General features: G+C 74.6%; 26 protein-coding genes and 2 pseudogenes (1 of these 28 only partly in view). 10 read left to right on the plus strand and 18 right to left on the minus strand.

The annotated features are described in order from the left end of the window. The 3 genes from CKY47_RS30170 to CKY47_RS30180 form a co-directional block, all read right to left on the minus strand. Positions 1-3,131, minus strand: partial view of a WXG100-like domain-containing protein gene (locus CKY47_RS30170; protein ID WP_306749715.1) — the 5' end (the start) only. The gene continues 5,575 nt to the left of window position 1, outside the view; the window shows 3,131 of its 8,706 coding nt (coding positions 1-3,131); its start codon is at positions 3,129-3,131; its stop codon lies off the left edge, out of view. Between the two features lie 204 nt (positions 3,132-3,335). Beyond that, entirely contained in the window at positions 3,336-3,767 is a 432-nt protein-coding gene (locus CKY47_RS30175; RefSeq protein ID WP_306749716.1) for a hypothetical protein, read from the minus strand. 383 nt (positions 3,768-4,150) lie between these two features. Continuing rightward, positions 4,151-4,774: a DUF2017 family protein gene (locus tag CKY47_RS30180; RefSeq protein WP_306749717.1), complete on the minus strand. Its 624-nt coding sequence runs from the start codon at positions 4,772-4,774 to the stop codon at positions 4,151-4,153. A gap of 370 nt (positions 4,775-5,144) precedes the next feature. Here CKY47_RS30180 and CKY47_RS30185 point away from each other — a divergent pair, with 370 nt between their 5' ends. The 7 genes and pseudogenes from CKY47_RS30185 to CKY47_RS30215 all read left to right on the plus strand — a co-directional run bounded on the left by CKY47_RS30185 (position 5,145) and on the right by CKY47_RS30215 (position 19,433). Further along, entirely contained in the window at positions 5,145-6,983 is a 1,839-nt protein-coding gene (locus CKY47_RS30185) for an AMP-binding protein (protein ID WP_306749718.1), read from the plus strand. After that, a complete protein-coding gene (locus CKY47_RS30190) occupies positions 6,980-7,534 on the plus strand; it encodes an LOG family protein (RefSeq protein ID WP_306749719.1) in 555 nt (184 codons plus the stop codon). The genes CKY47_RS30185 and CKY47_RS30190 overlap by 4 nt, the downstream gene beginning before the upstream one ends. Next, positions 7,531-8,793, plus strand: a complete 1,263-nt coding sequence (locus tag CKY47_RS30195; protein ID WP_306749720.1) for a cytochrome P450 — start codon at positions 7,531-7,533, stop codon at positions 8,791-8,793. The genes CKY47_RS30190 and CKY47_RS30195 overlap by 4 nt, the downstream gene beginning before the upstream one ends. A 44-nt stretch (positions 8,794-8,837) precedes the next feature. Continuing rightward, positions 8,838-14,240 (plus strand): annotated as a pseudogene (locus CKY47_RS30200) (type I polyketide synthase); the annotation flags it as partial. 29 nt (positions 14,241-14,269) lie between these two features. After that, positions 14,270-16,666, plus strand: a pseudogene (locus tag CKY47_RS30205) (type I polyketide synthase); the annotation flags it as partial. A gap of 349 nt (positions 16,667-17,015) precedes the next feature. Next, positions 17,016-18,398 carry a tryptophanase gene (locus tag CKY47_RS30210; protein WP_306749723.1) on the plus strand — a complete coding sequence of 461 codons (1,383 nt, stop codon included), beginning with the start codon at positions 17,016-17,018 and terminating at the stop codon, positions 18,396-18,398. A 414-nt stretch (positions 18,399-18,812) separates the two neighbouring features. Continuing rightward, positions 18,813-19,433, plus strand: a complete 621-nt coding sequence (locus CKY47_RS30215) for a cysteine dioxygenase family protein (protein ID WP_306749724.1) — start codon at positions 18,813-18,815, stop codon at positions 19,431-19,433. A gap of 46 nt (positions 19,434-19,479) precedes the next feature. Here the strand turns inward: CKY47_RS30215 and CKY47_RS30220 are convergent, their stop codons facing one another. The 7 genes from CKY47_RS30220 to CKY47_RS30250 form a co-directional block, all read right to left on the minus strand. Further along, positions 19,480-21,672, minus strand: coding sequence for an SDR family NAD(P)-dependent oxidoreductase (locus tag CKY47_RS30220; RefSeq protein WP_306749725.1), 2,193 nt, complete (start codon positions 21,670-21,672; stop codon positions 19,480-19,482). A 23-nt stretch (positions 21,673-21,695) separates the two neighbouring features. Further along, positions 21,696-22,721, minus strand: coding sequence for a zinc-binding dehydrogenase (locus CKY47_RS30225; protein WP_306749726.1), 1,026 nt, complete (start codon positions 22,719-22,721; stop codon positions 21,696-21,698). Positions 22,722-22,746: 25 nt separating this feature from the next. Then, positions 22,747-23,427, minus strand: a complete 681-nt coding sequence (locus tag CKY47_RS30230; protein WP_306749727.1) for an O-methyltransferase — start codon at positions 23,425-23,427, stop codon at positions 22,747-22,749. Then, entirely contained in the window at positions 23,424-24,224 is an 801-nt protein-coding gene (locus CKY47_RS30235; protein WP_306749728.1) for a 3-methyl-L-tyrosine peroxygenase-related protein, read from the minus strand. Before CKY47_RS30235 ends, CKY47_RS30230 begins: the two co-directional genes overlap by 4 nt. After that, the gene (locus CKY47_RS30240) at positions 24,221-25,765 is read right to left on the minus strand and encodes an HAL/PAL/TAL family ammonia-lyase (RefSeq protein WP_306749729.1); all 1,545 of its coding nucleotides are present in this window, start codon (positions 25,763-25,765) and stop codon (positions 24,221-24,223) included. The genes CKY47_RS30235 and CKY47_RS30240 overlap by 4 nt, the downstream gene beginning before the upstream one ends. Before the next feature lie 571 nt (positions 25,766-26,336). After that, positions 26,337-26,660 (minus strand): hypothetical protein, encoded by a 324-nt coding sequence (locus tag CKY47_RS30245; protein ID WP_306749730.1) that lies wholly within the window; start codon positions 26,658-26,660, stop codon positions 26,337-26,339. A gap of 99 nt (positions 26,661-26,759) precedes the next feature. Further along, positions 26,760-27,230, minus strand: coding sequence for a VOC family protein (locus tag CKY47_RS30250; RefSeq protein ID WP_306749731.1), 471 nt, complete (start codon positions 27,228-27,230; stop codon positions 26,760-26,762). Positions 27,231-27,530: 300 nt separating this feature from the next. On the opposite strand from CKY47_RS30250, the gene CKY47_RS30255 reads away from it, so the two are divergent. After that, positions 27,531-28,136, plus strand: coding sequence for a class I SAM-dependent methyltransferase (locus tag CKY47_RS30255; RefSeq protein ID WP_306749732.1), 606 nt, complete (start codon positions 27,531-27,533; stop codon positions 28,134-28,136). Here the strand turns inward: CKY47_RS30255 and CKY47_RS30260 are convergent. Next, the gene (locus tag CKY47_RS30260; RefSeq protein WP_306749733.1) at positions 28,126-31,620 is read right to left on the minus strand and encodes an ATP-binding protein; all 3,495 of its coding nucleotides are present in this window, start codon (positions 31,618-31,620) and stop codon (positions 28,126-28,128) included. The genes CKY47_RS30255 and CKY47_RS30260 overlap by 11 nt on opposite strands. A 122-nt stretch (positions 31,621-31,742) precedes the next feature. Next, complete coding sequence (locus tag CKY47_RS30265; RefSeq protein ID WP_306749734.1) at positions 31,743-33,071, minus strand: hypothetical protein; 1,329 nt, start codon at positions 33,069-33,071, stop codon at positions 31,743-31,745. A gap of 375 nt (positions 33,072-33,446) precedes the next feature. On the opposite strand from CKY47_RS30265, the gene CKY47_RS30270 reads away from it, so the two are divergent. Next, positions 33,447-33,860, plus strand: a complete 414-nt coding sequence (locus CKY47_RS30270; RefSeq protein ID WP_306749735.1) for a CAP domain-containing protein — start codon at positions 33,447-33,449, stop codon at positions 33,858-33,860. Between the two features lie 87 nt (positions 33,861-33,947). Here the strand turns inward: CKY47_RS30270 and CKY47_RS30275 are convergent, their stop codons facing one another. The 4 genes from CKY47_RS30275 to CKY47_RS30290 form a co-directional block, all read right to left on the minus strand. Then, entirely contained in the window at positions 33,948-34,838 is an 891-nt protein-coding gene (locus CKY47_RS30275) for a DAHP synthetase I family protein (protein WP_306749736.1), read from the minus strand. A 104-nt stretch (positions 34,839-34,942) separates the two neighbouring features. Then, the gene (locus CKY47_RS30280) at positions 34,943-35,170 is read right to left on the minus strand and encodes a hypothetical protein (RefSeq protein WP_306749737.1); all 228 of its coding nucleotides are present in this window, start codon (positions 35,168-35,170) and stop codon (positions 34,943-34,945) included. 351 nt (positions 35,171-35,521) lie between these two features. After that, complete coding sequence (locus tag CKY47_RS30285; RefSeq protein ID WP_306749738.1) at positions 35,522-36,367, minus strand: sugar phosphate isomerase/epimerase family protein; 846 nt, start codon at positions 36,365-36,367, stop codon at positions 35,522-35,524. Then, positions 36,360-37,451 carry an NAD-dependent epimerase/dehydratase family protein gene (locus tag CKY47_RS30290; RefSeq protein ID WP_306749739.1) on the minus strand — a complete coding sequence of 364 codons (1,092 nt, stop codon included), beginning with the start codon at positions 37,449-37,451 and terminating at the stop codon, positions 36,360-36,362. The genes CKY47_RS30285 and CKY47_RS30290 overlap by 8 nt, the downstream gene beginning before the upstream one ends. A 546-nt stretch (positions 37,452-37,997) precedes the next feature. Here CKY47_RS30290 and CKY47_RS30295 point away from each other — a divergent pair. After that, a complete protein-coding gene (locus CKY47_RS30295; RefSeq protein WP_306749740.1) occupies positions 37,998-41,396 on the plus strand; it encodes an ATP-binding protein in 3,399 nt (1,132 codons plus the stop codon). Between the two features lie 139 nt (positions 41,397-41,535). Here CKY47_RS30295 and CKY47_RS30300 read toward each other — a convergent pair whose 3' ends face one another. Together CKY47_RS30300 and CKY47_RS30305 are read right to left on the minus strand one after the other, a co-directional pair. Then, entirely contained in the window at positions 41,536-41,775 is a 240-nt protein-coding gene (locus CKY47_RS30300; protein ID WP_306749741.1) for a hypothetical protein, read from the minus strand. Positions 41,776-41,798: 23 nt separating this feature from the next. Then, positions 41,799-42,425 (minus strand): helix-turn-helix transcriptional regulator, encoded by a 627-nt coding sequence (locus CKY47_RS30305; RefSeq protein ID WP_306749742.1) that lies wholly within the window; start codon positions 42,423-42,425, stop codon positions 41,799-41,801. Positions 42,426-42,721 lie beyond the last annotated feature (296 nt).

Consider the following 42,721-nt stretch of genomic DNA (forward strand, 5'->3'; position numbering starts at 1 on the left):
GAACGGCTGGTGCGCAGGTAGTCGGGCAGGCCGTCCCGGAAAGGCCGCGCCGCGAGCCCGTCCTGTCGGGTCGTGCCCTGCTGTGCGTCGTGCTCGTGGTCCTGCGACTGCTGCTCCTGCTCCCCCGGTTGTTCGACGTCCGCGTTGCGGTCGCGCATCGTCCCGGACGCCTCCGGGACACCGGTGAAGGCCTTGGGCAGCGCGGTGCCCTCCGGCAGGGGCCGGGTGATCCCCCCGGCCTCCTGCGACGGGTCGCCGATGGCGAGGGCCAGGATGTCGACGGAGCGCTGCGGCACGCGGATCTCCGGCATCAGGCGCGGTGTGCCGTCGGGGTCGGTCTCCACGTGGCGGCCCATGACCGTGCCCGCGACGTCGAGCCGGCCGGGGGTGGTGGAGTACTCCTCGACCAGACCGATCATGTGGCCGAACTCGTGCGCGGTGTGCGCGGCGAACTGACCCGGCCGCCAGTGGGTCTGGTCGATGTCGTGCTCGGGGTCCAGCTCGACCACGTGGTGGACCGGCCCGGCACCCGTTCTCGGCATGATGCGGAAGCGGAGCAGGTCGCCGTTGCGCAGGCGCAGGTCGGGCTTGTTGTAGAACTCGTCCACGGCCAGCTGGGCGTCCCGCATCACCTGCTGCTTGGTCGCGTCGTCGTAGCGGCCGCCCGGGTCGAGGTCCACGACCACGGTGACCTCCACGACGACGTCGTGACCCTGCCCGGCACGGCGGACCTCGAACGCCGAGCGCACCGGCGCGGGCCAACCCGGTGCGGTGTGCACGCGTCCGCGCTGCTGCGGGGGTGCGATGTCCAACTGGTCGCGCGGGTAGCCGTGCGGGACGGTGAAGACAGGCTGCGGCTGGGCAGCGCCCACCGCGGGGACGGCCGAGTCGGGAGGGATCGGAGGGTCGACGAAGGCAGCCGGGGTGCCGGGGACGGGCGGGGTGGTGACGTCGTTGCGGCCGTCAGCCGCGAATTCCGGATCGACCTCGGAGGGGTTGTCGACGGGTGGGTTGTTCTCGGAGGTGGTCCCGTCGGGCGACGCGTCCTCGCCGGAGTCGACGGAGGTGTGGCCCGACGACTCGACGGCGGGGGTGTGGAACTGGACCTCCGGGTTCGTCCCGACCGCCTCCACCGGGTGGGCGGTTCCGGCGTGGGGGGTTCCCGGCCGGTCGGTCGCCGGGTGTGGCTGTCCGGCCGGCGGGCGGGTGTCGGTCTCCGACTGCGCGGACGAGTCGGCGGGGGCGTCGATGCCCCGGTCCGGGCCGAAAACTCCGCCCGCCGCCACTCCCCCGATGCCGGGTGGACCACCCGGGACGTGCGAGACCACAGGGGTGCCGGGTGGCAGGGGGTGTTCGCCACCGGGGATCGCCGTGTCCGGCTGCGGCGTCTGCTGCGGGGCCGGCGTGGCGGGGTCGGGCATGACGGGGTCGAGCATGACGGGGTCGAGCATGACGGGATCAGGCATGACGGGATCAGGCATGACGGGATCAGGCATGACGGGGTCGGGCATGCTCGGTTGAGAACCGGTCGGTACCTCGGGCCGGATCGTCACCGGAGCGGTATCCGGCTGCGGGGCGGTGGTCGAACCGGTCGTGGTGCTCGGGGAACTGTCCGCGCCGTGATCGGGTGCCGGTGGTGGCGAGTCGCGCACCGGCAGGTCGGCGGAGGTCCACGGCGGCGGCGCGGTGGAGGCGTCCACCGACCTGTCCCGTGGCGCCGGGGCCTGGGAGTCGTCGCCGCTTCCGCCCGATGCGCCCGGCACGTGGACCATCGGCACCTGTTCCACCGGGGTTCCGGTCATCGGAAGTCGGTCCGGCGACACATCGACCGCAGGCGGCGGCTCGACCACGAGCGTGATCCGGCTCACCGGCAGACGCGGGCTCGTTGCCGGGCCCGGGTCCACCGGCAGGAGCCCCACCGATGTCCCGGCCGGCGGTACGGTGTCGACCGGCGGAAACGCGTCGATCGGCGTCGACGTCGTGACCGGGGGTGCGTCGGCCACCGGGGCACCCGATCGCGGTGTTCCCGTCCCGGTGTACCCGGGCGTGCCGGGCAGCGGAGACGGTTGCCGGGGATGGGGCATCGCCTCGGCGGGCAGTGGTTCGCTCACCCCGTCGATGTTCGGCGCTCCCGTGAACAGGTCGTCGCCCCCGGCAACGGCACCGCTGCTACCGCTCCCGCCGGGACCGGATGCTCCGGAACCGGGCCTTTCCTGTCCTGCGAGCACCGGGGGCTCGTCCGGGAGGACGAACCCGGACGTGTCCGGCGCGGCCACCCGCGGGCCGTTGACGACCTGGTCGATCCTCTCGCCGAGGCCGTCGACGCCCTTTCCCGCGGCGCCGCTGAACCCGCCGTTGACGGCCCCCGCCCACACGTCGTCCATGCCCTGGCCCAGGATCGCGGCCGCGCCCACGCCGACGGCGACGTCGGCGACGGCCTCGGTGAACCCGTGGAACCACGCCTTGTCCTGGATGTCGGGCCTGTACCTGTGCGCGCCGGCGTGCATTCCACCCGCGATGCCGCCCGCCGCGGAACCGGCGACGAACTCGACCAGCGTGCTCTGCCCGTCCCACACGTGCCGATGGCCCTCGATGAACTGCGCGATCTGGGCCAGCGCGCCCTGGAAGACCTCCGCGACGCCCTCCTGGAGCGCTTCGCCCACCAAGCGGATGGCCCGGTGCAGCTGCCCGACGATCCGGTTGACCGCCATGCGGGCACCGGTGACGAACGAGGGCACCAGCGGCGCGGTGAACGGGCTCGCGAGCGCCCAGACGATCGACGAGGCGAAGAACGCGATCTCGATCATCATCGAGTAGATGCCCAGCTCGACGTTCAGCGCCAGGTCGAGCAGGGCGTTCGACTGCTGCCGGGCCAGCGCGACCAACTGCGGCACGGTCGACGCCAGCCGTTCGACGTACTTGCGGAACGACCGCGCGACCTCACCACCGACGGAGCGCTCCACCTCGGTGGTCAACGCCACCAGGGTGTTCCCCATCCCCTGCAGCGTCGTCCCGCCCTCGGCCCAGCCCTGCGCCAGCGCGCGGGTCGCCGCAACGTCGACCCTCGGCGCCTGTTGACCCGCGACCAGGACCCACAGCCAGTCGAAGGCCGGGTCGAAGTGGATGTCCACGGGTCAGCACCGGACCGCTTCGCCCGCCACCGCACAGATCATGAGGTCCCTCCCCAGTTGCACACCGGCGGTGCGCGACCACCCCGCGATCGGGCTCCCGATGCCCGATCGGTGGTCGGACCGGCGGATGTCCGCGTACCGCGTCCACTGCGGGGAGGACGTCCGCCGGGAGTCCTCCCTCGTCTCCCCCGGCGGCGTTCGCCGCTAGGGGTCGGGTGTGGGTCTCAGCGCGTTCCTGCCGAGCTGCTCGGCGCGGTCCTCGGTGGCGACGCAGAAGTCGGCGAAGCCGTGCACCCCGTCGGCGATCAGGTCCACGGCACGGGCGAGGCCGAGCACTCCGTCCAGGAACGCCCTCGCGCCCCGGTGGTAGTCCGGCGCGAACCGTTCCCAGCTCTCGTCCCCCTCGCCGTCGACCAGCGGCTCGTGGGAGGCGACGTCCGAGAACGACTGCCCGAACGAGCGGAAGTTCCCGCCCATCGCCTCGAACCTCCGCGCACCGCGGTGCAGGCCGTCGGTGTCCACGTCGACGCGACCGGTGAGGTGCCCGGTGCGGAGATCGAGGTCCGTCGGTCCGCGACCGCCGGGTGGCGGGGTGCCGCCGTGGCCGCCGTTGCCGGAACCGCTCCTGGTGCTCACGGGTACCGGGCCTCGACCGTCGGCAGGTCCGGTGCGACGCCCCGCCGGGCGGGGCCCCGCGGCGGCACCGACCGGGGACCGGAGTGGTGCGGGGTCACCGCCGTGATCCCGCGGGAGGTCTGCCGCCGGTCGTGAGGGGTGGTCTCGACGGCGACACCCGCGCGTCCGCGCACGGCGCCATCAGGTGTCCGGACTGCCTCGGGTGCGGGTTCGACACGTGGCCCCCTCCTCACCAACTGACGCCGCTGGGCGGCGTTGCGGTCGATGACGAGTAGAGCCGTCCGGTCCGCCCTGATCAACACGATCGGCCCGTGGAGATCTCGAAGGTGCAGACGACGCTGCCCCAACGGGCGGGCGACGGCCGATCGGGTTGCGGTCGACGGCTACCACGGGATGGCCGACGAGTCCGCTTCCCTGGTCGCGTGGTCGTGCAACCGGTCCAGCAGCTCGGCGAGCCAGGCGATCGTCACCGCCGTGCGCTCGACGGTGTCGGGGCCGCCCGCGCCGGCGGCCGCGCTCATCACGGTGATGACGTCCCGTCCCGCGTCGAGCCACGCCCGGGCCTGGGCGACGTCGTCGAGCACCACCACCCCGCTGCCCTCGGGGGGCAGGGTCGCGAGCACCACGTCCAGGCGGTCGACCACGGCTCGCAGGCACTCGGGCTCCCGCCGCACCAGCTCGTGGTCGTCCGCGTCGGCCCCGAGGTGGTGGCGCAGCAGGGCGAGCAGCCGCTCGTCCTCGACGACCGAGGCGGGCAGGGCGAGTCCCACCCGCACACCGAGCAGCTCGACGGGTTCGTGGGAGTCCAACCGCTGCCGGACCAGGCGCTTGAACAGCGTCGCGTACTCCCGCAGCAGCGCGATCTCGTCCTGCTCGAACACCCCGACGACCAGCTCGTCACCCACGCGGTCCCAGCAGATCACCCTCGCCTCCCAGCGGCGCGCACCCGGTCCTTGCGCGGCCAGTGGAGCACCCGCCGCGCGGGGTGCGCGGTCCTCGGCGGGCAAGGCGGCACCTTCGGCGGTGGCCTCTTGCCCGTTCGTCCGGCTCGGGTTCCGGCGGGTGGGAACGGGCACGGTCGACGACGCCGGCTGCGGCAGCGGCCCGCGCAGGTGCGGGTTGCCCGAACGGGCACATCCACGATCTGAACGGTCATTCCCCCCCGTGACGACGCTCGTGCCGTGGCGCCGCGCACCTAACTTCGTGGCTGCCACCAGCGCAATCGGCTTCACGCCCCGCCTGTCCGACGGAGCGGCGGAGTGGGTGGGCCCGGCCGCCGCGGCCGCGGCCCGGAACGCCCCTCCGGAGGGCCACGACCTCGCCGACGACCATCGCGCCCCACTGTCCCGGTCCTGTTCAGGAGGCTGACAGCCGATCATGAGCGACTACGTCCGGAAAATCCTGTCCGACCTGGGGGTCGACGCCGCGGCGCTGCGCGACGACGCCCGACTGCGCGGCGACCTGGGCTTGGACTCCACCGAGATGACGCAGGTGGAGATCGAGCTGAACGAGCGGTTCGGCGTGCGGGTCGACCTGTGGGGCGAGGAGGACTACGAACTGTCCCGACTGGTCGACGCGGTGCTCGGGGAGCAGGCGGCGTCGGTGCGCTACCGCGAGCGCGGGTGGTGGCGGCCGGAGTTCCTGGACGAGCTGGCACTGGGCGGCCACCCCGGTGACCGGGTGGCGCTCGTCGCCGACGGGCGTTCGACGACCCGGGACGAGCTGGACGCGGCCGTGTCGGGCTGCGCGGCGCGATTGGCCGGACTCGGGATCGCGCCGGGTGAGCACGTGCTGGTCCAGCTGCCCAACCAGGTGCAGTACGTCGTGCTGGTGCTCGGGCTCGTCCGGCTCGGCGCGCGCCCGGTCCTGGCCCTGCCCGCGCTGCGCGAGCACGAACTCGACCCGGTGCTGGAGGCGGTGCGGCCGGTGGCGTTGGCGGTGCCGGCCCGGCAGCGCCGGTTCGACCACCTCGCGCTGGCGGAGGGGCTCAAGGACCGGCACCCGTCCGTGCGGCGCCTGCTGGTCTCCGGCGGGGTCGACCCGGAGCGCGGCCACGTCGACCTCGACGCCCTGGTCGACGGGCCGCCGGTGCCGTTCACCCCGCAGCGGCGGGCACCGTCGGACATCGGGCTGTTCCTGCTCTCCAGCGGCACCACCGGCGCGCCCAAGCCCATCCCGCGCACCCACGAGGCGTTCGGGCACGTCATCCGCACCTCCGCGGAGGTGTCCGGGCTGACCGCCGGGTCGGTCTACCTCGCGGCCATGCCCGCGACCCACAGCTTCGTCTTCGGCCACCCCGGCATCCTCGGCGCGCTGGTGCGCGGTGGGCGCGTCGTGCTGCACGAGCCGCACGACCCCGCCGCCACGCTGGCCCTGATCGAACGCGAACGGGTCACGCACTGCGCGCTGACCCCCTCCCTCGCCCGGCAGTGGCTGACCGCCACCGGCTCCGGCCGGTACGACCTGTCCTGCCTGGAGGTGCTCCAGGTCGGCGGGGCACGCCTGGACGAGGACACGGCGGCGCGGCTCGCCGAGGTGTTCGGCTGCCGGGTGCAGCAGGTCTACGGCATGAGCGAGGGACTGCTGAACTTCACCCGGCTCGACGACCCGGCCGAGGTGGTGTTCGGCACCCAGGGCCGGCCCTCCTCCCCCGGCGACGAGACCCTCGTGGTGGACGAGGCGGGCCGGCCGGTCGCCGACGGGGAGGTCGGCGAGCTGGTCACCAGGGGGCCGAGCGTCATCACGGCCTACCACGGCGGCGCGGCCCCCGAGTCCTTCACCGAGGACGGCCACTACCGCACCGGTGACCTGGTGTACCGCGACCCGTCGGGCAACTTCGTGGTCGCGGGGCGGGTCAAGGACGTGATCAACCGCGGTGGCGAGAAGATCCCGGCCGACGAGCTGGAGGCGCTCGTGCTCCGGCACGACGGAGTGCGCGCGGCGGCGGCGGTCTCGATGCCCCACCGCGTGCTGGGCGAGGCGGTGTGCCTCTACGTCGTCGGCCACGACGACGGCGGCGCGCCCGGGCTGCGGGAGGTCCGCCGCTTCCTGGAGGACAGCGGGCTGGCCCGGTTCAAGCTCCCCGAACGGCTCGTGGAGGTCCCGGAGCTGCCGCTGAAGGGCGTCGGCAAGGTCGACAAGGTCCGGTTGCGCGCGGACATCGCGGCCCGGTTGGCGGCGGAGTCCGGCGCACCCGGCCAGGGGGTGTCGTCGTGATCGCGGTGTGCGTGTTCTGCAGCGCGGCCGAGGACATCCCGGCGCGCCACGTCGACCTCGCCGGGCGCACGGGCGCCGCGATCGCCGCGCGCGGCTGGACCCTGGTCTCCGGGGGCGAGCGGGTGTCCATGATGGGGTCGGTCGCGCGCGGGGCCCGCGCCGGCGGGGGCACCACGGTGGGCGTCGTCCCGCGCTGCCTGACCGACCGGACCGATCCGGACTGCGACGAACTGGTCCTCACCGACTCCCTGGGCGAGCGCAAGTCGGTGATGATCGACCGGTCCGACGCCCTGCTCGCCCTGCCCGGCGGTCTGGGCACCTGTGACGAGCTGTTCGAGGCGTGGACCACGCGGATGCTGGGCCTGCACGCCAAGCCGGTGGTGGTGCTCGACCCGGACGGGCACTTCACCGACCTGCTGCGGTGGGTGGACAGCGCGGTCGACAGCGGCTTCATCGGGGCGCGCTCCCGCGACGCCCTGGTGGTCGCGCGGGACGTGGACACCGCGCTGGACGCGTGCCTGCCGCGAGTGCGCCGGCGGGTGCCGTCGTGATCCCGGGCGGCACGCCCGGGGCAGGTGGACCGCCCGCGGTTCCCTCCCTGGGCGAGCGGGACGAGGCGTTCATCGCGGACCCCTTCCCGTGCTACGGGGCGCTGAGGGCGCGCGGCCCCGTGCACCGCGTGCGGCTGGCCGACGGGCGCGCGGTCTGGCTCGTCGTCGGCCACGACGAGGCGCGGGCGGCCCTGGTGGACCCGCGGTTGAGCCGGGAGTGGGTCAACGCCTCCCCCGACTACGCGGGCCCGGTGGGGCCTGCCGGGCCGGGCCGCTCCGCGATCGGCAAGCACCTGCTCATCGCCGATCCGCCGGACAGCGCCCGGCTGCGCGGGGTCGTGCTCAAGGCGTTCAGCCGCTCCCGGGTCGAGTCGCTCGCACCGCGCATCCGCCGCGCGACCGACGGGGTCCTGGGCTCCTTCGAGCGCCGGGGCCGTGCCGACCTGGTGGCGGACTTCGCCGAACCGCTCGTCGGCGAGGTGGTCGGGGGGCTGGTCGGCGTGCCCCTGCTGGAGCGGGACGCGGTGGCGCGGTGGACGCACGAACTGGCCCACCCCGAGGACGTGGAGCAGGAGGTCAGGGCCGCGGCCGCGCTGACCACGTGGGTCGAGCGGTTCTCCGGGCACAAGCGCCGCCACCCCGGTGACGACCTGGCGAGCGCGTTCGCCGGGCTCGCGCGTGACGACCCCGGCACGCTGGCCCCGGACGAGGTGCCCGCCATGGTCTTCCTCGTGCTGATCGCCGGGTACCGCACGTCGGTGCACTTCCTGAGCAACGCCCTGCTCGCCCTGCTGCGCCACCCCGAGCAGCTCGCCGACCTGCGCGCCGACTGGTCGCTGCTGGGCGGCGCGCTGGAGGAGGCGGCCCGCTACGACGGGCCGGCCAACACCACCACGGTCCGGTTCACCCTCGCGCCCGTCGAACTGGGCGGCGTGACGATCCCCGGCGGCGGGCAGCCGGTGTGCATCGCGCTGTCCGCGGCCGACCGCGACCCGTCGCGCTTCCCCGACCCCGACCGGTTCGACATCCGCCGCGACACCGGCGCGCACCTCGGGTTCGGCCGCGGCGGCCGGTACTGCGCCGGGGCGCCCCTGGCCCGGACGCTGGGGGCGATCGCCGTGCGGACGCTCCTGGAGCGCTTCCCCGACCTGCACGCGGCCCCGGACGAGGTCCCCGACCGGCATCCCGGGCTGCTCTTCCGCGGGCTGCGGCGCCTGCCGGTGGGGTTCACCCCCCGGGCGCGGCCCCGAACCCTCTGACACCACCAGGAAGGCGACACGTGGACGACCACCGGTCACCCGTCACCGACGACCCCATCGCGATCGTGGCGATGGCCTGCCGACTGCCCGGCGGGGTCACCGCGCCGGAAGACCTGTGGCAGGTCCTCCTCGACGGCGCCGACGTGCTCTCCGGGTTCCCGACGGACCGCGGCTGGGACCCCGACCTGTACGACCCCGACCCGACCAGGGTCGGCAAGGTCTACCTCAAGCGCAGCGGGTTCCTGCACGACGCGGCGGAGTTCGACGCCGGGTTCTTCGGCATCTCCCCGCGCGAGGCGCGGGCGATCGACCCGCAGCAGCGGGTGATGCTGGAGATCGCCTGGGAGGCGGTCGAACGGGCGGGCATCGACCCGCGGTCGCTGCGGGGCAGCCGCACTGGCGTCTTCGCCGGTGTGACCAACACCGACTACGGCGTGCGCTGGATGACCGGCGCGCCGAGCCTGCCCGAGTTCGAGGGCTACCTGGTGCTGGGCAGCTCCAACAGCGCCGCCTCCGGTCGCGTGTCCTACGCGCTGGGCCTGGTGGGGCCGGCGGTGTCGGTGGACACGGCGTGCTCCTCGTCGCTGGTGGCGCTGCACCTGGCGAGCCAGGCGCTGCGCCGGGGCGAGTGCGATTTGGCGCTGGCCAGCGGGGTCACCGTGCACACCACGCCGGGCGTGTTCCAGGACTTCAGCAGGCAGCGCGGGCTGACCACGGAGGGCAGGGTCAGGTCGTTCGCCGCCGGGGCGGACGGCACCGCCTTCGGCGACGGCGCGGGTGTGCTGGTGGTGGAGCGGCTGTCCGACGCCCGTCGCAACGGGCACCCGGTGCTGGCGCTCGTGCGCGGCTCGGCGGTCAACCAGGACGGGGCGAGCGACCAGCTGTCCGCCCCCAGCGGCGCGGCGCAGGAGGAGATGATCCGCCAGGCGCTCGCGGACGCCGGGTTGCGCCCCGGCGACGTGGACGCGGTGGAGGGGCACGGCACCGCGACCCGGCTGGGCGACGTCAGCGAGGCCACGGCGATCCTGGCCACCTACGGGCAGGACCGGCCGGCCGACCGGCCGCTGTGGCTGGGCTCGGTGAAGTCCAACATCAGCCACACCGTCGCCGCCGCCGGCGTCGCGGGCGTGATCAAGGCGGTGCTGGCCATGCGGCACGGCGTGCTGCCGCGGACCCTGCACGTGGACGAGCCGACCCCGCTGGTGGACTGGGGCAGCGGCGCGGTCCGGCTGCTGACCGAGCAGCGCGAGTGGCCCGACACCGGCCGGCCCCGCCGCATCGGCGTGTCCTCGTTCGGGATCAGCGGCACCAACGCCCACGTCGTCCTCGAACAGGCGCCCCCCGCACCCGACGAGCCGGGCACCGGCGGGACGCCGCCCGTCGCGGCGGTCACGGTGCCCTGCCTGCTCTCCGGCCGGTCGGAGACGGCGTTGCGCGAGCAGGCGCGCGCCCTGCGCGCGCACCTCCTGGAGCACCCCGGGGCGCGGGTGGCCGACGTCGGCTTCTCGCTGGCGACGACCCGCAGCGCCTTCGAGCACCGCGCCGCGGTCCTCGCCGCCGACCGGGACGCGCTGCTGGCGGGGCTGGCGGCGGTGGCCGACGGCGAACCCGCCGGCACCGTGCTGCGCGGCACCGCCGGGCACGGCCGCCCGGTGTTCGTCTTCCCCGGCCAGGGCACCCAGTGGGTGGGCATGGCGGCGGAGCTGCTCGATTCCTCCCCGGTGTTCGCCGAACACGTCCGCCGCTGCGACGAAGCCCTCGCCCCCCACCAGGACTGGTCGGTGGCCGACGTGCTGCGCGTCGCCCCCGGCGCCCCGCCGTTGAGCCGCACGGACGTCCTGCAGGCGGCGGTGTTCGCCGTGCTGGTGTCGCTGGCCGAGCTGTGGCGCGCGTACGGCGTGGAGCCCGCCGCCGTGGTGGGCCACTCCGTCGGCGAGGTCGCCGCCGCGCACGCGGTGGGCGCGCTGTCGCTGGAGGACGCCGCGCGGGTCGTCGCGGTGCGCGGCCAGGCGATGACCTCGCTCATGGGCCGCGGCGACACCCTCGCGGTGGCGCTGCCCGCGCGGGAGCTGGCGTCCCGCCTGGAGCCCTGGGGCGACCGGCTGTCGATCGCCGCCGTCAACGGCCCCGGCAGCGCGGTGGTCTCGGGTGAGCTGGACGCGCTGGAGGAGCTGCACGCGCGGTGCGCGGCGGACGGGGTCCGGGTCCGCAGGTTGAACCTGGGCCTGGCGGTGCACTCCGCCCAGGTCGGGGAGATCCGGGAGCGGCTGCTGCGCGACCTGGCGACGGTCGCCCCGCGCCCGTCGCGGGTGCCGTTCCACTCCTCCGTCACCGGCGGTGTCCTCGACACCACGTGCCTGGACGCCGACTACTGGTACCGCAACGCCCGGCAGGCGGTGCGGTTCGAGGAGGCCACGCGCAGCCTGCTGGCCGACGGTCACCGGCTGTTCCTCGAACCCAGCCCGCACCCGGTGCTGACCCTGGGCGTGCAGGAGACCGCCCAGGCGGCGAAGGTGGCGGTGGCGACCGTGGGCACGCTGCGCACCAACCGCGGCGGTCCGGAGCAGGTGGTGCGCGCGCTCGGCGAGGCCCTCGCCCACGGCGTCGAGGTGGACTGGCGGGCCGTGTTCGCCGGAACCGGGGCGCACCGCGTGGACCTGCCGACGTACCGGTTCCAGCGGCAGCGCCACTGGCTGGACCTGCACCGGGGCGGTGACGCCGGGTCGCTGGGTCTCGACCGGGTCGAGCACCCGCTGCTGGGCACGGTGGTGGAGGTGGCGGGCACCGGCGGGCTGCTGCTCACCGGCCGGTTCTCCCGCGCGACCCACCCGTGGCTGGCGGAGCACGTGGTGCTCGGCGTGCCGCTCGTGCCGGGCACCGCGCTCGCCGAGGCGGCCCTGCACGCCGCGCGGTCGAGCGGCTGCGACGTGGTCGAGGAGCTGACCCTGCACGCCCCGCTGGTCGTCCCCGAGCGCGGGGAGGTTCGGCTCCAGGTGGCCGTGGGGCCTCCCGGCGAGGCCGGGCGGCGGACCTTCGACGTGCACTCACGGCCGGCCGACGGGCCGCCGGGCGGGTGGGAGCTGCACGCGACCGGCACGCTCGGCGTCGGGCAGGTGCTGCCCGCCCCGGAGCGGGAGTGGCCGCCGCGGGACGCGGACGCGTTCGACACCGCCGACCTGTACGACCGGTTGGCGGCGCGCGGCTACGACTACGGGCCGGTCTTCCGGTGCGTGCGGGCGGCGTGGCGGCGCGGTGACGAGGTGTTCGTCGAGCTGGCCCTGGACGACGACCGCGCCGCCGAGGGGCACGTCCTGCACCCGGCGCTGCTCGACGCCGCCGGGCACGTGCCCACGCTGCTCTTCCTGGAGGGGGGCGGGGACGGGGTGCTGGCCCCGTTCGCCTGGCAGCGGGTGGCGGTGCACGCCGCCGGGGCGTCGGCGGTGCGGGTGCGGACGACGGTGACCGGCGAGAGGGCGACCTCCTCGACGATCACCGGTGCCGACGGGCGGGCGGTGGCCTCGATCGGGGCCGTCGTGTCGCGGCCGGTCGACGCCTCCCGCCTGGCCCGGCTCACCGACCGCACCGGGGACTCGCTGTTCCGGTCGGTGTGGACCGAGGTGCCCCGACAGGCCGCCCCACCCGCCCCGCCGGGGCGCACGGCGGTGCTGGGCGTGGACGAACTGGGGCTGTGCGCCGGACTGGCCGCCGCGGGCTGGGACGTGGTCGGTCACGCCGACGTCGCGGCGCTGCTCGCCGGTCTCGACGGCGGTGAGCCCGTCCCGGACGCGGTGTTCCTCACGGGGCTGGTCGAGCCGACCGGCGCACCGGTGGAACGGATGGCGGACGAGGTGCGGGCCGTCCTCGGCGGCACCCTGGACGTGCTGCGGTCCTGGCTCGACGACGGCCGGCTCGCCGGCTCCCGGCTGGTCCTGCTCACCCGCGGCGCGGTGCCGGACGGCCGCGACGGCGTCACCGACCTCGTCCGCGCGCCGCTGTGGGGCCTGGTGCGCAGCGCGCAGACGGAGAACCCCGGGCGGTTCGCGCTGCTCGACGTCGACCACACCGCGTCCGGCGACGCGCTCGCCGCCGCGCTGGCCGCCGACGAGCCGCAGCTGATCCTGCGCGAGCACGCCCTGCTCGTGCCGCGCTTGGCCCGCGCGCTGCCGGCGGCGCCACGTGACATCCCCGCGGTGCTCCCGGACCGCACGGTGCTGGTCACCGGCGGCACGGGTGTGCTGGGCGCGCTGGTGGCGAAGCACCTGGTGACCGCCCACGGGGTCCGGAACCTGCTGCTGGTCGGCAGGCGGGGTCCCGACGCCCCCGGCGCCGGGGAGCTGACCGCCGAACTGGAAGGGCTGGGTGCGCGCGTGACCGTCCTGGCCTGCGACGTCGCCGACCGCGCGGACCTGGGCCGCGCGCTGGCCCGCGTCCCGACCGAGCACCCGCTCGGCGCCGTGGTGCACACGGCGGGCGTCCTGGACGACGGCGTGCTGGGCGCGCTGACCCCCGAACGGCTCGACCGGGTGCTGCGGCCCAAGGTCGACGCCGCCCTCGCGCTGCACGAGGCGACGGCGGAGCTGGACCTGACCGCGTTCGTGCTGTTCTCCTCCGTCAGCTCCCTGGTCGGCAGCGCCGGGCAGGCCAACTACGCGGCGGCGAACGCGTTCCTGGAGGCGCTGGCCGACCGCCGCCGCGCGCTGGACCTGCCGGCCACCGCCCTGTCGTGGGGCCTGTGGGGCGGCGACGGCGGCATGGCGTCCGGTCTCGCCGAGGTCGACCTCGCGCGGATCAGGCACAGCGGGATGCGACCGCTGACCCACGAGCTGGGCATGGCGTTGTTCGACACCGCGCTGGACCGCGACGACGCGGTCCTCGTCCCCGCCCAGCTGGACCTGGCGGCCCTGCGGGCGAAGGGCGCGGACGTGCCCGGCCTGTTCCGGGACCTGGTCCCGGCTCCGGCGCGGGGCGTGGTCCCCGCGCCGAAGGCGGACGTCGACGGACTGCGGCAGCGGTTGGCGGGCCTCCCGGAGGCCCGGCGCGAGCAGGAGCTGGTCGACCTGGTGCGCTCGCACGTCGCCGTGGTGCTGGCGCACAGCAGCCCGGAGGGGGTCGACGTGCACCGGCCGTTCACCGAGATCGGTTTCGACTCGCTGATCGCGATCGAGCTGCGCAACCGGCTCAACGCCGCCACCGGCGTGGACCTGTCGGCCACGGCGGCGTTCGAGCACTCCACCACCACCGCCCTCGCGCTGCACCTGGCGGAGCTGCTGCTCCCCGCGACCGGCGCGGACCCCGGCGGCGCGCGCCCGGACACCGGGCACGACCACACCGGGCACGACCACACCGGGCACGACCACACCGGGCACGACGACATCGAGCACATGGACGCCGAGGCACTGGTGCGGCTCGCGCTGGCCGGCTCCGGGGATTCGGGGGAACGACGATGAGCACCTCGACGGACCGGCTCGTCGAAGCGCTGCGCGCCGCGCTGCTGGAGAACGAACGCCTCAAGGCGGCACGCCCGGCGCCCGACGAGGTGCCGGCGGACCCGATCGCCCTGGTGGGCGCGGGCTGCCGCTATCCGGGCGGCGCGGACTCCCCCGAGGCGCTGTGGCGGCTGGTGGCCGCCGGCGACGACGCCGTCACCGACCTGCCCACCGATCGCGGCTGGGAACGCTGGTGCGGTTCCTCGACGGATCTCGCCGCGGCGCTGGAGGCCACCGGCGGCGGTTTCCTCCACGACGTCGCCGACTTCGACGCCGGGTTCTTCGGCGTGTCCCCGGAAGAGGCCCTGGCGATGGACCCGCAGCAGCGCCTGCTGCTGGAGGTCGCCTGGGAGGCGGTCGAGCACGGCGGGATCGACCCCCTGTCGCTGCGGGGCAGCCGCACGGGGACCTACCTGGGCGTGATGCACCACGACTACCTCACCCACTTCCTGACCTCGCCCGGGTACGAGGACCGGTCGGCGGGCCACCTGTTCGGCGGGAACACCGGCAGCGTCGCGTCCGGCCGGGTGGCCTACGCGCTGGGCCTGGAGGGCCCGGCGGTGTCGGTGGACACGGCCTGCTCGTCGGCGCTGGTGGCGGTGCACCTGGCGAGCCAGGCGCTGCGCCGGGGCGAGTGCGACCTGGCGCTGGCGGGCGGCGTGGCGGTGATGGCGACGCCCTTCCTGTACCGGGAGATGAACAACGCAGGCCACGTGGCCCCGGACGGCCGCAGCAAGTCGTTCGCCGGGGCGGCGGACGGGCCGTCGCTGGGCGAGGGCGCCGGGGTGCTGGTGCTGGAGCGGCTGTCGGACGCGCGGCGGCACGGGCACCCGGTGCTGGCGGTCGTGCGGGGCTCCGCCGTCAACCAGGACGGTCCCCGCCACGGGCTGCACACGCCGACCGCCCCGGCGCGGCAGCGGGTGATCACCGAGGCGCTGGCCGCCGCGGGCCTGCGACCGTCCGACGTGGACGCCGTGGAGGGCAGCGGCACCGGCAGCAGGCTGGACGACCCGTTCGAGGTGCAGGCGCTGCTGCGGACCTACGGGCAGGACCGCGCCGGCGACGAGCCGCTGTGGCTGGGCTCGGTCAAGTCCAACATCGGGCACGCGCAGGCCGGCGGCGGCGTGGCGGGGATCGTCAAGGTCGCGATGGCCATGCGTCACGGGGTGCTGCCGCGCACACTGCACGTGGACGAGCCCACCCCGCTGGTGGACTGGGGCGGCGGCGCGGTCCGGCTGCTGACCGAGCAGCGCGAGTGGCCACGGGGCGGACGACCGCGTCGGGCCGCCGTCTCGGCGTTCGGCATCAGTCACACCAACGCGCACGTCGTCCTGGAGGAGCCACCGACCGAGGAGGGCGCGCCGGGGGACGGCGGTGAGCGGCCCGCGGTGGTGGCGTGGCCGCTGTCGGGGCGCTCGGAACGGGCGCTGCGGGCGCAGGCGGCGCGCCTGCTCGCCCACGTGACGGCGCACCCGGACCTGGACGTGGTGGACGTGGGCTTCTCGCTGGCCACCACGCGCAGCGCGTTCGAGCACCGCGCCGCGGTGCTGGGACGCGACCGCGACGAGCTGGTGCGGGGCCTGGCGGCGTTGGCCGGGGACGGGACCGACCCGGCCGTGGTGCGGGGCACGTCGCCGGCCGCCGGGCAGCGGGTCCGCGTGGCGGTGCTGCTGCCCGACGAGCGGACGCCCCCGCACGGAAGGGTCGACGCGCTGCGCGATGCGCTCCCCGGTTTCGCCGGGGTGCTCGACGAGGTGCGCGCCGGCGCGCCGGTCGACGCGACGGCGGTCGCGTTCGCGCTGGGCGTCGCCCTGCACCGCGAACTGGAGCGGTACGGCGTGCGCGCGGACTTCCTGGCCGGGTGCTCCGCCGGGGAGGTGGCGGCGGCCCACCTGGCGGGGGCGCTGTCCGTCGAGGACGCCGCCTCCCTGCTCGCGGCCTCCCGCGGCGGTGGCGAGGCGACCGCGGCGTTCGAGTGGGCGGTGTCGACCGTGCGGCCCGGGTCGTTCCGGGTGCCGGTGGTCTCCGCCGTCGACGGCGAACCGCTCGCCTCCGAGGCGCTGCGCTCCCCCGGGCACTGGGCGACCCTGTTCCAGGGCACGACCACCGACCTGCCGCGCCGGCTCGACGAACTCGGCGCGACCACCCTCGTCGTACTGGGGCAGGGCGGTGCGCCCCCGCGCGACGGGGCGACGCCCGTGCCGGTGACGGGTGCGGAGTGGGGTGCGGGCGGGCCACCCGTGGCCGCGCTGGCCCGCCTCCACGTCGGTGGTGTGCGGGTGGACTGGCGGGCCGCCTTCAGCGGGAGCGGGGCACGTCGGGTGGACCTGCCCACCTACGCGTTCCAGCGCGAGCGCTACTGGCCCGACCCGCTCCCCCGCGGGTGATCGGTCGACCGGCCGGCGGTCCGCGGACCGCCGGCCGGTCGAGCGTCGGCCCGGCATGCGGGCGACAACAGCCGGGCGCAATCGTCCCCTTGAGGCAGCGCACTTTTCCCGAAAATCCCCGCACGACAGCTGTGAACAGAATCGCGAATCGCATTCCGGGTGAATCCTGGACACGGCCGACGGAAATGACGTAGCTTTCCAGGAGACCTGAACGGGAGATCGACGCCGGGCCACACCACAGGCGCCTCCCGGACCACCTCACGAAACCAGCGAATCACGCGACGGGTCATTCCGAGCGCGTTCCGAACGCTGGGCGCCCATCTGCTCATCCGCACACGGGGAGACCGCCATGCCGTTGATGGAGCCGTACCGGATCAAGGTCGTCGAGCCCATCCCGATCACCACCCGCCCGGAGCGCGAGCGCGCGATGGCCGCGGCCGGCTACAACCCGTTCAACCTGCGTGCCGACCAGGTCACCATCGACCTGCTCACCGACTCCGGCACCGGCTCGATCTCCGCCGACCAGCAGGCGGCCGGCATGCGGGGCGACGAGTCGTACGCGGGAGGGCGCTCGTTCTACCGCTTCCACGAGGTCGTCTCCGACCTCACGTCCTACCCGCACATCTTCCCCGCCCACCAGGGCAGGGCCGCCGAGCGCATCCTGTTCGCCGCGTTGCTGCGCCCCGGCCAGGTCTCGCTCAGCAACACCCACTTCGACACCACCCGCGCCAACGTGGAGCTGCTCGGGTGCGAGGCGCGCGACCTGCCCTGCCCCGAGGCGCGGAACCTCGACAGCGACTTCCCGTTCAAGGGCGACATCGACCTGGCGGAGCTGGAGCGGGCGCTGGGCGACCCTGGCTGCGACGTGGGCGTGGTGGTCATGACGATCACCAACAACGGCGGCGGCGGCCAGCCGGTGTCGATGGCGAACATGCGCGCGGCCGCGGAGGTCTGCCGGCGTCACGGCGTGCCGTTCTTCCTCGACGCCGCCCGCTTCGCCGAGAACGCCTGGCTGGTGACGCAGCGCGAGCCCGGCTACGCCCACAAGACACCCCTGGAGGTGGCCCGCGAGGCGTTCGCGCTGGCCGACGGGTGCGCGGCGAGCCTGAAGAAGGACGGCATCGTCCACATGGGCGGGATCATCGCCATGCGGGACCCCGAGCTGGCCAGGCGCTGCGAGCAGCTGCTCATCGCGGGCGAGGGGTTCCCCACCTACGGCGGGCTGTCCGGCCGCGAGCTGGAGATGCTCGCCCAGGGGCTGCGGGAGGTCGTGGAACCGGACTACCTGCGCTCGCGGGCGGCGGCCACGGCGAACCTCGCCCGGATGGTCACCGAGGCGGGCGTGGACATCGTGCAGCCCGCGGGCATCCACGCCCTCTACCTCAACGCGGGCCGACTGCTGCCGGGCATCCCGCCGCACCGCTTCCCGGGGCACGCGCTGGCCACGGAGCTGTACCTGGCCGGTGGCGTCCGGTGCGTCGAGCTGGGGTCGCTGTTCCTCGGCGACGTCGACGCCGAGGGGCGGTTGGTCACCCCCGCGCCGTTCGAGCTCGTCCGCCTGGCGATCCCCCGGCGGGTCTACACCCAGAGCCACTTCGAGTACGTCGCCGAGGTCGTCGCGGAGGTCGCGAAGAACCCCGAGCGGATGCCGGGTTACCGCCTGGTGGAGTCCCCCGCGGTCCTGCGGCACTTCAAGTGCCGCCTCGAACCGGTGCCGCCGGGCACCCCGTGATCCCGGGGGACGGTGATGCGGCACGGTCCACGCCGGCGACCCGGAGAACCGTTCCGAATCGATCCTGAATCGAACGACACACATCCTCCTGCCCGGAAGTGCAGGCAGCGCGAATAAAAGCGCCGGGTGAACGCGGAATGTCCAGTGGGCGATTCGCCCGCTTTAGACTCCACCCCCGACCCATCGGCTCACCGGAAGGCGCTTCGACTTGTCCGCCAACCACTACGGCAAGGCCCATCGTCCACCGGTCCGTCCCCTGCGCGGGGAAAGCACCCCGCACGGCGGTCCGCCGTTTCCCGACCGACGCCGGACCGGCCGGTGAGGCTTTCGCCCCGGAACCGCCCGCCGCAGCCCTTCCACGAGTTCGCGGGAACGCTCCGACGCGCGTTCACCTCCGTGAGGGGCGGACCCTCCGTGCCGCACGGTGAGGGGCCGGCGCCCGAGGTGCTCGTGTCGTCGCGCACCGCCGAACTGGTCGCGGCCGTCCGCCGGGTCCTCTGCTGCTCCTCCGGGCGTGAGCGGCCCGACCGCACCGCGCGTCGTGTCGCCGCGGTGCTCGCCCCGTTCCTGGCGCACGACGACCTGCTGATCACGCGGCACCTGGAGCCGCACCCGCACACCCTCCGGCACGTGCTGCACGTCGATCCGGAGGGGCGCTTCTCGCTCGTGGTGACGGTCCGGCCGCCGGGCGGGGAGACCCCGGTCCACGACCACACCACGTGGTGCGTCTCCGGCTCCTACCGCGGGGCGGAGACGGAGACGCGCTACCGACCCGTCACCTCGCACGACGGGCGGACCGTCCTGGTGCCGTTCCGCACCACCGTCAGGCCCGCCGGCGCCGTCACCCACCTCGCTCCTCCCGGCGACGTCCACAGCGTTCGGAACGCGACCGACGACACGGTCGTCTCGCTGCACGTCTACGGCGCCGACGTGCGCGTCGACGGCGCGGGCACCCGCCATCGCCGCGACGAGGTCGGGTTGCCGGACGCGCCCGCCGTCGAGCGGCACGGGGGGCCGTCGCACCACGACGGGTGAGCCACTGGGCGCGCCGCGGCGGCGACGGCCGGGACCACGTGTGCCGCTACACCTCGCCTGCGGTGACGTAGCGGCCGGAGAGGTGGTCGGCTGAGCCGGTGGCGATGCGGACGAGCGCGCGGGCGGCGTCCTCGACCGGGGTGAAGCCGCCGTCGTCGCGGGCGCGGAGGGTGAAGTCGAGGATTCCGTCGGCGTGCGGGTCGCCGACGTGGCCGCGGTCGAGGTGGGCGCGGGTCATGCCGGTGTCGAGCAGGCCGGGGTCGAAGGCGACGGTGGTGACGCCGGTGCCGCGCAGCTCGCCTTCGAGGTTGGCGGTCAGCGCGATGAGCGCGGCCTTGGACACGGCGTAGGCGCTGGCGTGGGGCCAGCGCAGCTTGCCGGCCCGGCTGACGACGTTGACGACCCGACCGCCTCCCCGGGCGATCATGCCGGGGAGGACCGCGCGGGTGGCGTTGTCCGCGCCGCGCAGGTTGACCTCGAAGGTGCGCCACCAGGAGCCGGGGTCGGTGGTCCAGGTGGGCCCGATCGGGCCGGGGACACCGGCGTTGTTGACCAGCACGTCGACGTCGCCGAGCGCGACGGCGGCGGCGAGGGTGGCGGGGTCGGTCACGTCCGCCGCGGCGCACTCGATCGTGCCGGGCAGGTCGGCGCCGAGTTCGGCGGTCCGGTCGAGTTCGGCGCGGTCGCGTCCCACGACGAGCACGGTGGCGCCCGCCGCCGCCAGGGCCGCGGCGAACTCGCGCCCGAGGCCGCGGCCCCCACCGGTGACCAGCACCCGCTGTGCCGGGGGGCGGAGGGGTTTGCCGGTGGCGGAGCGCGGGATCGCCCTGACCCGCTCGATCAGGCGCACGCGCTTCTGGGGGGCGAGCTTCGCGGCGACGTGCGCGGTGATCTCGCCCAGCGGCACCGCGTCGGGCACCACGACGTAGGCCTTGGGCAGTTCGCCCGCGATGGGGTCGGGGACCCCCACCACCAGGGCGTCGGTGACGCGGGGGTGGTGGAGCAGGACGTCTTCGACCTCGGCGGGCGAAACCTGGTAGCCCTTGTACTTGATCAGTGATTTGAGGCGGCCGACGATGCGCAGCCGGCCGTCGGGGTCGAGGCGGGCGAGGTCTCCGGTGCGGAACCAGCCGTCGGCGTCGCGCAGCGGGGGGCCGTCGAGGTAGCGCGGGGCGATCTGCGGTCCGCGCAGCCACAGTTCGCCCGGCACGGCGTCGCGGCCGGTGGCCGGGTCGACGAACCGGGTCTCGGTGCCGGGCAGCACCACGCCGACGGTCCCGGCGGGGGTGGGGTGGCCGTCTGGGGTGAAGGACACGCACCCGGCCTCGGTCATGCCGAAGCCCTGCACGACCGGCAGGCCGAAGCGCGCCTCGAACGCGGTGGCGGCGGCGGTGGGCAGCGGCGCGCCGCCGGAGACGACCAGGCGCAGGGAGCGCGGGACGACGGGGTCGGTGAGCGCGCCGAGTTCGCCGACGACGGTGGGGACCAGGTAGGCGATGGCGGTGCCGGTGTCGTGCAGCAGGGCGGGGAACGCGGCGGTGTCGAACCTGGTCGGTCCGATGACGAGGGTGCCGCCGGCGCGCAGCGTGGCGTTCATGGCCATCTGCATGCCGTAGACGTGGCGCAGCGGTCCGCAGCAGGCGACCACCTCCCCGTCGCCGATGCGGTGCACCTGCCGGATCTGCGCCAGGCCGGCGGCCAGGTTGCGGTGGGTGACCACGACCTTCTTCGGCACGCCCAGCGTGCCGCTGGAGGACATGAGCACGGCGGCCCGGTCGCCGCCCCGGACCGGCTCGGGAGGCGTGGTGGCGCGGCCGGTGGACTCGCCCGGGACCACGGTGGGCAGCGGCGGCACCGCCCACAGCGACTCCTCCGCGACGATCGCGACCGCGCCGCACCGCGCCAGGTCCGCGCTCCACCGGTCCTGCTCGTCGCGCGGGTCCAGCGGCAGCACCACGCCACCGGCGGCGAGCACGCCGTGGTAGGCGAGGACGAACTCGGCGCTGTTCTCGGTGAGGACTGCGACCACGTCGTCCTCGGTCACGCCGATGTCGCGCAGGTGCGCGGCCAGGTCCGCCACCCCGGCGGCGAGGGCGGTGTAGGTCCACCGCCTCGGGCCGCCGCGGGAGTGGTCGACGAGCGCGACCCGTTCACCGAGCCCGAACCGGTCCGGCAGCACGTAGCCCGCCAACCCGACCTCACCCGGATCGGGGAACGGCCCCGCCTGCTCGACAGACATCACGACGCCTCTCACTGGTGCGGTCAGGGCCGGACGAGGACCTTGGTGGCGGTGCGGGCGGCCATCGCCTCGTAGCCGAGGGCGATGTCGTCGAGGGTCACCACGTGGTCGAACACCGGGGACGGGTCGATCCTGCCGGACAGCACGTCGTCCACCAGACCCGGCAGGTACGTGCGGGCGGGCGCGAGCCCGCCGGTGACGGTGATGTTGCGCAGGAAGCACGTCATCATGTCCACCCCGCCGTGCGGGCCGCCGACCAGTGCGACGGACCCGCCGTCCGCGCACACCGCCATCGCGGTGTCCAACGCGGACTGCTCCCCCACCGCGTCGACCACCAGGTCGGCCCCCACCCCGCCGGTGGCGTCCAGCAGCGCGGCGTGCGCCTCGTCGCCGCGCGCGGTGACGAAGTCGGTCGCGCCGAACGACTTGCCGACCTCCAGCCGGTTCTCGTGCCGCCCGAACAGGAAGATCCGCTCGGCCCCGGCTCGCCGGGCGGCCAGCACCGAGCACAGGCCCACCGCGCCGTCCCCGACCACGGCCACCGTCGCGCCGGCCGGCAACGCGGCCGAGGCGAGGGCGTGCGTGCCGGTGGACATCACGTCGGCCAGCGCGAGGATGCCCGGCAGGCGGTCGTCACCGGGGTCGGCGGCCACCTGGACGAGGGTCGCGTCGGCGAACGGCACGCGCACGGCCTCGGCCTGCCCGCCGTTGGCGTCGACGCCGAACATGCCGCCCGAGCGGCACGAGCTGGGCACGCCCCGGGTGCAGGCCGCGCACGCGCCGTCGGAGAACTGGAACGGGGACACGACCAGGTCGCCGACGCGCAGCCCTCGCACGTCGGAACCGGTGTCCTCCACCACGCCGACGAACTCGTGCCCGCAGCGCGGTCCGCGCACCGGACCGGGGTGGCCGGCCAGCCCGCGCAGGTCCGTGCCGCAGATCCCGGCGGCCACGACCCGCACCACGGCGTCGGTCGGTTGTTCGATCACGGGGTCCGGCACCGTCTCGACCCGCAGGTCACCGGGTGCGTGCAGGATGGCGGCTCTCACAGTTGCCTCCTCGGCAGTGGGTGGGTCAGGACTTCTTGCGGGCGATGGTCAGGCCGTCCGCGATCGTCAGCAGCACCGACTCGACGCGGTTGTCCTCTTTCACGTGGGCGTTGAAGTCGCGGATCGCCCTGGCGTTGCCGGTCGCGTCGGGCGAGGCGGCCTCACCGGCGTAGAGGACGTTGTCGGCCAGGATCAGGCCACCGGGGCGCACCCGCGGCACCAGCAGCTCCCAGTACTCGACGTACCCGGCCTTGTCCGCGTCGATGAACACCAGGTCGACGACCGGGTCCAGGGGCAGGGCGCGCAGCGTGTCCGCCGCCGGTCCCAGCTCCACCCGCACGCGGTCCGCCACGCCGGCGGCCTCCCACGCCTGCCGTGCGATCGCGGTCCACTCGTCGGAGACGTCGCAGGTGATCACCCGGCCGCCCGGTCCGACCCCGGTGGCCAGCGCGAGCGTGGAGTAGCCGGTGAACGTGCCGACCTCGACCGCGAGCCGCGCCCCGGCGGTCCTGGCGAGCAGGGTCAGCAGCGCCCCCTGCTCGGGCGGGACCTGCATCTCGGAGACCCCGCCGAGCGCGAGCGTCCGCTCGACCAGGGTGCGCTGCACCTCCGACAGCGGCGGCGCCTGGTCGCGGACGTAGGCGAGCACGTCGTCGGTGAGCGGCACCGCTTTCAGGGCGTCCGCGGTGGTCGGTGAAGCGCTCATGGGGTGACCTTCCTCGTGGTGAAGGAGACCAGGCGGTCCAGCAGGTCCGGCAGCGCGTCCTGGAGCCTGGCCACGTCGGCGTTGTCGTAGCGCACGGGGTCGGGCCGCTCGGCCAGGTCGTCGAGGACCAGCCGCACCCGGTCGGCGAGCTGGTCGGCGAACTCGTGGCGGCACACCTCGGCGCGGTCGACGCCGAAGAACTCGTCGAACCGGTCGCGGTCGGTGTCGACCGTGCGCGTCGGGTCCATCCCGGACTCGCGCAGCAGCGATTTCCCCTGCGGGACCAGGCGCTTGGCCACGGTCATGTGCACGAGCCGGTTGGTCTTGAGCGCCCGCTTGACCCGTTCGCCCGCGAACGGCCGGAAGCGGCCGAGCAGCTCGGAGACCTGTTCGTAGTCGCGCGCCCACGTGCCGCTGAACGCCGGGTGCCGCGCCTTCATCCTGGCCCGGATGACCGTCGCGTAGGTCTGCGGGGAGCAGCTGCCGGAGTAGAGCAGCAGCGCGGAGTAGGCGTCGTACAGCTCCGCCACCGCGTCACCCGCCGCCGGGTCCGCCGGCGCCGCGGGCAGCTGGTCGCACAGCAGCCGCCACACGCAGACCGCGACGTGGTGGCCCAGCATCCACCGGTACCAGCCCAGCGCGTCCGGGTCCGCCTCGACGCCGACCGGCGGGGGCAGCGGGGGACGCCGGCGCGGGGGCGCGCAGTCGGCGAAGCCGGCGTCGGGCATCGGCAGGCGCAGCGGCGGCAACCCGGTGGCCGTGGGCGCCTGCCGGGGCGCGTCGGCGACGGCGGTCACGACCGGTCCCCGGAGGACGTCGCCTCGTGGGCGAGGCCGGGCACGTGCCGCTCGACGAAGCGGTCCAGCGCGTCGGCCGCGGCGCGGATGTCGACGTCGAGCGGCCGGTCGCGCTCGATCGGCTCCACCACCTCCGCCAACGCCTCGACCAGCTCGACGCAGCGCGGGGCGGTCGCCCCACCGGGGCGCAGGTGCGCGGCCTGGCGCAGGGCCACCCCGAGGCAGCCGTGCAGCAGCCGCAGCGACCGGGCCTGGTCCAGCGCGGTCAACGCGGCCTGCGTGCCGAACGGCACCACGTCCTGGTTGTGCAGGTTGGTGGGGATGCTCTGGACGCTCGCCGGGACGCACGCGCGGCGCATCGCCACGACCACCGAGGTGGCCACGACCTGCAACCCCTGCACCCCGTGCTGCTCACCGGCCTTCGGTGAGAGCATCGCGGGCAGCCCTTCGTTGCGGTGCGGGTCGATGATCAGGTCGAGCTGGCGCTCGGCGAGGTTCCCGGTCTGGGTGGCGGTCATCGACAACATGTCCGAGGCGAACGCGGAGGGTTGGCCGAAGAAGTTGCCGCCGTGCGCGACCAGGTCCTCCTCGGCGAAGAACAGCGGGTTGTCGCTCACACCCGCCAGGTCGCGGCGCACGACCTGCTCGGCCCACTCCATCCCCGACCGTGCGGCGCCGAGGAGCTGCGGCACGCACCGCACGCTGTAGGGCTCCTGCAACGCCCGCAGCCCCGTCGGCGCGGTGCCCGCCAGCCAGTAGGACAACCGCTCCCCCACCACCACCGTCTCCGGGTGACCGAACGCGGCCAGCAACGACGGCGACAGGAAGGCGGGCGCCGCGCCCAGCAGGTCGGTGAGCAACGCGCTCATCGCGATGGACACCTCGTGCGAGCGGCGCAGCGAGGCGACCGCCAGGCCCGCCGCCGCCGTGGTCACCGACGTGCCGTTGACCAGTGACAGCGCGTCCCGGCCACCGAGCGCCAGCGGTTCGAGCCCGGCTTTCGCGAGCGCTTCGCGGGCGGGCATCCGGACACCGTCCACATAGGCGTGCCCGACCCCGCGCAACGCCTGCACCACGTGCGCCAAGGGCACCAGGTCACCGCTCGCCCCCACCGAACCCAGCGCCGGCACGGCGGGGGTGAAGGAGGTCGCCAGCATGTCGCACAACGCCCGCAGCGTCGCCGGTGAGACACCGGACCGTCCTCTGGAGAGCGACCAGGCGCGCACGAGCACGGTGGCCCGCACCACGTCGACCGGCAGGTCCGGCCCCTGCCCGGCGGTCAGGTGCTGGAGCACGTTGTCGCACTGGTCCTCGGCGTCCGCGCGGCCGCCGAAGACGACCAGCGGCCCGAACCCGGTCGTGGAGCCGTAGACCGACCGGTCCTCGGTGAGGCACTTCTCGACGAAGTCGCGCCCGGCCTCCACCCCGCGGGTGACGTCGTCGGCCATCCCGACCGACACGGGCCTCGCCGCCCGTTCGATCGCGGTCGGCGTGAGGGGTTCGCTGGAAATGGTGAAGTCGACAACCGACGCCGTGACCATGTGGGTTCCTTGTCGGGACATCTTGACAAAGTCATCAGCAATGTTCCGATTGGATCGAAAACCGATCTCACCGGTTACCCGAAGACGAATGCCAAACAGAGGATGAAGGAGGGGAACAACGCGCGTCCAGTCGAAAAGTAGCACGCGGAAACGCGGGGAAGAAGTGGTCGGAGCGTCATTCAAGGGGGTAGTGCCCGTTCGTTCGGGTACTGTGCCCCTTCGGTAGGACGCCCTGGTGAGGGCGACGTAGCCGCGCGCCGACGCTTCGGTGAACGGTTATACCGGGGCGTGGAGGTCGTCGCGGTCGGGCCGCTCCCCCTTCCCGCCGGATCGGCGGCGCGCCGATGTCGAACACGAGGCGGTCGAAGCGGGGACCGCACTCGTCGGAAATTCAGGCGCGCCACACCCCGGCCGCCCCGATCGGCGATTCCGAACTCACCCCTCCCCCCGCCGGGGGGACTCGCGGCCTCTCCGTCGGCCCGACCGGGTGATCCCGTGGTGGACGCGCGGTGCCCGCGCCGAGGTACGGGCGTGCCGCCGCATCGTCAGGAGGATCGGCGAACCGGGGCCATCAGGGTCCAGCGGGCGATTCCGGTTTCCCGGCCTTCCGGAGCGCCTCGATGTACTTGGGCAGCTCGTCGAGCGCACGCCGCAGACCGCCGTCGGTGACCTGTTCGTCGAACACCGCGTCCACCACCGCCTGCTCCAGTTCGGGGTGCACGCGGCGGAGTGCGGGCAACGAGGTGCCGCGCAGCAGGTCGACCACGCGCAGTCGCCCGGTGACCTCCTCCAGCGTCCGCTCCAACTCGGCGATGACGCGATCGGCCTCGGCCGGTTCGAGCACGAGCCTGCCGTCGGTCGCGAGTCGCAGCAGCAGGTCACCGGCGAAGGTCACCCGATCACGGTGGGGACGAGAAGCCACGGCCGACTACCTCCAGGAGTGATCCGCCCCGAGCGCACCACCCACTCGGTGTGACAGCGCTTGACCGGGTGGTCACTTGTTGAGCGAAGTCCCCTCGGCCTGCACCAGTTCGATGGCGACGCCGTCGGGGTCGCTGAAGAACACGATCCGGGTCGTGCCCAGACCCGGCACCTCGATCGTGGCCGGCGCCGAGTGGAACTCCACGCCCTTGGCCGTCAGCTCCGCGTAGCAGGCGTCGATGTCCTCGACGTTCAGCGAGAGCGTGAACAGGCCGCCGACGTCCAGCGGTCGGCGCGTCCCGTCGTAGGGGGCGACGTCGGGGGCGTGGACCTGGACGAGTTCGATCATGCCCAGGGCGTCCTTCCGCAACATCACGTTGTGCACCCGGACACCGGGCGTTCGGAGCGCGGTCTCCATGCCCGGGCCGTCGAGGCGGAGGTCCATCACGACTTCCCAGCCGAGGAGGTCGCGGTAGAAGGCGATCGACCGCTCCATGTCGGACACGCGGATCGCGACGTGGTCCACACCGCTCGTCACAACCATCCCAGGCCTCCCGGTGCACCGATGTCGTCCGTGCTGCACAGCACCAGCACGAGCGCGCGGCGTCAACATCCCGTCCGGCCGCCGCGCCCGAACGGGCAGCACGGGGCGGCCGACCGGGCAGAGACCTCCGCCCGCATCCGACGGGCCGTCCACCGGCCCACCGGGCGGGCGGGAGCGCGGTCGTGTTCAGGCACGTCACGCTGCCTGAACACGCAGACCGGCCGCTCGGGCACTTCTCCTCCGCCGCGCCGGCCACTGCACTGGTCCGGCAGGAGAAGACCGGATGAACGGCAGGTTGCGATGCTCCCCCCGAGTCCCGATCCGCAGGACCCGCCCTTCGGGCCGGGCCCGCGGGGTTGCGCGGGCCTTCGCCCCTCCTACCCGATCCAGGCCGTCCAGTGGGGTCTCAGCGGCGCGGTCGGCCTCGTGGTCGACCTCGTCACGGGTACCGGGGAGCTGACCGAGCGGTTGGCCGCCGCGGCGCCGGGGGTCGTCGCGGTGGAGCCGGACGCGGGCAGGCGGGCCGAGTTGGCGCGGCGGCTGCCCCTGGTGACCGTGGTGGAGGGGACGGCGACCGCCGTGCCGCTGCCCGACACCTCGGTGGACGCGGTGTTCGTCGGGCGGGTGCCGCACGGGTCGGACTTCGAGGTCGTGCTGGACGAGGCCGCCCGCGTCCTGCGGCCGTCGGGGGCGGTGGTCGTGGTGTGGAACCGCGATGACGCGATCCGAACGGCCACCACCTCGGCCGCCGGCACGGCGGCGGCCGGCGGGCACCGGTGGGGCGTCGACGGGCCACTGCCGGCGCACCGCCGCTTCGGCCCGTTCGAGCGCAGGTGCTTCGCCGTCGCGGGCGACGCGTCCGGGCGGCCGGTGGTGACGACCGCGGTCCGGGCGTTCACGCTCTGAGCCGCACCCCGTCCGCCCGCGCGGCCGCACGTCGCACGTCCCAGTGCGTGCCCATCCCCCGGTAGAGGTCCGTCGCCTCGCGCAGGGCGGTCGCCGCCTCCTCCGCGCGGCCCGCGGCGAGGAGGAGGACGGCGTGGTCCTCCGCGGCCTGGGCGTGTTCGAACACGCGCCCGACCGCGCGGTACCGGGCGACGACCTCGGCCATCGCGTCGGCGTCCCCGTCGAGCAGTGCCCGGCACCTGCGGGCCGCGGCGTCCGCGCGCGCGGGCCTGGTCTCCCGGGCCGCCTCGGCTTCGCAGGCCTCCGCGGCCGCGCGGGCGGTCGCCTCGTCACCGCGGTCCAGCGCCAGCCGGACGAGGTCGGGCAGCCACTGGTGGCGCAGCATCATCTGCGCGTACCTGGCGTCCAGGATCGTGCCGAGCAGGGCCATGGCCCCGTCGACGTCCCCGCGTCGTGCGCACGCCATCGCGCGGGCGGCCACGAGGAAGTCGCAGTTCTCCCGGTCGGCGGCCGTGGCCAGCGGCAACGTCAGCCCGGCGCGCAGGTGCCGCTCCAGCGCCTCGTCGTCGTCGCGGTGCGCGGCGACGAGCGCGCCCACCCCGTGCAGCAGCAGCACGGGACCGCCCTCGCGCAGCCCGAACCCGGTGAAGGCGGGGTCGTCGAGCACCCCGTCCAACCGCGCCACCGCGTCGTCCCACCTCCCGAGCCAGAAGTCGTGCACCGCGCCCGCCACCTGCACCCCCGCCGCGGGCGCGCCCCGCCCGGCGATCTCCGCGGCCAGTCCCAGGTCCGCCGTGGCGTCGTCGAGCCGGTCGAGGCACTGCAGCGTGAACGAGCGGTTGTCCAGCAGCACCAGACGGAGGTCGGACAGGTCCAGGTCGGTGCCGACGACGGCCAGCGCCCGGTCCAGGTAGGCCACCGCGGCGGAGTAGTCGCGCCGCACCGCGTCGACCTGCCAGAGCACCTCCAGCGCCTGGCCGATCGAGAACGGGTCACCGGACGCCTCGCCCAGCGCGACGGCGTCGCGGGCGGTGTCCGCCGCGCGTTCCACCTCGCCGATCCCCGCCCGCTGCACCAGGGCGAGCAGCGACATCAGCCGTGCCCGCCACACCGGGGGCAGGGCGGGGTCGGCCAAGGCGTCGTCCAGGATCTCCAGGGCCTCCTCCGCCCGCGACGCCCGGTAGGGCACGTACGCCAGCACCCACCGGGTCTGCGCGGCCAAGTCCTCGTCGTGCAGGAGCGGCAGCGCGCGTCGCGCGCAGGCCTCGGCCTCGGCGTCGCGGCCGACGCGGAACAGCACGACGGCCAGTCGCGCCGTCAGCACCGCGCCGCGCGCGCGGTCGCCGAAGTCGACGTCCGGGTCGACCTCGCGGCGCAGCAGCTCGACGGCGACCAGCGGGGCCCGGTGGGTGAGCAGCGGCGCCACCTCGACCAGCCAGTCCCCCACCCAGGCCGCGGAACCGCCACCGGCGAGGAGCTGCGCGGCCACGTGCTCCACCGGCGCGCCGGACCCGGCCAGCGCCCGTGCCGCCTGCTGGTGCAGCGCGACCCGCAGCGCCAGCGGCGTGCCCTCGTAGAGCGCCTGCCGGATCACCGGGTGCCGGAACGCCCACCGCCGCCCCGCTGCGCGCAGCACACCGGCCGTGACCGCCTCGTCCAGTGGCGCGGCCAGTTCGCCGGCGGGCCTGCCCAGCACGGCGGCCAGGTCGTCCGCGGCGAACTCGCCGCCGATCAGGGCAGCCCAGCGCAGCACCTCGCGGGTCGCGTCGGCCAGGTAGTGCAGGCGGTTGGTGACCGCCGAGACCAGTGACCGCGGCACCCGGTCGAACGACCCGGAGGGCACGTCGGCGGTGTCCTGCCCCAGTCGCACGACCTTGTCGCGCACCAGCGCGTCGGCGATCTCGCGCACGTACAGCGGGTTGCCGGCGGCGCGTTCGGCGACCCGGCGCAGTCCCGGACCGGGCCGCGCGCCGACCAGCCGGGCGATCATCCCGGCCACGGCGTGCTCGTCCAGCGGCGTCAGCTCCACCACCGCGCCACCCGGGGTCCCGACGTCGCGCCGCAGCCGGTGCACGTCCTCCCGGTGCGGCAGCGGCCGGGCCGCGCCGACCAGCAGCAGCGGCAGTCGCGCGGTCAACGGGCACAGCCGGTGCCAGAGCGCGACGCTGGCGTCGTCGGCCCACTGCACGTCGTCCAGGGCGAGCACGACCGGGCCGTCCTCGCAGAGGTCGGCGACCAGGGAGACCATGTCGTCGATCGCGCCGGCGACCGGGTCCCCCGAGCCCGGGACCTGCCGGTGCGGCCGGGTGCCCCGCAGCGCCGTCCAGATCGCCGCTCGTCGCGGTTCGGCCGAGCGCGCGGTGACGTCCAGGCAGTCCAGGGCCGCACCGAGCGGGAACCGCCGGTCGAGCTCCTCGGCCACGGCGTGGGCGATCCGGCACCCGAGTTCCCCGGCACGCGCCAGGGTGGCGGTGAGCAGGGCCGACTTGCCGATGCCCATCTCGCCCTCGATCCACAGCCGCCCGCCGTGACCGCTCGCGAGCCGCCGGACGACGCCGTCGACCACCGCCAGCTCCGCCGAGCGGCCCGCGAGCGCCGGCGGCGCGAAGCGCGTCGCGGTGGGGCCGGCGGCGACCGGGTTGGTGGGCGCGGCGGCGGGGGTCTCGGCGGTGGGGGTCTCGGGGCCGGGCGTGACCGCTGGGCGGCGTGGCGCGACGGTGTCGGCGAGCACCTCGTCGCGCAGCCGGCGCAGTCCGGCACCGGGTTCGATGCCCTGTTCGTCGAGCAGGAGGCGGCGGACGTCGTGGTAGACGTCCAGGGCTTCGGCGTTGCGACCGCCGGCCCGCAGCACCCTCATCAGCAGCTCGCGCGGGCGCTCGCGCAGCGGGTGCTCCGCGACCAGCGCCCCGAGTCGGTCGGCCAGCCCGGCGTGGTCGCCGATCGCGAGCCCCGCCTCCGCGAGCAGCTCGACGGTGGCGGCGCGCAGTTCCCCCAACCGCGACCGCCGGGCGAGCACCAGCGGACCGGATAAGCCGGACATCACCTCGCCGCGCCACAGGTCCAGGGCCGCGGTCGCGGTGTGCAGCGCCCCGCCGGCGTCGGCTGCCGCGAACCTGCCGCGCGCCAGCTCGGCCAGCCTGGTGAACTCCACGGCGTCCACGGCGGCCGGGTCGACGTGCAGGCGGTAACCGGAGCCGGTCGAGGTCAGCAACCGCCAGGGCGCGTTCCGGTCACGTCCCGGCTCCAGCGCCTTGCGCAACGCCGAGATGTGGGTGTGCAGGTTGCCCACGGCGTTCGCCGGCGCGGCCTCTCCCCACACACCCCCGACCAGTTCGTCGCGCGGGACCACCACGTCGGGGCGGGAGGCGAGCACCGCGAACACCGTGCGCGGCCGGGACGAGCCGAGGTCCACGGCGAGCTGCCCCACCCACGCCCTCACCGGGCCGAGCAGCTCGACGCGCACCGCGTCCTCCGGACCGGTCATGTGCCGCCGCCTCCCCCGCGTCTCGTTTCGCCGAGAGCAGGACGGTAGCGGAAAGCGCGTCCCGCAACGACCCCGCGACGGTGCTTCGACGCCTGGAGCACCCGTCGCGCTCCGGTCGCGGGCTACGTCGGCACCGACGCGCGCAGGCCGCCTCGTCCGCGGCCGGTCAGCTCCTCCAGCACCGCGCGCCCCCTCCGGCTGGGCACGCCGAGGACGGACAACCGGACGCGCCGCAGCGCCGAGGGGGCGAAGTCGTCGAGCAGGTCCGACACGAGTGGCCAGACGTCGTCGGGCAACGACTCGCCCGGGTCGCCGACGGCGATGACCTTCACGGCGGGGTTCACCGACCGGCCGACGGGGACGGGGTGCCACGGTCGGCTGACCTGGCGCAGCCACAGGCCGCTGCGCATCACGACGAGCAGCCACCTGTCGGTCACCCGGAACGCGCCGGGCAGGTACGGGGCGAGGTCGGGGCGCGGGGCGCGCCACCGGCGCGGCACGGCGGTGGTGGCGCCGGTCAGGCAGTGGATCTCCTGGAGGTAGGGGGTCCAGGTGGCGGCTCCCGAGAGGTCGTGGAACACGAACTCGATCCCGTTCTCCCGCACGACGGGCGTGCCGTCCACCACGGTGACGCCGCTGCCCAGGAACTCCGCCGTGTCGCACCCCAGCGCCACCACGTCCTGACCGGTCCCGCAGGCCAGCCGCGCGGTCGCGCGCGCCTTCTCCGGGATGCTCCCCAGGTAGGAGGCGACGTCCGCGGCGCGCACGTGCGGGCCGCCGGGCACCCCCGCGATGACGGTGAGGTGGTCCGGGTCGGCGGGCACGACGCGCCACCGGGTGTCGAGCGCGGTGGTCGCGGGCCGCAGCAGCACCCCGCCCGGCAGGTGCTGGGTGGCCAGCAGGCCGTGGACCGTCGGCAGCTCCTCGGGGACGGCCGCTTGCCAGCTCGGCACGGGGTGCCGGGCACCCAGGAGGACGGCGGGGACGCCGGGGGCGCACCGCCACCACGTGCCCGCCGAGCCCTCGTCCGCGCCGTGGACGAACAACGTCGCACCGGCCACCGTCACCCGCCCGGACGGCACCAGCAGTTCCGCACCGGTCCGGTCGGCCAACCGCCGCCACCAGCCGGGGTCGACGCGCGGGAGGTCGCGGCCCACCACCCGGAAGGTCCGGGTGCCCTCGTCCACGGCGGCGGTCACGGCGCTCGCCAGCCGGCCGAACAGCGCGGCGTCGGGCACACCTGCGGCATCGACGACGATCGGCGCGGGAGTGGCGGGAAGCGCGGCGGCCAGCGCGCGCAGGGCGGGGTCGTCCGTCCCGGCCGCGTGGACGACCAGGGCCGCGCCGACCCGTTCCACCACCACCTCGTCACCGTGCGACGTGCGGTGGTCACCCCGTCGGCTCGTGGCGGGCGGCCCGGCGGTGCGCTGTTCGCGGCGGGGTGGCGTCACGCGGCACCCGCACCGGCGCACCGGGTCACGCGGGCGACAGGCGCCGGTGATCGACCGGTGTCCGAGCGCGCGGCGACCACGTGGGGCATGTGTTCTCCTTCGCAGGTGGCGGTCCACGGCTCCGCGACACGGTGGTGCGGGGCGTTCGAACTCCGCGCCGAGGGTAGGTCGTCGCCGTCGGGGGGCGGGAGTGCCCGCTGCCGGCTGTGCCCGACAATCGTCCGGGTCTGCCCCAAGTGCCCCTCCGGCGCGGGCAGGGTGGAGCGGCGGGCGTGGCGCCTGCGGACGTGCCCTGCGAAGATCGGCCTGTTCGACCGGCCGGCCCGCCGTGCCTCCGCCGAGATCCTGTCCCGCCACCGACCGGAGTGACCAGGTATGCGAGAGCCGGCCCGCAAGGCGTTGGAGGACCGGGTGGTGTCCCTGGTCAACGTCGAGCGGTCCCGTCGAGGGCTGGCGGTGCTGGGGGCCGACGAACGGCTGCGCCGCTCGGCCAGGCGGCACAGCACCGACATGGCGCGATGTCGGACGCTGGCGCACCGACTGCCGGGTGAGCCCGACCCCTTCGAGCGGATGCTCGCCGAGGGCTTCGAGCAGCCCGGCGGCGAGAACGTCGCCTTCGGGCAGGAGACGGCCGTGCGGGTGGCGGAGGCGTGGATGCGCAGCGCGCCGCACCGCGCCAACGTCCTGCACCCCGGGTTCACCAGGATCGGTGTCGGCTTGTGGGTCGACGCCACCGGGCACTGGTGGACGCAGAACTTCGGCTACGACGGCGATCCGGTCGACCGGTGAGCGCGCCGCCTCCGGGTGGGCGGCGTCGGGCGTCGCGGGCGGTGGTCCGCGGCTGCGGCGGCACCCGTCCGGCGCGTTCCTCGCGGCCTACCTCCGGCGCAGGCGGCGGCGTTCCACGGCGATGGCCAGGGTGTCCAGGAGCGACACCGTGTCCGGCAGGCCCAGGCACGGTCCGGAGGTGCTGATCCCGTACCCGACCGGCGTGCTCTGCCTGCCGGCGTGGAGGAAGGACCCGATGACGGTGCCGACCACGCCCCGTTGCCCGGCGGCGACCTGCCGGGCGACGGAGACCGCCACACCACGCTGCCGGAGCAGGTCGTCGACTCCGGGTACGGCGAGCACCAGGCGCGGGGGGAGGCCGGCGGTTCGCAGTCGGATCAGCGCGTCGGTGGTGGACGCCGGGTCGTGCTCCGGCCGGTAGGGTCCGCCGCGCAGCACGAGGTGGGCAGCCGGGTGCGCGACGGGGAAGCGGGAGAGGCGGGTCCGGTGCGCGTTGGCGTCGAGGATGGCCGCCACGGCGACGTCCACGTCGCAGCCGGCGACGTTCTCGCAGCCGACAGGCACGGGCACCCTGGCCGCCCACCGCCAGTGGAGGGGGTCGGTCGCGGGCCGGGCGGTGACGAGTCCGTAGGCGACGAGGTCGGCGACGTGCAGCGCGGTGGCGGGCCGGGCGCAGCGGATGGCCTGGGGCAGGCCGGTGCCCAGTGCGCCGAGCAGGAACCGGCGACCGTGGTCCGCGTCGGCCGTCTCGGGGTAGGCGCACAGCACGACCAGCAACTGACCGCGGTAGGGGATCGCGGCCTCCGCGAGCTGCCGGGCGTAGTCCAGTGCCGCGGCGGTGTCGCGCGCCGGCCCGGGGCCCGCGACCACGAGCAGCCGGTCGTCCGCACCGTCGAGCACCCGGCGCACGGCCACGCGCTGGCGGTGCACCAGGGCGGCGATCCGCGGTGTCGGCGAGTCCGTCGTGGACGGGTGCACGGCGTTCACTCCCTCGTGGATCGGAGCGGTGCCGGGGAGCGGTGCCCTCCGGCGCGGGTGCCACCGCATCGGGGACACCGCTCACTGTCGACGCGGGGCAGGGCTCAGCAGGGGAGCTTGCCGTAGCCGAAGGTGTTGAAGGAGCCCCGGGTCCGCACGACCCTCCGGCCGGAGGTGTGGGTCGAGTCCAGGGTGGTGCCGAACACCGCCCCGCTGCTCCGGTGCGAGATCCGCAGGTGGAAACAGGTGCCGGCCTTGACCGTCGCCCTGGTGCGCGCCCCCGGGGGGATCACGGAGGTGGTGAGCGGGGTTCCGGTGGACCCCGCGCTCACTCGCGAACGCCAGGGCGGCGGCGAGTGACGTGATGCGCTCGAACACCGGAGAACTCCTCCGCGCGATGGGAACTGTTGCGCCACCACCTTCTCCTGGTGATCGGTGGTGGACAACGCCCACCGCCCGCCGCTGCGCGGAAGGCGAGCGGACTTGCCCGATCGGGACCGGGCACCCCTCCACCGAGGTGGCGGGGTGCCCCTGAGCCAGGGACCACAACGCCCCGGCAGTCCGAAGGGGACCGCCGGGGCGTTGTGGTCCGGGTTCCGGGAACCGGTTCGACAGGGGAACGTGCGGCAGGTGGAGGAGTGGGAGGAGGGTCGGGTCGCCCGATGGGTCCCGGCCCCTCCTGGTCACTCGATCAGCTTGTCGCCCAGGGTCTTGCGCAGGAACTCGAGGCTGCGCTCGGCCTCGTCGACCCGACCGCACTCCACGCTGAGGAAGATCTCGCGGTCGAGGGGTTCCAGGACCTCGAACACCCGCTCCCAGTCGACCATGCCCTCGCCGAGCGCGCAGCCCACCGGGGTACCGGTGACCAGGCCGCGCTCGTCGGCGCTGTGCCGCTCGCTGATGTCCTTGGCGTGCATGTGGACCACGCGGTCCTTGACCCGGTCCAGGCCCTCGTAGAGGTCCTCCAGCGCGGCCAGGTAGAAGTTGCCCGTGTCGAAGTTGACGTTGATCCACGGCGAGGGCGCCAGGTCGGCGATCCTCAGCAGCCCTTCCGAGGTGCAGCTGAAGGTGCCGTGCGGCTCGATGCACACGTTCACCCCGTGCCGCTCGGCGACGAAGCGCGCCTTGGTGAGGGTGTAGCGCATCATCTGCCAGGCGGTCTCGTCGTCCATCCAGTCCGGCTTGATCATGTCGTCGGTGTTGACGAACTTCGCCCCGCAGGCGTCGGCGAACACGATCGCCCTGGTCAGCCTGGGCACCGCCGCCTCCGGCTTCATCAGGGGGCTGTGGCCGCTGATGCCGGACACGCGGACACCGGCGCGGTCGCAGATCTCCTTCATCAGCAGCGGGTCCTCCTCCATGGAGAAGGAGTGGAAGAAGTCGACCTCGCTGAGCAGGTCCCACCCGGTGTGGACCATCGGCTCCACGTACCGGTAGCCCAGTTCGGCCGCCTTCTCGACGCCCCACTGGAATCCCTTGGCGGCGTCCTTGATGTACTCCATGTTCAGCGTGGCGCGGTACTTAGCCATGGGTGAGCACCTTCTCTTCGCGGAGCGCGTCCACCGAGGACCAGTGGGCGTGCATGGATTCGAGCATGTCGTCCAGTCCGAACCGGGGCTGCCACCCGGGGTAGTCCTGCCGGAACCGCCGGGTGTCGGTGATCCAGCACTTGACGTCGGCGAAGCGGGCTTCGGGCAGGTAGCGCACCGGGATCTGCCTGCCCACGAGCTGCTCGCACTTGGCGACCGCCTCCAGCACCGAGCAGCTGCGCTCCTGCCCGCCACCCGCGTGGTAGACCGCGCCGGGGCGGGGGTCGAGGTGGAACTGCCAGAACATCTCGACGAGGTCGCGCGCGTCGATGTTGTCGCGCACCTGCTTGCCGCCGTGGCCGAAGATCTTGTACTCGCCGCCGGCGACCGCCCTGCGCACCAGGTGGGAGAGGAAGCCGTGCAGCTCCACCCCGGCGTGCCGGGCGCCGGTGATGCAGCTGCACCGGAACACGCCCACCTTCATGCCCAGGTGTCGGCCGTACTCCTGCGCCGCCAGGTCGGCGGACAGCTTGGAGACGCCGAAGAAGGTGCGGTTGGTGACGTCGAGGGGCATCGACTCGTCGATCCCGTGCCGGTGGTACGGGTGGTCGGGGTGGAAGTCCCACCGCGTGTCCAGCTCGACCAGGGGCAGCGAGTTCGGGATGTCGCCGTAGACCTTGTTCGTCGAGGTGTAGACGAAGGTGGCGTCGAAGCAGTGCCGGCGCGCCGCCTCCAGCATGTTCATCGTGCCGACGGCGTTGATCGCGAAGTCGTCCAGCGTCCGCTCGGTGGCCCAGTCGTGGCTGGGCTGCCCCGCGGTGTGCACGATGAGCTTCACGTCCGAGCCGTAGAGCCTGAGCACCGAGTCGACCGCCGCGGCGTCGCGGATGTCCACCGCGTGGTGGCGGTAGTTGGGGATGACGGACATCTCGCTCGCGTTCCCGCTCACGTCGCCGTCCGGGCCGAACAACGTCCGGCGCATCCCGTTGTCCAGGCCGACGACGAGGTCGAACCGGGGTGCGAACATGCGCACCGCCTCGGTTCCGACCAATCCGGCCGAACCGGTGATCACCAAGATGTCCACGATGAGTGCATCCCCTTGTTTCCGGGCGCGGTTCAGCCGCACGGCGAATGGGTGGTCGCCGACGTCCCGGAATCGGTGTCCGCGGTGGCGTCGTCGAAGTCGAAGTGGTGTCGTGCGCGTTCCGGCGGATGAGCGGTCCCGTTAGGCCGACCGGAGGTGCGTGCCACAAGAATTTGGCAACGACGTGCGAGGTTGCAACCGTGGCGCGGAGGAGCGCCCGAAGACCCCCCGCGTCTGCCCGAACGGGCAACCGGGACGTCGGGGCGATCGGGCCGGCATGCGTCTGACGTGGCGAAAGGTCTCGTGAAGAACCACCGGGCCGCGGCGGTGCCGGACGGGGCGGCCGTCCGTCCCGGCACGATCGCGGCGGTACCCGGCGAAGGACGACCTTCAACCAGGGCACGCGTCCTCGTGTGATCGACCGAGTACGCTACGTGCCGTCCGATGCGGGATCGGCGAAGTCGAACAATTGCGTGTTAACGTTGTGGACCACCGGCCGACGAACGCGAATCCCTCCATCCGTGTGCAGCTGTTGTGGACGTGACATTGACTCCTCTCGAATCGCTGTTCGCTGAACTCCTCGGCCCCGTGCGGGCCTTCATCGGTGAGACCGAGGTCGACCTGGGCGCCGCTCGCAGGCGGGCGGTCTTCGCCGTGCTGGCGCTGCGGGCCGGCCAGCCGGTCCCGGTGAACGAGCTGATCGACGCGGTGTGGGGTGACGAGCCGCCCTCCAACGCCGAGGCCAGCGTCTACACCTACGTCTCGGGGCTGCGCAGGCAGCTGGACCCACTACGGTCCGCGCGTTCGACGTCCGGTGTCCTGGTATCGACGGGCTTCGGCTACTCGCTGCGGTTGACCGGTGACTCCTCGGACGTGGCGCTGTTCGAGCAGCACCGCCGCCGCGCCGCCGAGCTGGACGCCGAGGGCGCGTTGAAGGAACTGGACGCGGCCCTGGCGCTGTGGCGGGGCGAGGCGCTGTCCGGGGTGCCCGGCCCGTTCGCCTCGGCCCACCGCGCCCGGCTCGCGGAACTGCGCCTGCTGACCGCGGAACGGCGCGCGGAGCTGGCCCTGGAGCTGGGGCGGCACGCCGAGGCCGTCGCGGAACTCACCGAACTGGCCGACGAGCACCCGTTGCGCGAGGGGTTGCGCGCACTGCTGATGACCGCACTGCACCGGTCGGGCAGGCACGCCGAGGCGCTGGAGGTCTTCCGCGACACCCGCCGGCTGCTGGTCGACCAGCTGGGCATCGAGCCGGGGGCGCAGCTGCTCGGGCTGCACCAGCAGCTGCTGCACGAGCTGGTCGCCCCGGCCGCTCCCCTGCGTTCCGCCCTGCCGACGCGCAAGCCGCCGGCGGCCCCGACCCTCCTGGACCGCGACCGGGAACTGGACGTGCTGCGCCGGGCGGTGGCCGAGGTGGTCACCACCGGGCGCGGCGGCTGCGTGTGGTTGGAAGCCGAACCCGGGACGGGGAAGTCGGCGCTGCTGGCCGCGCTGCTGGCGGAAGCGGGGCGGCGGGAGTGCCCGATCGCGTGGAGCGCGGGCGACGAGCTGAGCATGAGGTTCCCCCTGCGGGTGCTGCTGGACTGCCTGGAGATCAGCACCACCTCGACCGACCGGCGTCGCGCCGAGGTGGCCGAGGCTCTGCTGAACGCCACCGAGGCCGACGCGGAGGCGCAGCCCGAACTCGACGCGGTGGACCGGTTGGTCGACCTGGTCTCCGAGTTGTGCGACCAGGCGCCGCTGGTGCTGGCCGTGGACGACCTGCACTGGGCCGACGAGGTCAGCCTCCTCGTCTGGCACCGGTTGACCAGGCTGGTGCGGCGCTTGCCGCTGGTGCTGGTCGCCACCTCCCGGCCGGTGCCGCACCGCGACGACCTGGAGCGGGTGCGCGGCGCGGTGGAGGGCGCGGGCGGCGACATGGTCCGGCTGGCCCCCCTGCCCGACGATGTGCTGGTGGAGCTGGTCTCCCGGCGCCTCGCCGCGACGCCCGTCGGCGCCCTGCGGGAACTGGTGGAGCAGGCGGGCGGCAACCCGGCGTACGCGCTGGACACCGTGGACGACCTGGTGCGCCGCGGCGTGGTGCGGGTCCAGGCCGGCGTGGCGGACCTGGACGTCGAGGGCGGGGGTGAGGACGGGTCCCGGACGCCGGACGCCGCGCCGATGCGCCGGCTGGACTTCCTGTCGGCCTCGACCGTCGAGGTGCTGTGCGCCGGTTCCCTGTTCGGCATGGAGTTCGCCATCGGCGACGTGGCGGTCGTGCTGGGTCGTCCCCCGTCCGAGCTGGTGGCCCCCGTGCAGGAGGCGATGACCGCCGGGGTGCTGGTCGAGGCGGACGCCGAGTTCGCGTTCCGCCAACCGCTGGTCCGGCACGCGCTGTACGAGGGGGTGCTCCCCCCGGTGCGCGCCGCGATGCACCGGCAGGCCGCCGAGGTGCTGGCCGCCGCGGGCGCGCCCGCGGTGCGGGTGGCCCGCCAACTGGCCTCGCTGCCGGCGCTGGACGCCTGGAGCGCGGGGTGGGTCGCGGACAACGTCCGCGAGGTCATGCTCGCCGACCAGGAGCTGGCGGCCCGCCTCGTGGGGTCGGTCTCCGACCAGCCCGCCTTGAACGACGCGCAGCGCGACCGGCTGACCTCGTGGATGGCGTGGCTGAAGTTCTGGCAGGGCAAGCGGCCGGAGAGCGAGGCGCGGGCGGTGCTGGCGCGCACCCGGGACCCGCACCTGGCCGCCGAGATGCGGTGCGTGCTGGCCATGCTGCACTCCGGTGAGGGGCGCGTGGACATGGCGGTGGAGACCCTGCGCGTCGCGGTGGAGGACGAGGCGACGCCGGAACCGTGCCGGACCAGGCAGGAATCGCTGCTCGCGGACATCCACCGCTCGGGGCGGCTGGACCTGGAGGCGGCCGAGCGGTCCGCGCACAACGCGATCAGCAGGGCGGAGCTGGCGGCCGACGGGTTCGCCATCGGCCACGCGCTGCGCGTGCTGTGGCAGATCAGCACGGTGCGCCGGGACCACGCCGAGGCCTTGGACCGGGTGGACCTGGCGCTGACGATGATCGGCGACCCGCAGGACGTGCACGAACTGCGGCCGGTGCTGCTGGAGAACCGGTCGTCCACGTTGCAGAGCCTGGACCGCCTGGAGGAGGCCGGCCAGGCGCTGCGCGCGGCGCGCGCCCGGGTCCGCAAGGGCCCCAGCGTCGCCTACCTGCGCGCCTACACGGCCGTGTACCAGTACTGGACCGGCCGGTGGGACGAGGCGCTCGCCGAGCTGGACCAGGCGTCGGAGGTGGTCAACCACTACGGGATGGCCGACCACGGTCCCGCGCTGCTGGTGCCCGCGGTCGTGGCGCTCGTCCAGGCGCGGCGGGGGCGGCTCGACATCGCCCGGGAGCGGTTGGCCCGCGTGGCCGACCACCCGATCTCGCTGGTGGCCGACAAGGAGCACGCCGACTTCCTGTACGCCGCGCGGGCACTGGTCGCCGAGTGCGACGGCGCGGACGCGGCGGCGGTGTTCGCCCACTTCGAACCGCTGCTGGTCGACTTCCCGGGACTGATGACGCCGCGGCACCCGTGGATGCCCGGCGCGGTGCGCGTGGCCGTGTCGTCGTCGGCGTACGACCTCGCCGAACGCGCCTACCTGGTGAGCGAGGAGGAGGCGGTGCGGGAGCGGGTACCGGCCCGGGCGTTCGCCGCCGAGGCGCGTGCCCGGGGGCTGCTGCGGGGCGACGTCGAGGCGTCGCGGACCGCCGTGGCGCGGTACCGCTCGGCCGGTCGGCCGGTGGAACTGGCCGAGGCCCTGGAGGACTTGGCCGTGGTGCTGGCCGGGCAGGGGTCGCGGGACGAGGCCGCGGGCGCCCTGCGGGAGGCGGTGTCGGGGTACGCGGCCCTCGGCGCGGTGCTCGACATCCGACGCGCCGAAGCCCGGTTGGCCGCCTGCGGCGTGCGCTGAGCGGGGGTCGTGCCCGGCGGCGCCCCGAGGGGGAGGGCTGCCGCCGGGCACGGTCGGGTCGTCGCGCGAGTGCCGGCCGGCACGGGGTCGGGGAGCCGCCTGCGGTCGGTGCCGCGACGCCCTGGTCAGGGGGTGCGGGTCAGGGGTGGCGCAGGACGGGGGTGACCTGCGGGACTGCCCCCGCGCGGAACTCGTCGTCGGGTCGGGCGTCGATCAACCCGTTGTCCGCCATCCACCAGCGGTCCGTCGGCGCCTCGTCGGGGTCGGCCGGCGTGGCAGGGGCCTCAGGGGCGTTCCGCAGGGCCTTGGCCGCCTCCCACCTGAGGCGAGCGGGCAGTTCTTCCGCGTCGACTGGCGACGCCAGCAGTAAGGCGCTCATGGGTCCTCCGTCGTCAGGTGGGGTCAGATCAGGCCGCAGCGGACCGCGTAGGCCACGGCGTGCGGTCGGTTGCGCAGGTTGAAGCGGGTGGTGACGCCGTAGATGACGTTCTTGACGGTGCGCTCGGAGTAGGAGAGCTTGGTCGCGATCTCCGCGGTGTCCAGGCCCTCGGCCATCATGCGCAGGACCTCTTCCTCGCGCGGCGTCAGGCGCGTCCCCGAGGTGGTGCCGAGCTGCTCCAGCAGCTGGCGCTGCAACCGCTCCACGTCCTTGAGCAGCACGCCGAGCAGGTTCGGCGGCATGATCGCCTCGCCGGCCGCCGCTGCCAGCACGCTGTGCAGGAGGCGGTCGGCGGTGGCGGCCGTCCTGAGCAGCACCGCCACGACGCGGCACTCGACCGCGGTCAGCAGGCTCGACTCGTCCAGGTCGGTGGCCACCAGTACCACCGGGGTGCCGACCTCGGTGGCCGCCCGGCGCATGCCGGTCACCACCTCGGTGGTCAGCCGGTCCACCGCCACGACCGCCACGTCGGCGAGGTGGCGCTGCTCGGCGGGCAGCAGCACCACGTCCGGGCTGGACTCCAGGTGGCCGGCCAGGCCGGCCAGGCTCAGCGGGTCCACCGCTTGGAGGACCACTTTGACTCTGCGCACCGACGCCTCCGAAGAACTCCGGGTTGTTCTGCGGGAAGTGTGGGCGGAGGCCGCCACAATGCGTCTGAATTCTCTCTACAGGGCCGCCACAATCGGGAGCGGAAGTCTGAAGATGCCCTCTGACCTGCGAAAATGTGTTCGCACCGCGCAGGAGGCGGTGCGCGTCACACCCTGGGAGCCCGTCCGTCCGCGGTCTGGTGGGGCGTGGGCGGTCACCGGTAGTGGACGACGTGCAGGGTGGCCGTGTCGTCGTCGGGTGGGGTGAAGGGGGTGGTGGTGGTGGCGTCGGCGAGTTG

Source organism: Saccharothrix longispora, assembly GCF_030852425.1.
Classification (GTDB): Bacteria; Actinomycetota; Actinomycetes; order Mycobacteriales; family Pseudonocardiaceae; genus Actinosynnema; species Actinosynnema longispora.

Bases quoted from the DNA above. Each gene is read 5' to 3' on its own strand.
- CKY47_RS30185 (WP_306749718.1), top strand. From the start codon at position 5,145: ATGAGCGACTACGTCCGGAAAATCCTGTCCGACCTGGGGGTCGACGCC.
- CKY47_RS30210 (WP_306749723.1), top strand. From the start codon at position 17,016: ATGCCGTTGATGGAGCCGTACCGGATCAAGGTCGTCGAGCCCATCCCG.
- CKY47_RS30220 (WP_306749725.1), bottom strand. From the start codon at position 21,672: ATGTCTGTCGAGCAGGCGGGGCCGTTCCCCGATCCGGGTGAGGTCGGG.
- CKY47_RS30230 (WP_306749727.1), bottom strand. From the start codon at position 23,427: ATGAGCGCTTCACCGACCACCGCGGACGCCCTGAAAGCGGTGCCGCTC.
- CKY47_RS30240 (WP_306749729.1), bottom strand. From the start codon at position 25,765: ATGGTCACGGCGTCGGTTGTCGACTTCACCATTTCCAGCGAACCCCTC.
- CKY47_RS30250 (WP_306749731.1), bottom strand. From the start codon at position 27,230: ATGGTTGTGACGAGCGGTGTGGACCACGTCGCGATCCGCGTGTCCGAC.
- CKY47_RS30255 (WP_306749732.1), top strand. From the start codon at position 27,531: ATGCTCCCCCCGAGTCCCGATCCGCAGGACCCGCCCTTCGGGCCGGGC.
- CKY47_RS30260 (WP_306749733.1), bottom strand. From the start codon at position 31,620: ATGACCGGTCCGGAGGACGCGGTGCGCGTCGAGCTGCTCGGCCCGGTG.
- CKY47_RS30270 (WP_306749735.1), top strand. From the start codon at position 33,447: ATGCGAGAGCCGGCCCGCAAGGCGTTGGAGGACCGGGTGGTGTCCCTG.
- CKY47_RS30285 (WP_306749738.1), bottom strand. From the start codon at position 36,367: ATGGCTAAGTACCGCGCCACGCTGAACATGGAGTACATCAAGGACGCC.
- CKY47_RS30300 (WP_306749741.1), bottom strand. From the start codon at position 41,775: ATGAGCGCCTTACTGCTGGCGTCGCCAGTCGACGCGGAAGAACTGCCC.